This is a genomic window from Aeromicrobium sp. NPDC092404 (assembly GCF_040684095.1).
Taxonomy (GTDB): Bacteria; Actinomycetota; Actinomycetes; order Propionibacteriales; family Nocardioidaceae; genus Aeromicrobium.
In genome coordinates this window covers 1631629-1684810 of the sequence record NZ_JBFBFI010000001.1, presented here as the reverse complement: position 1 = coordinate 1684810, position 53182 = coordinate 1631629, and the positions used below count along the sequence as shown (strand labels likewise).

The following is a 53182-nucleotide window of genomic DNA, read 5'->3' as shown; positions in this document are numbered from 1 at the left end:
ACCTCGGCCACTGGCCTGCCGAGCTCGGGGATCGTCGCACGGGCGACGGCAGCCAGGCGCTCGACGTCCCGGGCCCCGTCGAGCAGGCGCAGCAGCTCGACCAGCCCCGGGCGGTCGGCGAAGACGATGCCGGGGGAGGTGCCGACCTGCAGGTGCGTCGCGTCCCTGCGCAGGAGTGGGGCTCCGGGCCGGAGCGCGGGACGGAAGGCCATGGCCTCAGCGTCGCTGCTCGAGGCTGATCGAGCGAGCACGCCGTCCACACACACGAGTGCGGAGGACCCGACATGGTGTCGGATCCTCCGCAAAGCTCGGGGAAGTGCGGGGCCCGGATCCCCGCGGGTGGCTCAGGCCTTACCGAGGATCCGGTTCAGCTTGGTGCCACAGACCGGGCAGACGCCCTTGGCCATACGAGTGCCCTTGTCACTGACGTGGACCTCTCCGGACGCCTCGCGCTTTTCCTTGCACTTGACGCAGTAGAACTCGCCACTCCATGTTTCCGACATTGCGGCCTCCTTGCCGATGTGGTGCTAGTCACGTTCAGCGTACGCGCGAGGGGGGCGTTTCACGCTCAGCCGAGCGTAAAGGGCTTCGGCGCGTCGTCGCGGCGGAAATCCCGCGTCGCGGTGGCACCGGGCGGCCGGCACACGAGCGAGGCTCCCGACGGAGCTTGCCTTCCCCTTGCGAGCTCCGTCGAGAGCCTCGAGTGGCGCTCACGCTAGGGCTCTTCGGCGGTGAGGGCAACCGGTTTCCAGCACCTGTTGTCCACGCCTGTGGATAACTGTGGGGACAACTTGTGGGGAACGCCGAGAGGGCATGTGGACGAGACGGTGCACAACCTGTGTGCCCGTCCCACACCCATCGCTGATCTGCCTGTGTGACCAGCCGCTTTGCACAGACCGCGTTGTGGACGGACGAAAGGTCGGCGGACCGAGATAGGTTTTCGGCATGGGAGAGGTCGAGATCCGTCGCAGCGCACGGCGCAAGCGCACGGTGCGCGCCTACCGCGAGGGCGACAAGACCATCGTGCTGATGCCGGCCCACCTGTCTGCGGCCGAGGAGGAGCGCCACGTGCGCAGCCTGGTCGAGCGACTCGACCGCCGCGAGCAGCGCGTCCGCCCGAGCGACGACGACCTCCGGGCGCGGGCGACCCAGCTGTCCGAGACCTTCCTCAACGGACGCGCAGTGCCGTTGTCCGTGCGCTGGGTCGGCAACCAGAACAGCCGATGGGGATCGTGCACCAGCGCCGACCGCAGCATCCGGCTGTCGGACCGGCTCAAGGGCATGCCGGAGTGGGTCGTCGACTACGTCCTGCTGCACGAGCTGGCCCACCTGATCGAGCCCAACCACAGCAAGCGGTTCTGGGCGCTCGTCGAGGCCTACCCGGAGACCGCGAAGGCTAAGGGCTTCCTCGAAGGCGTGTCCTGGCAGCAGCGATCAGCGCCCTGACCGAGTCGTCCGTCTCCGCAGGCAGCGCCTCGACGTCGAACCACGCGAGATCGTCCGACTCGTCACTGATGACGTGACGCGCGCCCGCCGGGGCGACGGCGACGTACTGCACGTCGAGGTGGTGCGCCGGGCGCACCGGGCCGCACGGCACCTCGTGGCGCGACAGCAGCACGGGCACGGGATCGATCGCGAGATCGTGGATGCCGCTCTCCTCGCGGCCCTCCCGCAGCGCCGCCTCGGTGAGGGTCGCATCACCAGGCTCGCAATGCCCCCCGGTCTGCAACCACCGCTTGATGACACGGTGCAGCGTCAGGAGCACGCGCTCGTGATCGGCGGAGAAGATGATCGCGCTCGCGGTCAGGTGGTCCGGGTGGCACTCCCGGCTCATCGCATCGGCGTACGTCTCGGTGTGCGCGACGTACAGCCGGCGCAGCCGCTCCTGCTCGTCGTCGGGCGCGGCCCACGCATGCAGGACGCCGTGCGCGTCGTCACGCAGCGTCACTCGCGGGGGCCGTCGGCGCCGGGCTCGGACTCGCCGGCCTCACCGGGGTCGTTGTCGAGCAGCTCGCCGAGCGCGGCGTCGAAGTCGTCGTCGCTCTGCGTACGGTGCTCGCCCTGGGCGAAGCCCAGCGGATCGTCGAGGTCCGCCGTCGACGGCATCAGGTCCGGGTGGCTCCAGACGGCGTCGCGGGCGTCGGCACCCTGCCGGTCGCGCAACGCGGCCCAGAGCGTCGTGGCCTCGCGGAGCTTGCGGGGCCGGAGCTCCAGCCCGACCAGCGAGGCGAACGTCTGCTCGGCCGGGCCACCGGCGGCGCGCCGACGGCGCATCGCCTCGGCGAGCGGTGCCGCGGCCGGCATCCGGTCCTTGGTCGCCTGCGTGACGATCTCGTCGACCCAGCCCTCGATGAAGGCGAGCAGCGTCTCGAGGCGGTCGAGGGCGCGCTGCTGCTCGGGCGTGCGCTCGGGCTCGAACAGGCCACCTGCAAGAGCTTCCTGGAGCTCCTCGGGGCGCGAGGGATCGAGGCCGTGCAGCTGCGACTCGATCGCCCCCACGTCGATGCGGGTGCCGCGGCCGAACTCCTCGACCGCCCCGACGAGGGCGGGCCGGAGCCACGGGGCGTGGTGGAACAGGCGGTGGTGGGCGCACTCGCGCAGGACGACGTAGAGGAGCACGTCGGACGCCTTGTGCTCGAGGCCCTCGCCGAATGCCTCGACCCCGGACGGCAGGACGGCGGCGATGCGCTCCGGGCCGAGGGGGATGCCGATGTCGGTCGACGACACGACCTCGCCTGCGAGCCCGCCGAGGGCCTGGCCGACCTGCTGGCCGAACATGGCTCCGCCGGCCTGGGACAGCATGCCGATGAGCGGGCCGGCCATGGCCTTGGCCTCGTCGGGCAGTGCCTCGCCCATCGCCTTGACGACGTGTGCGGCGATCGGCTCGACGAGCTGCTGCCAGGTGCCGGAGGTCGCCTCGATCCACTCGGCCCTGCTCCACGCGGTCGCGGTGGTGGCGCCGACGGGCATCGACGTGACGGTGTCGAGCCAGGACTCGGCGAGCTGTGCGGCGTCGTCGACGGCACCCTGCTGCGCGGAGCTGGGCGACGGGTCGGGGCCCGCGGCGGCGACGGTGTGCCGCGCGACGTCCTTGGCGAGGTCGAAGTTGACGCTGCCCTCGTGCGGGGCGAACATCTTCTGCATCTGGCCCATGATCTGGTTCATGTCCATCTGGCCGCCGGAGAACGCCCCGAACAGCTGCTCCATGGGCGTGCCCTTGAAGGGGTTCTCGGGCTCTTCGTTCTCGTTCTCGGCCATACGGCAACAGTAGCGACCGGATCCGCAGGTCCCACGGGATCTGTGTTCGCCCTACGATGAATCGACCATGACTGCCGTACGCTTGCTCGACATCCGTGACGCACCGCTGAGCCTCGACGAGGTGTACGACGCGGTGACCGACCCCGTCGCGGGCGGCATCTGCATGTTCATCGGGACGGTGCGCGACCACGACGAGGGTCAGGAGGTCGCCGCCCTCGGCTACTCCTCGCACCCGACCGCTTTGGCGCGTCTGCAGGACGTCGCGCAGCGCATCGCCGACGAGTGCGACGTGGTCGGCTTGGCCGGCGTGCACCGCGTCGGGGACCTGGCGGTGGGTGACCTGGCGGTCGTCGTGGCCGCGTCGGCAGCACACCGCGCGCAGGCGTTCGAGGCCTGCCGGCGCCTCATCGACGAGCTCAAGACCGACGTGCCGGTGTGGAAGCACCAGACCTACACCTCGGGCGACGCCGCATGGGTGGGTTCGCCCGACGCCCCGGCCGGAGGCCCCGAGGTTGCCGGCACTGACTAGGCTCAGGGTGTGTCCGACCCGTCGAAGCTGAGTGCTCGCTACACGACGATGGTCGTCGCAACACTCTCTTTGATCGTGCTGAGCTGCCTGGCCTGGATGGTGCCGGTGCCCTACGTACGCCTGCAGCCGGGGCCGGCCTACGACACGTTGGGCGAGTTCAACGGCAAGCCGATGTTCACGTTCGGCGACGGCGTCAAGACCTACCCGACGAGCGGCTCGCTCGACTTCACCACCGTACGTGTGGGAGGGCCCGAGCAGAACCTCTCGCTGGTCGAAGCCGTCGCGGCCTACTTCGACGGCGACAAGGCCGTCGTGCCCAAGGACCTGATCTACCCCGACAACGAGACGCAGGAGGAGTCGACCGCCGAGTCCGCCGCCCAGCTGTCCGGCTCCAAGGACTCCTCGCGGGTGGCTGCCTTGCGTGCCGCCGGCTACACCGTCACCGGCCGTCCGTCGGTCGCCGGCGTGGTCAAGGACGGCGCATCGGCCAAGGTCCTCAAGCCCGGCGACGTCTTCACCGCCGTCGACGGCAGCAAGGTCACCACGCCGGACCAGGTCGTCAAGGCCGTCGGCACGCACGAGCCGGGCGAGGTCGTACGCATGACGGTCGAGCGCAAGGGCCGGTCGCTGCAGGTCCCGGTCACGACCCGGGCCGATCCCGAGGACAAGAGCATCCCGCGGGTCGGCATCACGATCGGGGTGACCTACACCTACCCCATCAAGATCGACAACAACGTCGGTCGTACCGTCGGCGGGCCCAGCGCCGGCACGATGTTCGCGCTCGCGATCTACGACAAGCTGACGCCCGGCTCACTGACCGGTGGCAACAAGATCGCCGGCACCGGTGAGATGACCCCCGAGGGCACGGTCGGGCCGATCGGCGGCATCCGCCAGAAGATCGCCGGGGCCGCCGACGGCGGCGCCACGATCTTCCTGGTCCCGGCCGCCAACTGCGCCGAGGCCACCGACGGCGACGACCACGGACTGCAGCTGGTCAAGATCTCCGAGCTCGACGACGCGATCTCGTCGCTCGAGGCGCTGGCCAAGGACGCGCACGCCAAGGTCCCGACATGCAGCTGATGCCGGACTCGCCGCTGCGCCAGGCCGCGCTCGAGGTCGAGTCGCACGTGGGCGCCGAGGGGTGGGACCAGCCGCCACGACTGTTCGCCCTCGTGCCCACCGCCGAGCTGATCGCCCGGGAGCCGGGACTCGCGGAGCAGCTCGCCGGAGACGCAGCCAGCATGACGCCCGTCGAGCAGGAGCTGCCGTCCGGGCGGGAGCTCGAGGACCTGCTGACCGAGATCACCTGGCCCGATGCCGTCACAGGCTGTGCCGCCGTCGTCGAGCGCATCATGCTGCCGCCCGAGGCCGAGGCGTCGTTGCCGGACGACCCCGACGAGCTGCTCGCCGTCGTCGCGGCTCACCCGGACCGCCGCGAGGTGCGCCTCGTCGCCGCCGTGGTGCGCGACGGGCAGGCACACAGTGCCGTACGCGCCCGAGAACCCCATGATGCCGAGCTGCTGGAGGGGCCCGATCTCGTACCGGGCCTGATCGAACACCTCCGCCGCACTCTGGCATAGAGTCTTGTCACCCCGTCACCAGGAGCCACGTGAGCGACATCTTCGGAACCCCCCGCCCTCGCAGGGAGCCCCGGCAAGGACCTGACCGGCGTCAGCGCGTGCTGGTGCCCACCCTCATCACGTTGGCACTGCTGCTGTTCCTCGGCTCGATCTTCACGAGCGTCTGGACCGATCGCCTCTGGTTCAAGTCGGTCGGCTACAGCGACGTGTTCCGCAGCGTGCTGCTGACGCGGGTCTCGCTGTTCTTGATCATGGGGCTGATCTTCGGGCTGTTCGTCGTCGGCAACCTCGTCGTCGCCTACCGCACACGTCCCGACGCGGCGCCAATGCGCCGGGACGACCCGGCCTACCGCTACCGACTGGCGCTCACGCCGTTGCTTCGCCCGCTCGCGATCGGCTTCGGCCTCGTCCTGACCGGCTTCTCCGGCTCGGTCGCCGCGGCGCACTGGGACACGTTCCAGAAGTGGCGGCACGGCACGTCGTTCGGCACCAAGGACGCCCAGTTCGGCAAGGACGTGGGGTTCTACGTCTTCGACTACCCGTGGTGGCGGTTCCTGACGTCGTTCTCGTTCGCGATGATCGTCATCACGGTGCTCACGGTGCTGTTCCTCAACTACGTCTACGGCGGCATCCGGATCGCCGGGCGCGGCCCGAAGCTCACGCGTGCCGCGCAGGTGCACCTGTCGGTGCTGGTCGGCATCGGCGTGCTGCTGCGCGCGGTCTCGTACTACCTCGACCGTTTCGGTCTGGCGATCGGCTCGGGCGGTCTGGTCGACGGCATCACCTACACCGACGCCAACGCGCGCATCCCCAGCAAGAACATCCTGATCGGCGTCGCGATCGTGTGCGCCCTGCTGTTCTTCGCCGCGATCTTCATCCGGTCCTGGGCCCTGCCGGCGATCGGCCTGGGCCTGTTGGCTCTCACCTCGATCCTCATTGGCGCCATCTGGCCTGCCGTGATGCAGGGCTTCCAGGTCAACCCGTCGGAGCCGGACAAGGAGGGGCCCTACATCGCCAGGAACATCGAGGCGACGCGGCAGGCGTTCGACGTCGCCGACACCGACGTGCAGACCTACTCGGCCAAGACCGACCTGACGCCCGCAGCCCTCGCCGCGTCGGCGGAGTCACGGGTCAGCACCCGCCTGCTCGACCCGACGCTGATCTCCGACGCGTTCCAGCAGCTCCAGCAGGTGCGCGGCTACTACACCGTGCCCCGGACCCTCGACGTCGACCGCTACCAGCTCGAGGGCGAGGACCGGCCGCAGGACACCATCATCGCGGCTCGCGAGCTCAACCTCGACGGCCTGCAGGACACCCAGCGCAACTGGACCAACGACCACACGGTCTACACCCACGGCTACGGCGTGATCGCAGCCCGGGGCAACCAGCGCGGCGCCAACGGTGAGCCCGTGTTCACCGCCCGTGACATCCCCATGGTCGGCGAGATCAAGACCACCACGCCGCCGCGGATCTACTTCGGCGAGCAGTCCCCGTCGTACTCGATCGTCGGGCGGCCCAAGGGTGCCGAGCCGATCGAGGTCGACATCCCGCGCAGCGGCGCTGCTGCCGACGACGACGGCAAGGCGAGCGTCACCCAGAACACGTACGACGGCAAGGGCGGTGTGCCCGTCGGCAACCTGTTCAACAAGGCGCTGTACGCCTTCAAGTTCGCCGAGCCCAACATCGTGCTGTCGGGCCGGGTCAACTCCGAGTCCAAGATCCTCTACGACCGGGAGCCCCGCGACCGGGTCAAGAAGGTCGCGCCGTGGCTCACGGTCGACGGTGACTCCTACCCGGCGGTGGTCAACGGCCGAGTCGTCTGGATCGTCGACGGCTACACGACCAGCAACTCCTACCCCTACTCCGAGCACCGCTCGCTGCGCGAGGCCACGGCCGACACGTTGACCGCCGACGGCAACTCGCAGGCCGCGCTGCCAACCGACCAGGTCAACTACATGCGCAACTCGGTCAAGGCCGTCGTCGACGCGTACGACGGCACGGTCAAGCTCTACCAGTGGGACACCAAGGACCCGGTGCTCAAGACCTGGATGAAGGTGTTCCCCGGCGTCGTGGAGTCCAAGAGCAAGATCAGCAACGGGCTGCTCGAGCACCTGCGCTACCCGGTCGACCTGTTCAAGGTGCAGCGCGACGTGCTGCAGCGCTACCACGTGACCGATCCCCAGGCGTTCTACAACGACGACCAGCGGTGGAAGGTGCCGGAGGACCCGACGGCTCCGGGCAGCTCGACGGCGCTGCAGCCGCCGTACTACCTGTCGACCTCCACGCCCGGCGAGGACGTCCCCACGTTCAGCCTGACGAGCGTCTACCTGCCCAACAAGCGGCAGAACCTCGCGGCGTTCGTGTCGGTCAACTCCGAGGCGACCGACACCGAGGACTTCGGCAAGATGCAGATCCTGCAGCTGGCGAGCGGCAGCCAGGTCGACGGTCCGAGCCAGATCGCCAACAAGCTGCAGACCGACAACGGGGTGACCCAGGCGTTGCTGCCGTTCAAGCAGGCCGGCACCGACATCCAGTACGGCAACCTGTTGACGCTGCCGGTCGGCGGAGGACTCCTGTACGTCCAACCGGTCTACATCAAGCGGCAGGCCTCCGAGGGGTCCTATCCGCAGCTGCAGTACGTCCTCGCCTCGTTCGGCGACGATGTCGGGTTCGGCGAGTCGCTCGACGAGGCGCTGCGGGTGGCGCTCGGCCTTGAGGAGGGCAACACGTCCGGCGAGTCCGACCCTGATCCGGCGCCCGACGACGACCCGCCATCCGACGCCGACCAGACCGCGTCGGAGCTCCTCGACGACGCTTCGCGCTACTACGACCAGGCGCAAGCGGCACTCAAGGACGGCGACCTCGCGACGTACCAGCGGAGGGTCGGCCAGATGGCGCAGGCCATCGAGGACGCCCAGAAGGCCGTCTCGGCCGAGAAGAAGTAGGACGGCGGGGGACCCCGGATTTGATCCGCGGGTCCCCGACCCGTAAAGTGGAGCAGGCGACGCGGGGTGGAGCAGCTCGGTAGCTCGCTGGGCTCATAACCCAGAGGTCACAGGTTCAAATCCTGTCCCCGCTACCAATGAAGGCCCCTGACCAGCAGAAATGCCGGTCAGGGGCCTTTGTCATGCCCGGATCGAGGCACGCCAGGATGCAGCTGGCACGCGAGCTCGGACGGCGGCACACTGGAGGGATGGATCCTGAGGACCTCGTTGCTGCGTACCTCGAGGAGGTGTCGAACGAGCCAGAAGGCGAGCGACGCCGGGCGGCGATTCAACGGTTGTTCGCTGAAGGCGTTCGTTACGTCGATCAAGACGGCCCGGTGGACGGTCGAGAGGCTTTCATCGAACGCATCCACACTCTGGCCACGATGATGAGGCCGACTTCCGAGTTCTCCTTGACGAAGCCGGTCAAGCACGTCGACGACGCCGTGATCTTCCATTGGCAGCTCGGTGTCCCGGGAGAGGATCCCAGTCTGGCGGGGATGAACTTCGCGATCGTCGAGGACGGCCGCATCGTCCGCCTCTACGCGGTCCTCGACTGACAGCGCGCGTGGAGGATCGCGTCGAGCGCGGGGTCACAGACGATCGGCTGCGCGGCGGCCTCGGACCGGCGCTCGCCGGTCCACCAGGGCCCGTGGGACGCTCCAGGTGCCGGCCGGCACGCGCTCGTCCTCCAGGCCTCCGCCGGCGAGGCGGCGCTGGATGCGAGCGCGAACGGAGGGCCTCAACCACAGCTCGAACGCGTCGCGCACCGCGTGGTCACGGAACTGGTACCCCTGATCGCTGAGGCGCAGGAAGCCCCGGTCCGCGAGATGGTCCATGCGGTCCTCGATCTCGGAGCGTCGCAACGCGGTACGCCGATCGTGCCCCACCACGTCCATGACGGTGCTCGGCGTGGCGTCCTGGTCGATGACCGCGAGCACCTGGCAGATCTCCAGGTCCTTCGGGTCGAGGTGCTCGGTCAGGAGCCGGAAGGTCGCACCCGCGGCCATGACACTGCCGAAGCCGGACTCGCTCACCACGTCGAGACCGCGGGGGGTGGAGATGATCTGCCCGGCCGCCATCCACGCACGGAGCTGGGCCACGGCGCGACCAGCGAGGTCGTCGGTGACAGACCTCAAGGTCGCGATCAGGTGGGGCGTGGGCGGACCGGTCAGGATGACGCGCGAGAGCAGACGTAGGTCGGACTCGTCGAGAGGGCCTGATTGCACGGTCGTCACGCGGTAGCGGGCATCAGGATCGGCAGCGAGAAGCCGCGCGGTCACGCCAGACGTCAGCGCGACCAGCACCCGCCCGGCCTGGGGGTCGATGCTCGCCAGCATCTCCCTCAGCTCGGCGTGCGCCCTCTCGGGCCGGGTGTCGACGGGACCCTTGACCGCGACGTCGGTGCGCCCGTCGTGCGTGACCCGTGCCGGGGTCGGACCGCGCCGTGATGCGGTGGCGGGCCGTACGGGCCGCAACGAGGCATGCGCCAGGCGGTCCACCGCTGCGCGCAGAAGGGCCTCCCGGCCCGAGCCCGGAGGACCGACGAGACAGACGACGTCGGATCCGTCGCCGTCGGCCGCTGCTTCCAGTGCCGCGACCAAGGCTCGCACCTCTCGCTCCCGGCCCACCAGCTTCTTGTCCGGGGCCGGACTCTCGACGGGAGCGAGGATCTGTTGGTGCAGGGCGCGGGTCTGCGCCGACGGCGCGGCCCCGAGGCTCGCCTTGAGGTTTCGGCTGAAGCGTTGATAGGTGCGGACAGCCGAGTCGGTCTCGCCGATGGCGGCGTAGGCCTGCATGAGCGTCCTGTGCGCCCGCTCGAAGCACGGGTCAAGGGCAACCGCGACCGTGGCCAGCTCGATGGCGTCGCGTATCCAACCCAGTCGGGTGGCGCTCTCGGCAGCGGTGGCGAGGACGGTCTTGCGGCGGTCGATCAGGTGGTCACGGATCGTGCGTGCCCAGCCGCTCGAGTCGTCGTGGGCGCGGAAGTCGTCGACATAGAGCGCCTCGGACTCCTTGGCCATGGCGACCGATCGGGCGAGGTCTCCCGCGCGCGCAGCGCCCTCCACCTCCAGGGCGAGCAGCCGGTAGGCGCCGACGTCGACCCACGCCCCACAGAGCTGCAGGTCGCCCAGGTGCCGTTCGATGCTGTTCTTCCCCAGCGCGGCACGGATGTGAGCGGTCGCGGTGCGCAGGCTCGCCATCCCCTTCTCCTTCGTGACGTCCGGCCAGAGCGCAGCCACGAGGGTCTCCGAGCTGACGGGCTGGTCAGCCTGGACGGCCAGCAGCCTCAGGAGGTCCGTCGTCTTGCCGGCGGCCCAGTGCGACGACGGCACCAGAGCGCCGTTCGCCCGCCTGACCCACAGCCGCCCGAGCATACGTATCTCGATCTGGTCGACCATCGGCGCTCCCTCGCTCGAACGGGCATGGCGCCCGGTGCTCCCACAGCCGACAGTACGGTGCCGAAGGAGCACCGGCCCTGCAATGACAGGAAGGACTAGGAAAGATGCTTCGTGCTGGTCATGGTGAAAATTTTCGGCAAACACCACCATGGAGGGACGACGCCCAGCTCCCAGACGTCGTAGGGCCGATGTCGACGACGCCTCACGGCGGTGGAATGGGACTGCATGGATCACGCGGAGGGGACCGTCGCACCGGCCGAGCTGTTCGCCGGTCGCTACCTGCTGGGCGCCTGCCTGAAGTCCGGCCATGGGGCCACGACATTTCGCGCGATCGACACCAGGACCAGGTCGGACGTGGTCCTGAAGACGATCACGCCCGGCGCCATCCACGACCTCGCGCGACTGCGGTTCGAGCACGAGACGCGGGTCCTGCGTGGTCTGACCGGCGACGGGCTGGTCGGGCTCAGCGACGCGGGAGTCGCTGACCAGCACTGGTACCTGGCGCAGCCGTTCGTGCCCGGCGTGCCCCTCGACCAGGTGATCAGTCGCGGGCCGTCCTCTCTGGGCGCGGCACTGAGGATCGTGCTCGACGTCGTCAGCGCGCTGACCGCCGCGCACGACTCCGGCATCCTGCATCGCGACGTCAAACCCGCCAACATCATCGTGAACCAGTCCGATCCGGTCCGTGCGACGCTCGTCGACCTCGGATTCGCCCGCGGCCCCCTCCTCGACGACGCGGTCGGCGTCCATCTCGTCGGGACCTGTCGCTACCTGGCGCCGGAGGCTGCCGGGATGCTCTCGGTCAGCCCCGACGAGCGCGCCGACCTGTACGCGGTCGGGGTCGTGCTCTTCGAGATCCTCGCCGGTCATCCACCCTTTCCCGGCACCACCGTGGGAGAGGTGCTGCGGCACCACCTGTCGACCCCCGCGCCGCTGCTCGCGGCGACACGTCCGGACATGCCACGGGCCGTCGACGCCATCTTGCAGCGTCTGCTGGCCAAGGAGGTGGGGGACCGGTATCAATCCGCACCCGCGCTCGCGTACGACCTCAGGAAGCTGCTCGACGCCTGGGAAGGCGGCGACACGGACCCGCGCCTGGTCGTGGGGCGGAACGACCACCGCCGTACGCTGACCGATCCTGACTTCGTGGGACGCGACGCCGAGCTCGCCCAGCTGGGTGCGTTCGTCGACGAGGTGGGGCGCGGTGGTTCGGGCCTCGTGCTCCTCGAGGCGGACTCCGGTGGCGGCAAGAGCAGGCTGCTCGCCGAGGTGTCGACGCGCGCTGCGGCAGGGGGACTTGCCGTCCTCCGTGGCCGGGGCGTCGCCGAGAGTGGTGCTCGGCCGTTCGAGGTCCTGCACGGCCTGGCGGAGGGGCTCGCTGCGCGACACGAGGAGCAGCCCGAGATCGGCGCGGCACTGCGCGCCGGCCTCGGCGAGAGCGCGGGACCGGTCGCGCAGGCGCTGCCCCTGTTGGCGGAGATGCTGGGAGTCGCGGCCGACGAGGCCGACGTCGGTCCGGAGCGATTCGGTGAGCAACGGAGCCTGACCGCCCTGCGCCGGCTGCTGCACCTGCTCGGTGATGCCGAGCAGCCCTGCCTCGTGGTGTTCGACGACCTCCAATGGGCCGATCGGCTGACCATCCAGCTGCTCGACGACGTGTTCGCCGAGGGAGCGGAGCTGCCCGACCACGTCGGAGTCGTCGTGGCGTTCCGGTCCGAGGAGGTCCCACCGGACCATCCGCTGCGGAGCATACGCAGGGCGACGTCTGTGCAGCTCGGTCCGCTCCTGCCCGCGGCGATGCGACAGCTGTCGGAGTCGATGGCCGGGCCGCTGCCGAGCTCGGCGATCAGCGCCGTCGTCCGGCTCGCCGACGGGAGCCCGCTCATGGGGGCCGCCGTGCTGCGCGGACTCGTCGAGTCCGGCGCACTGCTCAGCACGCCACGCGGCTGGAGCTTCGAGCCGGGGGCGCTCCGTCACGTGCAGACCGCCCGTCGGACGGCCAGCTTCCTCGTGCGCCGCCTCGAGCTCTTGTCGCCGTCCTCGCTGAGCGTCCTGTCCGCCGGTGCTGCTCTCGGCAAGGAGTTCGACTTCGTGCTGGCCACACAGCTCGCCGACGAGACCGACGCCGCGGCGGAGATCCTCCACGATGCGGTTCGGCGTCGTCTGGTGTGGGTCGACGACGTGACCGGTCGCTGCGCCTTCTCGCACGACAAGATCCGCGAGGCGCTCCTCGCACGGCTCGACGACACCGAGCGGCAGCAGCTCCACGGTCGCGCGGCCGACGCGATGCTCGCGTTGCCCGAGGACGAGGTCTCCGTGTTCGACCTCGCCTACCACCTCGACGCCGCGGGACGACACGACGAGTCGCTTCCGTACGCCCTGCGATCGGCCGCGACCGCTCGAGCGCAGCACGCCTTCGACGTGGCGTTGTCGCACTACCGCATGGCCGAACGGGCCGTGGCACCCGACGACCACCCCACGAGGCTCGTCGTCGCAGAAGGACTGGGCGACGTGCTGACCCTCGAGGGCTCCTACGCCGCGGCTCAGCGACAGCTGGACATCGCCCGCACACTGGTGACGGACCGCGGCCGCCAGGCCGAGCTGGACGGCAAGCTCGGCGCTCTCGCGTTCAAGCAGGGTGACATCGCCACGGCGAGGCACCACCTCGAAGGCGCCATGGCACGACTCGGTCGACCGGTGCCGCGCACGTTCGCGGGCTTTGCGCTGCGCCTGGTGTGGGAGGTGGTGGTGCAGGTGACCCACACGCTGTTCCCGCGGCTGACGACAGGGCGTCGCGACCCCTCGGGCCGCGACGAGGACTTCCTGGCCATGCGCCTGCACAGCCGACTGGCCTACCTCTACTGGTTCCACAGCGGCAAGGTGACCTGCGCCTGGAGCCATCTGCGCGGACTCAACCTCGCCGAGCGCTACCCACCCAGTCCGGAGCTCGGGCAGGCGTGCTCGGAGCACGCCCCGGTGGCGACGATGGGACCCCTGTTCGCACGTGCGCTGCGCTATGCAGCGCGCTCCCTCGAGATCCGCCGGGCCGACAAGGACGTCTGGGGCCAGGGCCAGAGCCAGAGCTTTGCCGGGGTCGCGCTGTACGCCGCGTCGCGGTTCGTCGAAGGCGAGGAGGCGAGCCGCGAGGCCATCCGGCTGCTGGAGACGACGGGGGACCAGTGGGAGGTCAACACGGCCGGCTGGAACCTGGCCATGTGCCTGCACCGGCAGGGCCGGTTGGCCGATGCCGCAGAAGTCGCGGAGGGCGTCTACCGCTCGGCCGTCGCGATCGGCGACCGTACGGCTGCTGGTGTCGGCCTCTCCGTGTGGACCCGAGCCATGGAAGGCGACGTCGACGTCCGGCTCATCGAGGCCGAGCTCGAGCTGGGTGGCCTGGACGCCAGCACGGCGACCGAGGTGCGGCTGGCCGCCGGCATCGCCGCACGGCACCGCGGTGACCTGGCCGCCGCAGCGGAGCATCTGGAGGAGGCAGCGGCGACGATCCGCCGTGCGGGACTGCGCCAGGAGTACGTCGCACCGGTCGCTGCCTGGCGCGCGACGGTGGCACGGGAGCAGGCCGAACGGGTCCCGGTCCATGACCCCCGCAGCCGGGCAGCAGCCGTCCGCGCGGCGCGGCGTGCGGTTCGCCGGGCTCGCTGGTGGGCGTTCAGCTATCGCAACAACGCTCCTCACGCCCTGCGAGAAGCCGGCCTGGTGGCATCGCTCAGTGACCGGCGTCGCAGGATGAGCCGGCTGCTGCGCCGCAGCCTGGCCGTCGCAGAGCAGCAAGGCGCCCGGTTCGAGGCGGCCCTGACGCGGCTGGCGACGGCGGACGTCGCGCGGGCGCGTGGGGGACCTGAGGAGGCGGTGGCCGACGCGTTGGCAGTCGTCGAGTCGTGCCGACCCCAGCGGACCGCCGTCGACTCCGTCGCCGGGTTCACGTTGTCGCGCTTCGACCGCTTCGAGACCTTGCTCGACGTCGGGCGAACGATCACCGCCGCTGCGACGCCCCAAGCCGTCCACACGGCCGTACGCGAGGCGGCCCTGACCCTGCTGCGTGGCGATTCGTGCCACATCATCAGCGGGGAGGCCCTCGTCGACGACAGCTCGACGACCCAGTCCGGCGAGATCGTGGATCGCGTCAGTCGCGCACTGCTCCGCCGCGCGGTGAGGAGCATGGCACCGGTCGTGGTCGACGAGGACGAGCTCAGCGAGGACGACAGCGCGATCCTCTCCGAGGTCCGGTCGGTGCTGGCTGCGCCGATCGTGGTGCACGGCGAGGTGCGGTTCTGCTTCTACGTGACCCACCAGCGCGTCAGCGGGCTGTTCGGGGACGAGGAACGGCAGCTGGCGGCCTTCGTCGCCACGCTCGCCGGCGCAGCGTTCGAGCACCTCGAGGGCACCGAGACCCGCTACCACTCGCTGGCTCGCAACTCCAGTGACGTCCTGACCCTGGTGGACGACGCCGGCGAGGTGACCTACCAGAGCTCGGCGGCTGCGCGGGTGTTCGACGTGCCGGTCAACCAGCTGGTGGGGAGGCCGGTCCGCGACTGGGTGCACCCCGACGACGTCGAGGTGTTCAGCAGTGCGCTGGAGCGGGCTCGCAGCGAGGGCAGCGCGCGCATCGAGTGCCGGTTCCTGCACGCCGATGGGACGTTCATGTACGCCGAGACGGCGGTGACCGACCTGCTCGACGACCCGACGGTGCAGGCGCTGGTCCTCAACAGCCGAGACATCACCGAACGCCGTCAGCTCGAGGACGAGCTGCGTCGGCGAGCCACGCACGACAGCCTGACCGGGTTGCCCAACCGGGCGCTCTTCCTCGAGCGTGCCCAGCAGGCGACACAGCGCCGGCAACCCCACCCGTTGGTGATCTGCTTCCTCGACCTCGACGACTTCAAGACCGTCAACGACACGTATGGGCACAGCACGGGCGACCTGTTGCTCTGCGAGCTGAGCGAGCGGCTCGTCACCTGCCTTCGTCCGGAGGACACGGTCGCCCGCTTCGGCGGAGACGAGTTCGCCATCCTGCTCGAGGACACCTCGCTCGACGAGTCGTTGCGGGTGATGGACCGGGTCATCGCGGCCACGTCGGTTCCGATCGTCCTGGCGGGCACGGAGCACATCGCCCACTTCAGCATCGGTGTAGCCCCGGGCAGGCCGGCGGCATCCGTCGACGACCTGGTGGCGGAGGCCGACGTGGCGATGTACGAGGCCAAGGCCGGTGGGCGCAACCGTTACAGCGTCTTCCGGCCCGAGATGAGCATCGAGGCCAGACGACGCCCGGTCCACCAGGACGACGTCGAGCGCGCGTTGGCCGGCGGAGAGCTCCGGCTCGCCTACCAGTCGGTGGTCGACGTGCGGTCGCTGGAGACCGTCGGGGTCGAAGCGCTGGTGCGGTGGCAGCATCCCGAGCGAGGGCTGCTCAGTGCTGGGGAGTTCATCGGGCTGGCCGAGGACCGTGGGCAGCTCGGGCTGCTCGGCGAATGGGTCCTGAACCAGGCGTGCCTGGCGGCGCGCGACCTGGCGGGCGACCGGTGGGTCAGCGTCAACGTCGCTGCTCAACAGCTGGCCGACGGGGCGTTGGTCGATCAGGTACGAGACGCCCTGCGACACAGTGGCCTCGCGCCCGGACGGCTGGTGCTCGAGATCACCGAGACCGAGGCGGTGCCCGCGTTGGAGCCCGCTGCCGAGGTGCTGCGCGACCTGGTGGACCTCGGTGTGTCGGTCGCCCTCGACGACTTCGGCACCGGTCACTCCAACTTCGAGCACCTGAAGCTGTTCCCGGTCACGGTCCTGAAGATCGACCAGACGTTCGTGCGAGACATCGAGAACGACCCGGCCAACCGGGCGATGGTCCGCAACATCGCCGATCTCGCCCGGTCCTTGGGCCTTCGGACGATCGCCGAGGGGGTCGAGACCGAGGAGCAGCTGCGGCTGGTCCGAGAGCTCGGGTGCGACTGGGGGCAGGGATACCTGTGGGCTCGCCCGACGGCAGCGCGGGAGCTCCCGATGCTGTTCCCGGTCCCGGCTTGAGGCTCTACCGTCCAGGCGCCTGGAGGTGCTCGGCGATCAAGCGGTCTGCTCGCCGAGCCGGGGGAAGGGCTCCAGCGAGAAGATCACCTCGACCGGGACCTCGAAGAACCCAGCGATGCTCAGCGCCAGGTGGAGGCTGGGGCTGAACTCGCCGCGCTCGAGGTAGCCGATCGTCTGGTAGTGCACGCCGACACCGTCGGCGAGCTCGCGCCGGGAGATGCCGCGTTCGGCGCGCAACATCGCGATCCGCTGGTGGACGAGCTCCGCGTTGGGCGCCACGTCAGCCCCAGCCCTGCATCGCCTTGGCCTTGCGGCTCTCGACGGCGGAGCCGGACTCCTTGCGCGCCATGGCCCGCAGCACACGAGGTGCGACGAGCAGGCCGAGGACGGCGTAGGCACCGAGCACTCCGAACGTCGTCAGGGTGTGGAACTCCCCGCCCAGCTCGGCCGCCGCTGCGGCGTCGGGGAGCAGGGCCTCACGCATGCCAGCCCCGAGCCAGTAGACCGGGAAGGCCTGGGCGACGGGGTGGAGCCAGTCGGGCATGCCGGTGATCGGGTAGAAGATGCCCGAGATCGCGATCAGCACGACCATCGGCAGGAACGTCAGCCCGAACCCGGCGCCGGCGGACTTGACCGAGGCCCCGACGACGGCGCCCCAGGGCATCGTGGCGAGCATGCCCAGCAGGAACACGCTGAGCAGCATGAGCCAGCCGGTGACCGGTACGTCGGTGAGCCCGGGCAGCAGGAACAGGCCGGCGACGAGGAAGATCACCAGGCCGAGCGCGGTGTTGAGCACGGCCAGGGTGACCCGGGCGACGAGGTAGGCGAGCATCCCGTTCGGCGTGGACTTGGCGCGCAGCAGCGTGCCGTCCTCGCGCTCCACGGCGAGCATCTGCGCGGTGCCCATCCAGCCGCCCATGACGACGTTCATGCCGATGAGTCCGGGCAGCGTCGCGACCGCGAGCGAGAAGCTCGTGCCGCCGAGGTCGGAGTTGCGTTGCAGCAGGAGGACGCCGACGAAGATGCCGTTCATGACGACGATCCAGATCTGGTCGGCCCGGTTCGTCAAGCTGTGCAGCATCTCGATGCCGCCGCGCCGCATGCCGAGGCGGACAGCGTGCAGGACCGTGCTCGACGGTCGGAGGCTGGTGACGCCGCTCATCGGACGACCTCCATCGGTCGGGGTTCGGCCGTCGGATCCGTCTCGTAGCGGTGGACCAGGGTCATGTAGCTGTCCTCCAGGGTGCTGCGGCGGACCTCGAGGTCGCCGATGGCGTCGCCGTGCTGCTCGAAGAGCTCGCGCACGAAGCGGGTGGCGTCGTCAGCGGCGTGGACGAAGTGCTCGCCGTTGCGGCTCCACCGCACCTCCGTACGCCCCTCGACCTCGCGGGACAGCTCGGCAGCGCTGCCGTTGGCGACGATCCGTCCGCCGGCCAGGATCAGGATGCGGTCGGCGAGCTTCTCCGCCTCGTCGAGGTCGTGGGTCGTCAGCAGGATCGTGGTGCCCTCCAGGTCGGCGAGCCGGTGCACGACGTCGTGGAAGTCCCGCCGTGCCTGGGGGTCGAAGCCGGTCGTGGGCTCGTCGAGGAACAGCAGGTCAGGCCGGCCCACGATGCCGATCGCGACATCGAGGCGACGACGCTGACCGCCGGACAACGACCCCGCCTTCTGATGGGCGTGCTCGCTGAGCCCGACGGTCGCCAGCAGCTCGTCGACGTCCATGGGACGAGGACGGGAAGGCGTCGAGAAGGGTGCGTAGTACGCGCCGAGGTGCGCGAGCAGCTGGCGCACGCCCCATCGGCCGTGGTCGCGCCAGGACTGCTGGACGATGCCGAGCCGCGCTCGCCACGTCTCGTCAGCCTCGGCCGGGTCGAGCCCGAGGACCTCGACGTCGCCGTCGGATCGATGGCGGAAGCCCTCGAGGATCTCGATCGTCGTGCTCTTGCCGGCGCCGTTGGGGCCGAGCAGGGCAAGCACCTCCCCGGGGCGGGCCTCGAACGTGACGCCGTCGAGCACGACGTGGTCGCCGTAGCTCATGCGCAGGTCGTCCACCCGGATCACGGGTCTCGAGGCAACTTGGTCAAGGTTCATGGAACGGAAGGTAGCATAAATACTATCTATGGCACAGGGTGTGTGTTGTCGGGTCGCGGCCCTGGTCTCGCCGCGATTGCGTACGGGCGACACGGGGCACTGACATGGCATGACTGAGCCACACACCATCACCGTCGAGCACCTGCGCCAGCTGCTGGCGGCGGACGCCCCGGACGCGATCCTCGGACTGGTCGGGGGAGCCGTCGAGGTCCTCGAGCCCGGACAGCGCGACGACGAGCAGCACCGAGGCGCCCTCGAGGTGGTCTCCCGGTCGGCGTTGACCGAACGACTGGGGGACGATCCCGGCGACGAGCAGCTCGCTGCCGAGGCCGAGGCCCTGGCCACCTCGGTCCAGCAGCTCGGCGGCTGACGAGGCCCTTCCGCCTGCTGGAGGGGGCGCCTAGGTGCCGCCATGGCTGAGGACTGGCGCGCTGCGACCGTCGAGCAGGTTCGGCGACTGATCTTCGAGGCCGCGCCGGACGCGGTCGAGGAGGCCAAGTGGCGCAAGGCCTCGAATCCTGACGGCGTGCCGACGTTCTCGTGCTCGGGCCTCGTCTGCACCGTCGAGACCTACAAGGACAAGATCAAGGTGACGTTCGCCAAGGGCGCGTCGGTCGACGACCCGCACGGTCTGTTCAACGCGAGCCTGGACGGCGGGACCCGCAGGGCGATCGACCTCCAGCAGGGCCACGAGCTGGACGAGCGGGCCTTCGTCGAGCTCGTGCGAAGCGCCGTCGCGCTCAACGAGCGCTGAACCCGCGATTCACGCGAGGTCGACGACGAGCGCGCGGTGGTCCGAGATCGGCAGTCGGTGGGCTGCGCCCGTGATGCTCTGCCAGTCCCCGTCCCCGAGCACGTGGTCGAGCTGCTCGAGGGGCTTGTCGACGGGGAAGGTCGGCGCCGAGACCAAGCTCCTCATGCCGGTGATGCCGGCGGCACGACCGGGACTCATGTTGAGATCGCCCATCAGCACCAGCGGGCGGGCGAGACCGCCCAACGACGTCGTGAGCGACCGCAGCTGACGGCTGCCCCACCACGGCACGAACGACAGGTGGGTGCTGGCCGCGGTCAGGACTCCGTCGGGGGTCTCGATGGTCGCCGCCACCGCGACCCGCGGCTCGTCTCGCACCATCATCGGCAGTCGGCTGTCGCGGAACCACATCGGCACGCGGGTGTGGAGGGTCGGCAGCCGGATGACCTCCCAGGCCGCCACGGGGTGCCGGCTGAGCAGGGCGATGCCGTACGCCGCAGCGTCCGGCTGCTCGCGTCCGGTCGCGGCCATCCACGTCGCGCCGGGACTGCCGCTCAGCGCTGCGACGAAGCGGTGATCGACGGCGCCCATCGCCTCGGCAGCCAGGGCCGTCAAGTCGGCACCACCCGACCGTGGCTGGCTGCGATCGACCTCCTGGAGGGCCAGCACGTCGGCATCAAGTGACGCGATGGCTTCCTGGAAGACGCCGAGGTCCACCTGGTGGTCCGACGGCGTGCGCCCGTTGAGGATGTTGAAGGTGGCGACTCGCATCCGCGAAGACATACCCGAAGCGGCGGACATGACACGTCGCAGGGCGGGTAGTGCTCAGGCGTGACTCAGAACAACGATGCAGGCGGAGATCTCCGAGAAGCACTGAAGACGGTTGCCGTGGCTCTCAAGGAGAGCGACATCCCGTTCGCCCTCACCGGTGGCTACGCCATCTGGGCCCGCGGCGGTCCGGAGCCCAGCCATGACGTCGACTTCGTCGTAGCCTCCGACGATGCGGCGCGCGCGTTCGAGATCCTGGAGGGGCGCGGCCTCAAGGCCGTCCATCCGCCGGAGGACTGGCTGTTCAAGGTCTACGTCGACGAGGCGATGGTCGACGTCCTGTTCGAGGCCAATGGTGAGCCGATGACGCATGACGTGCTGGCCGACGTCGAGCAGATCGAGGTCGAGTCGGTCATGATGCCCGTGCTCTCGGCGACGGTGCTGATGGCGCACCGGCTCAACGCGATGGAGGAGCACGCCTGCGACTTCGGCCGTCAGCTGCCGGTGGCCCGCGCGGTCCGGGAGCAGGTCGACTGGGACGAGGTGCGAGACGCGACGGCCCACAACCCGTACGCCACAGCCTTGCTCTTCCTGCTCGAGCGCCTGGAAGTCATCGCGCCTCGCGCCGCAGGTTGACCAGCGTGAGCGGCCCGCTGAGTCCCGGGAGCACCGCGCCCACGCGCGTACGGGCTGACAGGCCGCGGCCGAGCAGTGCTGTGCAGGCGACGGCGAGGTAGAACGCGCCGTGGACCGGACCGAGCACGCTCGACACCGTCTCGTCGTGGGCGGTCAGCAGGTTCGCGATCAGCGCCACGAGGCTGGCCAGCTCGAGGGCGGACAGCACGCCGAGTGCCCGGAGGAGGGGGCTCACGGGGAGCTCGATCCGGGCCGCACGATCATCAGCACGACGACAGCGGCCCACAGCAGGTTGAACATCCCGGTCAGCATGCCGAGCTGGCGGAGCTGACTGCCGTCGTCGGGTGATGTCAGCGCCTCGTCCTGGCGCGGCGCGATCTGCAGCACGAGCAGGGCTCCGGCGACGGCCGTCAGCACCATGGCGACCACGACCCAGACCTCGGACGTCCGCCCCTGCACGACGGCAAGGGCCAGGCCGACCACCGGGACGAGGACGGCGAGCTGACCGTAGCGCCGGGTGATGCGGTGCAGCAGCCGCGCGGTCTCGAGGCTGCGTACGACGGATGCATCGCCCGACGGGACGGAACCGAGCGGGGCGTACCGAGGGAACAGGCTGGCGGTCACGGCGACCGGCCCGACGAACAGGATCGCGGCCACGACGTGGACGGAGAGCAGGAACTCCTTCATACCTTCAGTCTATCTGAAGGTCGCCCTCCAGCATCCGTCGGACCTCGACACGCAGGACGTCGGCGAGCTGAGGATGCCGCGAGGTGAACGTGTCATCGAGTCGGCGCACGAGCTCTCCTGCCCGCGACAGGAGCGCCTCGCCATCGGCGGTGACCTCCAGCCTCGAGGCCGATCCGGCCTGGCCGATCACGTCCTCGACCAGTCCGGCCTCGACGAACCCGGCGACGGCGGTGTGCACGCTCTGCACCGTGATGCGCGACCGTCGGGCCAGCTCGCTGAAGGAGATCCCGGGTGACCCGCGGACGTGGCCCAGGAGGCCGTACTTCCGGGTCGTGAGGCCGAGCGACCTCAGCTCATCGGCCAGCTCCGCGTCCCAGCTCCGGCCGATCGTCAGGAGCGCGAGGGTCGGGCTGAACGGCGGTTGCTCGGACATGGGGCCACGCTAGTCGCGCGGCTCGAGGATGACGACGGGGATCTCCCGGTCGGCCCAGGTGTCGTACTTGGCGAAGTCGGCATAGAGATCGACGAGGCGGGGCCAGAGCACAGCCTTCTCCTCCGGCGAGGCGACCCTGGCCAGCACCGGCCGACCGCGCTCCTTGCGCAGATGGACCTGCGTCTCGGGGTGCGCGACGAGATTGGCGTACCACTGCGGGTTCTTCGGCAGGCCGCCCTGGGAGGCGACGATGACGAGGTTGCGGCCGTCCTCGAGGTAGAGCAGGGGAGCGGTGAAGACCGCGCCGGACTTGCGGCCGACGTGCTCCAGCAGCAGCGTTGGCACGGGCTTGCGGAACCCGGCGCCGATCCGCCACTTCGACCCGATCCGGCCGTTGGTCAGCCGGAACGCGCGCACCTGCGCCTTGGAGCCGTACTTGATCAGCTTGGCGGTCAACGGCGAGTCGAGTCCTGGCGGACGCTCGTCGGGCAGCGAGAACCGGCCCATGTCAGGTCCCCTCGCCCGGTGCGGTGGTGCCGCCCAGAGGTATGGGGTCGAGCCCGAGCTTGCGGTGGTCCCACGACCGGGCGCGCTCGACGTCGAAGCGCACGGCGACCCGCTTGTGCAGCATCAGCTCGACGAGGGGCTTCATCTCCTCGGAGTAGGGGCCGTTGTAGCGCTCCCAGACATCCACACCGACCGCCCACAGGGCGTCCGGGTCCTCGACGATCGTGCACCGGCCTTCGAGTGACACTCCACGAAGGGTGTCGTACGTCAGGCCGTCCTCGAGCAGGACGGTGGCGCGGGGGTCCCGCTTGATGTTCACCGCCTTCTGGGCCTTGGCCTTGGTCTCGAACCAGATGACCCCGTCGATGACGGCGAACCACATCGCGACGGCATGGGGATGACCGGTGCGCCCGACGGTGACGAGGCTCGCGGTGCGCCGTGACGGGATGAATGCCGCGATCTCCTCGTCGGTCATCGTCACCTGTGAGCGCTGGTTGATGCCCATGCGACCTCGTCCTGTGCGTCTGCAGCGCGTTGCGTCGGGGGTAGCAAGCGCTTGGTGGTCAGAACGATAGACGAGGCCGATATCCTCGCGGGCATGAGCCGCGTCTTCACCGTCAGCGTCGCGTCGGTCTATCCGCACTACGTGACCAAGGTCGAGAAGAAGGGCCGGACGAAGGACGAGCTCGACGAGGTCATCGCATGGCTGACCGGTTTCGACGAGAGCGCCCTGGCCCGCCACCTCGCTGACGGGACGACGTTCGAGGACTTCTTCGCCGCTGCTCGGCTCAACCCTGCCGCGGCGTCGATCACGGGCACGGTCTGCGGGGTTCGCGTCGAGGAGGTCGAGGATCCGCTGATGCAGAAGATCCGCTACCTCGACAAGCTGGTCGACGAGCTGGCCCAGGGCAGGCCCATGGACAAGGTGCTGCGTCAGGTCGTGTGATCCGGTGCTGCTTCACTGGTCCCGAACGAACTTCCGGCGGCCTCGAGGAGCGGTGATCACATGGATCCGGTCAGGATCGGACTGGTTGGCTACGGTTTCGGCGGGCGGTACTTCCATGCCCCGCTGATCGCGGCAGCGCCGGAGTGCGAGTTCGTCGGCGTCGTCACGGCCTCTCCGGACCGCCGGGCCCAGGTGGCCGAGGAGCACCCAGGACTCGCGGCGTTCGACTCGCTCGAGGACCTCGCCGCAGCCGGTGCCGAGGCCGTCAGCATCTCGACGCCGGCCGACACCCACTCGAGCCTGACGGACGAGGCGATCGGACTCGGCCTCTCGGTGGTCTGCGACAAGCCCTTCGCGCTCGACCCCGCTGCTGCGCGCCGGTCGGCCGAGCTCGCGGCGGGCCGCGGCGTCGTGCTCAGTCCTTACCAGAACCGTCGGTGGGACTCGGACTTCCTCACCGTGCGTGGCCTCGTCGACGACGGGACCCTGGGGGAGGTGCGCAGGTTCGAGTCGCGGTTCGAGCGGCACGCCCCCGACAACGGCCCCGGCGCCTCGGGCGGCGGGACGCTGCTCGACTTCGGCGCCCACCTCGTCGACCAGGCCCTCGTGCTGCTCGGACCGGCCGAGTCGGTGCATGCGGAGTCGCGCACCCGCGAGAGCGGTCTCGACGACGACGTCTTCGTGGCGCTCCGCCACGTCGGCGGGGCCGTGTCGCACCTGTGGGGCAGCTGGAGCCAGCACGCTCCGGGACCGCGGTTCCGGGTCACCGGCTCGGCGGCCTCGCTCGTCATCACCACGGCGGACACCCAGGAGGACGCGCTGATCGCCGGCGGCAGCCCTGGGTCCGGTAGGTGGGGCGCGGAGGCCCCCTCCGACCTCGACCGGCTCTTCACGGCGGGCAGCGCCGCCCCCGTCGACCTCGCGCACGGCGCCTGGGACACCTACTACCCGGCGTTCGCGCGAGCCGTACGAGGAGAAGGACCGCCGCCGGTCGACGCGACCGACGCCGTGGCCACGGCTGACGTGCTCGAGGCGGCCAAGGTCAGCGTCGCGACGCGGTCGACCGTACGCCCGGGAGCCACGTCGTGACCGGGGGCGAGCTCCTCGACGAGCTGGAGGCGCAGGAGCGCCGCCTGGTCTTCGATCGCTTCGACGAGCAGACGGCCTGGGACCTCGGCGTCGCACTCCGCGACGCCGGCCTCGCGGCGCAGCTGCCGATCGCCATCTCGATCCGGCGCAACGGGCAGGAGCTGTTCCACGCCGCACTGCCCGGAGCCTCCGCCGACAACGACGGCTGGCTGGCGCGCAAGAGCGCCGTCGTCGATCGTTACGGTCGTTCGTCGCTGCGGGTCGGTGAGGAGTTCCGGGTCAACGGCGGGTCGTTCGACGAGGACTCGAGGCTCGACGTGGGGACGTACGCCGCTCACGGTGGCGCGTTCCCGATCCTGCTGCGCGGGACCGGGTGCATCGGCACCGTCGCGGTGTCCGGGCTGCCGCAGCTCGAGGACCACCGGCTCGTGGTCGAGACCCTCTCCGCGATGCTCGGAGGCTGACGTCAGGCCGGTGCGAACCGACTGGTGATCGTCGCGACGTAGCTGCGCAGCATCGTCTTGGCCTCGGCCATCAGTGCGGCGTCGCCCGCGTCGCTCGCGCGGAAGGCCTCCTGCGTGATGGCGTCGGAGGCGAGCATCGCGGCGTGGCAGATCGTGGCGAGCTCGGGGGCGTCGGCAGCGATGTCCTGGGAGACGAGGATGTGGCGCAGCCCGTCGGCCATGACGCGCTTGTGCGCACGATCGGCGTCGCGGAGGTTCTCCGAGAGCAGCCCACCGAACCAGATCGCCCGCAGGCCGGCGTCGGTGCGGTATAGGTCGGCGTACACGTCGAACAGCGTGCCGACCGGATCGGTCCACTTCTCGTTGCGTGACCGCTCGACCAGGTCGTCCATGAGCGACTCGAAGCGGCTCAGGCAGCGCGCCGCCAACGCGTCGAACAGCGCTTCCTTGTCGGGGAAGTAGCGATAGAGGGTGCCGACCGCGATGCCTGCCTCGGCGGCCACTCGCGTCGTGGTCACGCCGGCGGCACCGTTGCGGACGAGCAGACGATCAGCCGCCTCCACGGCCTGGGCGATCGTGGCCTGGCTGCGGGGCTGCTGCGGAGCCCTGCGCAGCCGGGACTGCCACTCGGGCTCGACGACCGCTGCTCCCATGATGCTCCGACCAAAACTAGCGAAAGTGAATTCTGTTTCGGTTATGGTACACGGATGCAGAGCACCCCAGCGGTGGACGAGCGGCGCGCCGAGATCGCCGCTGCCTGCCGCCGGCTCGCTGCGGAGGGACTCGTCATCGGCACCGCCGGCAACGTCAGCGCACGTGCCGGGGACCTGGTCGCGATCACCGCGACCGGCGCGGCGTTCGAGCAGATGACGCCGGAGCAGGTCTCGATCGTCGACCTGTCCGGGGTGGTCGTCCAAGGCCTGCTGGCGCCCACGTCCGAGCTCGAGCTGCACCTCGGCATCTACCGTGATCTCGATGCCGGGGCGGTCGTCCACACGCACGCGCCGATGGCCACCGCGGTGGGTTGCGTCGTCGACGTCCTGCCGTGTGTGCACTACCAGATGCTCCTGCTCGGCGGCGAGGTCAGAGTGGCTCCCTATGCGACGTTCGGCTCTCCCGAGCTCGCTGCCGGTGTGCACGCGGCGCTCGAGGGTCGCTCCGCTGCCCTCATGGCGAACCACGGCGCAGTGACCCATGCCGGCGACCTGGCCGCTGCGGTCGAGCTGGCCCTCCTGCTCGAGTGGGCGTGCACCGTCTACTGGCGCGCGGCGTCGATCGGCACCCCCCGCACCCTCGACGCCGAGGCGCAGGCCGCCGTCGTCGAGGCCGCGGTCCGACGCGGATACGGCAGCAGCCGACCAGCCCACGAAGAGAAGGACAGTGCATGACCAACAGGCCGATGACCGTGATCGCGATGGGCGTGCACGTGCTGGACGTCCTGGTCCGCCCGGTCGAGGAGATCCCCGAGGGTCAGGGCGGGCAGCTGGTCGAGCAGATCAAGATGACCGCCGCCGGCTCAGCGGGAGGCACGGCCTTGACCCTGGCCAAGCTCGGTGCCACGGTCCGCAGCGCGGGAGCCATCGGTGCCGATCCGATCGGCGATCTCCTGGTGACCCTGCTGGAGCGCGGCGGGGTGGACGCCTCGCTGCTCGTGCGGCGCGAGGGCGAACAGACGTCGTCCAGCGTCCTGCCGATCCGGCCCGACGGCTCCCGTCCGGCGTTCCACGTGATCGGCGCCAACGGCACGTACGGGCCGGACGACGTGCCGTGGGACGCCATCGCGTCCGCCAGCCATCTCCACCTTGGGGGCCCGGAGTTCATGGGCGGTGAGGCTGCGGCGCGGATCCTGTCGTTCGCCCGGGAGCACGGGGTCGTCACGTCGGCCGACTTCCTGGCCCCCGGGGAACCCGGGCTGCTCGAGTGGATCGCGCCTGCGTTGCCGCACCTCGACCACGTCCTGCCCAACGACGAGCAGGTCCTCGGCTTCACCGGCACCACGACCCTGGCCGAGGGGTGCCGCGCGCTGATCGGTCTCGGAGCAGGGTGCGTCGCCGCGACCGCGGGCGCCGACGGCGCACTCGTCGTCGACGGCACCTCGGAGACCGTGGTCCCGGCCTTCGCGGTGGAGGTCGTCGACACGACCGGCTGCGGCGACGCGTTCTCCGCCGGCTTCCTGCGCGGCCTGTCCCTCGGGCGTACGCCGGCCGAAGCAGCTGAGCTGGGCTGCGCCGCGGCCGCCCTCGTCGCGGGCGGGCTCGGGAGCGATCACGGCGACTTCGACCTCGACGCGGCCCTCGACCTCACCCGGAACGAGGTCGTGGAAGCAACGAGCTGACCCAGGCACTCCCACCACTCCCACCACTCCCAGGCAGGTTCTCGCATGACTGACGACGACATCACCACCACCGGCGCCATGGCGCCCAGCCGACGTACGTTGATCCGCGGTCTGACGGTGGGCGGCGTGCTCGCCGCCTCGGGCCTCAAGCTGACCGCATCGGCCGAGGCCGCGACGACGGAGGGCTCGCTGCCCGCCTCGGTGGACGTCGTCGTGGTCGGCGGCGGGCTCTCCGGCCTCGTCGCTGCCCGCAAGCTACGCGCCGCCGGCAGGTCCGTCCTGGTCCTCGAGGCCCGTGACCGCGTCGGCGGCCGCGTCCTCAACCACACGCTGTCCGGAGGCTCGGTCGTCGAGGCCGGCGGGGCGTTCGTGGGCCCGACGCAGGACCGCATCCTCGGGCTCGCCAAGGAGGTGGGCGCCGAGACCTTCAAGGAGTACGTCGCCGGCAACAACGTGTACTCGAGCAACGGCGGTGCGCCCCAGACGTTCACCGGCACGGTGCCGCCCGACCTTCTGGCCCTGGCCGACGCCGCGATCCTGCAGACGCGGATCAACAAGATGGCCGCCGAGACCCCGATCGACGCGCCGTGGACCCGCAAGGACGCTCACAACCTGGACAGCGTCTCGGTCGACACCTGGCTGCGACAGAACTCGGTCCTGCCGCAGGTTCGCAAGCTGTTCCTCAGCTATCTCCAGCCGACGTTCGGGTCCGACGGTCTCGACGTGTCGATGCTGTTCTTCCTCTGGTACATCGCCGGCGCGGGCAACGAGACCCATGTGGGGACGTTCGAGCGGTCGTCCGACACCGCGAACGGGGCGCAGGACTCCCGTTTCGTCCTGGGCAGCCAGATCGTTCCGCTCCGGCTCGCGGCCGAGCTCGGCGACGCTGTCGCTCTCAACGCCCCGGTGCGCAAGATCAGCCAGGACTCCGACGCGGTGACGGTCGTCAGCGACCGGGGGACCGTGCGGGCGCGGCGCGTCATCGTCGCGTGCCCGCCGCCCATGGTCCTGGGCATCGACTGGGCTCCTCAGCTGCCGCCGCGTCGCCAGCAGCTGCTGCAGCGGATGCCCATGGGCGCCCTGATGAAGTGCGACGCGGTCTATGCCAAGCCGTTCTGGCGGACCAAGGGGCTGTCGGGCTACGGCATCGCCGACACCGGTGCGGTGCGGGTCTGCTTCGACAACAGCCCGGCCGACGCGTCGGTCGGTGTGCTCCTGGCCTTTGTCGGCGGGTCGAACTGGAACACGTACGGCAACCAGTCGCTGGCCGAGCGACGCAAGGCGGTCCTCGAGGGTTTCGCCAAGCTCTTCGGCCCCGAGGCGCTCAACCCGATCGAGTACACCGAGCACGACTGGACGCGCGAGCCGTGGACGACGGGCGGCCCGGTGGCGGTGCAGGTGCCCGGCGCCATCACGGCGTTCGGCAACACGATCCGAACGCCGTTCCAGCGGGTCCACTGGGCCGGCACCGAGACGTCGACCTACTGGGCCGGGTTCATGGACGGCGCCGTGCGTGCGGGGGAGCGGGCGTCTCGCGAAGTGCTGGAGCTGCTGTGATCCGGAGCCTTCGTCGCCGCGTCTCGACCGCCCTGGCCGCAGCGCTGATCGGGCTGGCGACCGCGACGCCGCAGGTCGCGGCCGAGACGCCACGACCCCGTTGGGACACGCGCGTGCTCGCCAAGGTCGGCAGTCCCGGCTTCCCGGCCAACGTCTACGCGCATCCCAACGGCCGGGTCTACGGCGGGACCTACACCAACCTGCTGGGCGACAGCCTGCCGTCCAAGGTGTTCGAGTGGTCGGCCGACGGCACGCTGCTGCGCACCTGGACGGTCCCGGGACAGCACCTCGACAAGCCCCGCGGCGTGCAGGTGTCCATCAGCGACGCCGACGGCAACCTGGTGCTGCTGGAGAAGTCGACCTCGCGCATCATGCGCCTCCACCTCGGCACCGGCGAGTTCTCGACGTACGCCACGATCCCGGACCTGCCGACCTGCCTGGCGGCTTCGAAGGGGGCGGCCTGCAGCCCCAACCTGGTCGACCGTGCCGGCGTGCCGAACTTCTCCGTGTGGGGCCCCGGGGGCGAGCTCTACGTCACCGACTTCGCGCAAGCGGTCGTCTGGCGGGTCCCGGCCGGCGGAGGGACGCCTGAGCCGTGGTTCACCGATCGTCGCCTGGACGGCCTGGAATTCGGCACCACCGGCATCGCCCTCTCGCCGGAGCACGACGCGCTCCTCGTGATGCAGCAGACCTCGCTGGGTCTCGGGGAGCTCGGCATCGCCAGCGGCAAGCTCTACCGGCTGCCGATCAGACCTGATGGTCGGCCCGGGACCCTCTTGAAGCTGTGGGAGAGCCGTCCCGCCGAGCTCCCGGACGGGTTCGGCATCGCCCGGTCCGGCCGGATCTACATCGGCAACGCGGGTGTGATGCAGCAGGTCGTCGTGGTCGATCCCCGGGGCTCGGAGATCGAGCGGTTCCCCACGATCCCGCTGCTGGGGTCCAACGGCTCCGCGGTGCCGTTCGACGGGCCGTCCAGCGCGAGCTTCGTGGGCACGCGCATCCTGGTGGCCAACCAGGCGCCCCTCGGCAACCGGTCGAACCACGCGATCCTCGACGTCGAGGTCGGTGAGCCCGGGGCCGAGATCCTGATCCCGGCCGGCGCCGGACGCTGACCACACGACAGCGCCCCTGACCGGCACGAAGCCGGTCAGGGGCACTGGCGCGGGGGCTACTTGACCTCGGACCGCATGAGCGACCAGAGACCGAGGGCCATCGGCGCGACGAGCCAGACGAGACCGGTGACCCCGAGGTGGGCCCACTGCTCGCCGTCCAGGGAGCCGTTGAACAGGGCGGTCTGGGCGTAGTTGAAGTCGACCCAGGGCTGCAGGTCGGCGAACCACTCCTGGCTCGCCGCCAAGACCTCGGTGATCGCCGTCAGGACGAACGAGTAGACGAAGTAGGCGACGATGGCCGGAGCCGAGCTGCGGATCACGACGCCGAGCATGAACCCGACGGACATCCCGAGGATCTGGGCCAGCATGATGTTCGCCAGGTCGACGAATCCGGCGTCCCAGACCGGGTCGATGCCGACGATCGCCGAGCCGAGCACGGTGCCGACCGCGCCGATCGCCATCGCGAGGAGCACCGACACGACGCTGATGCCGACCGTCACGCCGGCCTTGGCTGCGATCGCGCGGCCTCGGTGCGGCACGAGCGTGAACGTGGTCAGTCCGCTTCGTTGGCTCCACTCACTGGTCACGGACAGCACGGCGACCATCGGCAGGATGATGGCCATGGGGAAGCCGATCGCGGTGGCGAACGTCGAGTACGTCAGCTCCGAGTCCGGCGCCCAGAGGAGCACGGCGATGGTGGCCAGCAGGGCGGCGATGCCGATGCTGGTCATCAGCCAGAAGCCGGCCCGGGTGTCGAAGCACTTGCGCAGCTCGACGGACAGGAGCCGGGTGAACGGGATCGGCCGGGGCTCGCGGCGTTCGACCCGAGCCGTGGTGGTGGTCTCGGCGGTGATGGTGCTCATGCTGCGACTCCTTCGGTGACGGTCTCGCGCTGGGTGTCGGCGGTGAGCTCGAGGAACATCTCCTCGAGTCCCGCCCCTTCGGCCGGTCGCAGCTCGAGGAGCAGGATGCGGGCGTCGAGGGCGACCCGGCCGACCACCTCCGTGTCGGCCTCGACCCGCAGCACGTCGTCGCCGCCGGTCGCCGCACTCGCCGTGTGGCTGACCCCGGCGGCGGACAGGGCCTGGGAGAGGGCGTTCACGTCGGCCGTGCGTACGAGGGTGCCGGCGGTCGCGAGCAGCTCGGACTTGGCGCCTTGGGCGACGATCCGGCCGTTGCCGATGACCACCAGGTCGTCCGCGATGACCTCGATCTCGTGCAGGAGGTGAGAGGAGAGCAGCACCGTGGCCCCCTGGTTGGCGTAGCCGCGCAGGAGGTCGCGCATCCACCGGATGCCGGCGGGGTCGAGGCCGTTGGCCGGCTCGTCGAGGATCAGGACCTCGGGCTCGCCGAGCAGGGCCGTGGCGATGCCGAGCCGCTGTCGCATGCCGAGGGAGTAGTTGCGGACGCGGCGGTCCGCCTCGTCCGGCGTCAGGCTGACGAGCTCGATCATCTCGTCGACCCTCGAGGAGGGCAACCCCATCGTGCGCTGGGCGACGGTGAGGATCTCGCGTCCGGTGCGACCGGCGTGCTGCGCCGACGCGTCGAGCAGGACACCGACCTCGAGGCCGGGGTTGGGCAGCTCGCGGTACTGGCGGCCGCACACGGTGGCGCTGCCGGAGGTGGCGGGCGTCAGGCCCACCATGACGCGCATGGAGGTGGACTTCCCGGCGCCGTTGGGACCGAGGAAGCCGGTGACCCGGCCGGGCCGGGCCGTGAACGTGACGTCATCGACGGCGGTGAAGGCGCCGTACGTCTTGGTGAGTGAATCGACTGTGATCATGGCTCAACTGTCGCGGCGCCGGGTCTCGTGGCACATCGGGGAAACAGCGTCGGCGCCCCCTCAGCCGTCCCTGAGTCGACCCTGAGACCGGGCCCTGAGTGGGGTCCTGGACGGTCAGGAATCGAGAAGCAGCGCCCGGGCCGACGCCCTTAGCGTCATGACATGACCTGCATCCACGCCGTCGCCACGCCACCTGAGGCGGTGAGGGGCTGATGTGCCTGGCGGCATGGGCGCGCGTGCTGACCGAGGGGCAGGACGAAGCCTCAGAAGGGCGGCCAGGGGATGGCGGGCATGTCGCCACCGGGCGCGGGGAATCGGGCCTCTCGCAGCAGCAGGTCGCACCGTGTGGCCAGCTCGCCGACCTCGTCACCGGTGAGGAGCGCGGCGAGCCGGTCGCCGAGGTCGCCGGCCACGGCTGAGCGGAGCCGCTCGATCCCCTCGACCTCCTCGGGCCGCAACGCCTGCCCCAGCCAGCCCCACAGCACGGTGCGCAGCTTGTGCTCGACGTGGAACGTCAGGCCGTGGTCGACGCCGTGGCGATGACCGCCGGTCATCTCGAGGACGTGCCCGCCCTTGCGGTCCGCGTTGTTCACGACGATGTCGAACACCGCCATCCGGCGCAGGGCCGCAGAGTTCTCGTGGATGAGTGACACCGGCCGGTCGTGCTCGTCGAGGCCGTCGAAGACGTGGCACCAGCCCTCGGCCGGCAGGTCGTCCGCCGCGACGAGCGTGACGGCCTGCTGGTCCGGGTCCGTGTCCTGCCACAGCTGCACCATCCCCGGACCCAGGGGCCCGTCCCGAAGCCAGGTCGCCGGAGCGATGTCCCACCCCAGCGCCTCGGAGACCTCGTAGGCGGCGACCTCTCGATGGGCGAGGTTGCCGTCGGGGAAGTCCCACAGTGGACGCTCGCCCGCGATCGGCTTGTAGACGACCTTGACGGTCCCGATGGTGCCGAGGAACGTCGCGTTCGAGGCCGGCATGATCCGGCTCTCCAGCTCGAGGTCACCGTCGACGAGCTCCGCTGGCTGGGTCACCGGAACCCGTCGGGCAGCTCGCAGATGTGGTCGTCGGAGTCCATCGGCAGCCGGCAGAGCGGACAGATCGGCCGGCCGGCGCCGACGACCTCACGGGTGCGCTTGGCGAACGCGCGGGCCGTGCCCACGGGAATGCGGATGACGAGCACCTCCTCGGGCTCGACCTCGATCACCTCGACGTCCTCGAGCTCCTCCATGTCGACCTCGATCACGGGGAAGGCCTCGATCACGATCTGGGCCGTGGTCGGGTCCCACCCGAGGCTCATCACGCCGGCCCGGAACTCCTCGTCGATCGGCTGCTCCAGCGGATCGTTGTCGACGAGCCCCTCGGGTGTGATCGCCGGGACGCTGAACGGGTTGCCGTCGGTCGCCATCAGCTCGTCGAGGACCTCCTCGACGCGCTCGGCGAGGGCTGCGGACTGCTCCTTCTCGAGGGAGACGCTGACGAGGCGGGCGCCCTCTCGGGCCTGCATGAAGAACGTTCGCGACCCGGGCTGCCCGACGGTCCCGATCACGAACCGATCGGGCCAGTCGAATCCGTGGACGATGGATGGCATGTAGCCATGTTAGGAGCGGGGCCGAACCGCGGCCTCGGGGCCCGCGCCTCCGCCGACGGTGCCCTCGGCGGCCGGCGGGTGTGCGGCGAGCCAGGACAGGTCCCCGGCATCGGTGTTGACGGCCACTACGTCGGGGCGTCCAGGGGCGTAGCGGACGATCGAGATCGACGCCGGACTGACGTTGAGGCGCTGGAACAGGTCGAGGTGCATCCCGAGCGCGTCCGCGAGAATCGACTTGATGATGTCGCCGTGGCTGACGGCGGCCCAGACAGCGCCCGAGCCGTGCTCGGCCTCGAGCGCGGAGTCGTGCCGGCGGATCGCCGCAACGGCCCGAGCCTGCATGGCGGCGAGCGACTCACCACCCGGGAAGGCCGCGGCGGAGGGCTGACGCTGCACCACTGACCACAAGTCCTCCTGGGCCAGCTCAGCCAGGGCCCGGCCCTGCCAGTCGCCGTAGTCGCACTCGGTGATGCCCTTCTCGACAGGTGTGGCCGGAGAGCCCGGCTGGTGGTCGAGGATCGCGCGCGCGGTCTGCCGGCAGCGCTCCAACGGGCTCGAGACCACGCCCGCCAGGGGCACCGCGGCCAGCCGCTCTCCGACCCGCCGGGCCTGGTCCCGGCCGACCGAGTCGAGCTTGACGCCGGCGGTGCGACCCGCCAGCACACCGCTGGCGTTCGCGGTCGTCCGCCCGTGGCGGACCAGGATGACAGTGGCCATGCCTGTGAGCCTAGGCGGTCGTCGCGGGGTGGATAGGCTGGCGCGGTCTGGTGGCGAAGGAGCAGGCACGTGAAATGGCTGGGGCAGGTCGTCATCGTCGCCGGGTCGTGGCTGTTCTACCTGCTGTGCCGCCATGTGTTCGAGGGCTCGGGGCGCATCGCCCACGAGCACGCCGAGGACGTCTGGTCGTTCGAACGGACGCTTCGCCTCCCGAGCGAGGCACGGCTGCAGGACTGGGTCCTGGGGTCGGACACCGCCGTGCGCGGGATCAACGCGATCTACCAGCACGTCCACTTCCCGGTGATGCTGGTGACGCTGGTCGCCCTGTACGTCCGGCGGCGTGAGGTCTACCGCTGGTTCCGTGACGTGCTGCTGCTGACGACCGGGCTGGCGCTCGTCGGTCACATCGCCTATCCGCTCGCGCCGCCGCGGCTGGAGCCGGGGCTCGGGATGGTCGACACGGGTCTCGAGTTCGGCCAGAGCACGTACGCCGGAGAGCCCGGGACCGGATTCACCAACCAGCTGGCCGCGATGCCGTCGATGCACGTCGCATGGGCCGCACTCGTGGCGGTCGCGGTCATCGTGTGCCTGCGCACCCGCTGGCGCTGGCTCGCGCCGTCGTACGCGGCCCTGATCCTGTTCGTGGTCGTGGTGACCGGCAACCACTACTGGCTCGACGGCATCGTCGGGCTCGTCCTGCTGGCGTTCTCCCTGGTGGTGCTCCGCGGGCGGCTCGAGCCGGCTCAGCGACCGGCAGACGCCTCGCGCTTGCGGGCGCGGTAGGCCGCGGCCTTCATCTTGTTGCCGCAGGTCTCCATCGCGCACCACTCACGGCGTCCGCCGCGCGACGTGTCCAGATAGGTCTGCGTGCAGCCGGGACGCGCGCACTCCTTGAGCAGTGCGGCCTCAGGGCCGCCGAGGATCCTCACGGCGTCGCGGGCGACGGTCGACAGGGCCTGCTGGGCAGAGCCCTCGGTGCGGCTGCCGTCGCGGTCGAGCTGCGGGATGACCGGGGGCCTGCTCGCGGCGGCGTTCAGCACGTCGAGGGCGGGCGCCTCGTACGTCCTTCCTGCCATGCGGGCGGAGACGAGGTCGTGGATCGCCTCGCGAAGGCGGATCGCCGCCTCGAGGTCTCGCGGTCGCGAGCCGGTCGTGCCGTCGACCGTCCTGGACTCGGCGAACCACGAGTCGAGCCGGGCCGGTGTCGTCAGCATCTCGGTCGGCGCCTCGGCACGGCGCGCGCGCAAGGTGCCGATGAAGTCGAGCGAGAGATCTCCGCAAGGAAAGGCGTGTTCCATGTAACCAGTCTGACAGGTGACGTAGAGAACACCAAACCGCCTTGACCGGTGACGCGTTGCGTGTCAGAGTCGTAACCAGTTAGACCGGTGACGGACGGTATCCGCCAGAGCGGCCCCCAAGGGGTCGAAGGAGTACGCATCATGGATATGAAGCTCGAAGTGGTCGTGGTCCCCGTCTCGGACGTGGACCGGGCCAAGGAGTTCTACTCAGTGCTGGGCTGGCGCGAGGACGCCGACTTCTCCGCGGACGACGGCCTGCGCGTCGTGCAGTTCACCCCGCCGGGGTCGGAGGCGTCGGTGATCTTCGGCGACCGCGTCACGTCGGCCGAGCCCGGTTCGGCCCAGGGCCTGCACCTGATCGTCTCGGACATCGAGGCGGCCCGGGCCGAGCTCGCCGGTCGGGGCATCGACGTGTCGGACGCCTTCCACGATGCCGGCGGCGTCTTCCACCATGCCGGCAACGAGGCTCGCGTGGCGGGCCCGCACCCCGACGGTGCCGACTACGGGTCGTTCGCGTCGTTCAGCGACCCGGACGGCAACGAGTGGGTCGTCCAGGAGGTCACGACCCGGGCGCCGGGGCGGTGACTGACGTGCTGACGACAGAGATCGTGCAGGACGCCCTGGAGCGGGCCGCCGCGGCCCACGGCGTGCACGAGGCCGAGGAGCTCGGCGGCGTGTACGACGAGGAGTGGCCGGCCTGGTACGCCGCTCACATGGCTCAGACGTTGGCCGGAGCAGGGCGGACCGTGGCCCCGGACGTCCTGCAGAAGGCGTTGCAGGACGCCGCGGCGGCACATGCAGCCCACGAGCGGGAGCTCGGCATCAAGGACCCGGACTGGCGAGCGTGGTACGCCGCCCACATGTCGCCGGGACTGATTGGCTGAGCGGTCCTACTGGCCGAGCAGGATCTCGAGCAGGTTCTTGGGCGGCGTGGGGGACGGGGACGGCGCAGGCGTGGGTGGCGGCTTCGAGGTCGGCTTGGCCGGCTCGTCCGGGGTCCTCGACGGCTTCGGCGCGGGAGCAGGGGCCGGGTCGACCTTCGGCGCCGGCGTCGTCGTGCTGGGCTCGGGCTTCGGAGCGGGCTCGGAGGTGGCCGGGGCGCGCCGCTCGACGACGGGGGCGTCGTTGGAAGCCTGCGGAAGCGAGGCGATCCGGTCCGCGGGCGCGGTGTCGGCGCGGGTGAACGTCAGGACGGTCGCGGTGGCGATCGTGGTCATGACGGCGGTGACGGCGACCTTGTGGGTCCTGCTCATCCGCATGGGAGTGCTCCTTGCGGTCATACGTGCCTGGAAGAGGGAGTGTGGGCGTCAACGGCATCGGCGACGCACCGCGACAGCCTATCGGTCGGTGGGCTGTCGGCCGAATCGCGCGGCGCTCGCCGCGGGCGTCGTGCGGTCGGGTAGTTTCGCGCCATGACGGAGTCCGCCGCTGACATCCCGGTGATCCTCGTGGTCGCTTCCCCCGAGCACCACGCGTCGCTGGCCGACGAGTTCGCCAGCCGGTACGGCCGCGACTACGACCTGCAGGTCGTCGAGGGCGGCACCGCGGCGTACGAGCTCAAGGGCTACCTCATGGCCGAGGGACGCCAGGTGGCTCTCGTCGCCGTCGACCACTCCCTGGACGGTGGCGCGTTGCCGATGCTCGACAAGCTCCGCGTCGCCTCGCCGACGAGCCGGCGGGTCGCGCTGGTGCCGGCTTCGAGGTTCGTGGCGGCGCTCGACGAGCTGCGGCCCGCCCTCGCGCAGGGCCGGCTCGACACGTACCTGATCATCCCGCAGGGTGCGCGCGACGAGGAGTTCCACACCGCGATCTCGGAGTACCTGTCGGACTGGGGCTGGTCGGCGACGAGCCCGGTCGTCGCCGGGGTGCAGATCGTCGACGACGGCACCCAGAGCTCGATCCCGGCGATCCGGGACTTCCTCGACCGGATGGGGATCGCGTACGAGCGGTTCGCACCCGACAGCCAGCCCGGCCGCGAGCTCATCGCCTCGGTCGAGGGCGACGCCCCGCTGCCGATCGTGCGTGCGTTCGGCCGCGAGCCCGTGACGGCCGCGACGGAGCGCACCGTCGCGGCGGCGTTCTACGGGACGCCGGCTGATCTCGGCGACGACTTCGTGGCCGACCTGCTGGTCGTCGGCGGCGGGCCCGCCGGGCTGGCCGCGGCGGTCTACGGCGCGTCCGAGGGGCTCGAGACCGTCGTGCTGGAGTCCGAGGCGATCGGTGGGCAGGCCGGGACGAGCTCGATGATCCGCAACTACCTCGGCTTCCCGCGTGGGGTCTCCGGGATGCGCCTGGCGCTGCGAGCCCGTGTGCAGGCGACGCGTTTCGGCGCCCGCCTTTACACCGGGAGGGCCGTCACGGCGTTGCGGGTCGGCGACGTCCACGAGGTCGACTTCGACGGCGGCACGCTGCGCGCTCGTACGGTGCTGGTCGCGTGCGGCGTCACCTATCGTCGCCTCGGCGTGCCGGCGCTCGAGGAGCTCGAGGGCCGCGGCGTGCACTACGGCGCGGCGACGAGCGTCGCCCGCGACATGCAGGGCCGCGACGTCTTCGTCGTCGGCGGCGGCAACTCCGCCGGCCAGGCGGCGATCCACCTGGCCCGGTTCGCCAGCAGCGTCACGATCGTCGTACGTCGGCAGGGTCTCGAGGACACCATGTCGGCCTACTTGATCAACGAGATCGCGACCCACAAGCGCATCCACCTGCGAACCGGCTCACGCGTGGTGCACGGAGGCGGCGACGGACGGCTCGAGTGGATCGACCTCGAGGCCACGGACGGCACGGTCGAGCGGATGCCCGCGGGCGGGCTGTTCCTGCTCCTCGGTGCCGACCCCGGCTGCGGCTGGCTGCCGCCCGAGGTGGAGCAGGACGAGCGCGGGTTCGTCCTGACCGGTCGGGAGATCCCGATGGATCGCTGGGTCGACGGCCGGCCACCGGCGCCGCTCGAGACCACCGTCGCCGGCATCTTCGCAGCGGGTGACGTCAGGTCGGGCTCGATGAAGCGGGTGGCTTCCGCCAGTGGTGAGGGGGCCGCGTCGGTGTCGCAGGTCCACGCGCACCTGGCGCCGACGGCCCTGAGCTGATCAGTCGGAGGACCGCGACGGCCGCCAGCTCGTCACGAGCATCCCGGCGGCGCCGAGCACGCCGGCAGCCGCGGCTCCGAGACCGATGGCCACGCCGTCCAGGTCGAGGTCGAGCGCGTGGTCGAGCGAAGCCTGTCCGCCACCGAGCACGGCCAGCGCGGTCAGTGCGAAGGCCATCGTCATGACGTACTCGTAGCCCTCGCCCTCGCGGAAGATGAAGAAGCCGTTCTTGCGGTGCACCGTCACGAAGGCGACGGTCATGATGCCGATGCCGGCCGCGGCCGCGAGCGGCACGAGGAACCCGACGAGCAGGGCGGCGCCGGCCGCGAGCTCGAGGTAGGAGCTGACGGCCGCGTGCACCTTGGCGGGACGCAGGCCGATGCTCTCGAACCAGCCGGCGGTGCCCTTGAGCCCGCCGGGACCGAAACCGTGGTTCCAGCCGTGCGCGATCAGCGTGACCCCGAGGACGAGGCGAAGGATGAGGGCGGCGGTGTCGAGCTCGTTCACGGTGGACTCCTTGGGTGCGGGACGGGGACCAGCCTAGGGGTGGCGGGAGCGGACCCACCTGGTCAGGAGCCCGCCGTCGGCCTCGATGGCATGGGCCAAGGTCATCGTGTGGTGCACCGGGTCGTCGCCGTGGGCGATGCGCGGCGCGTCGCCGGCCGTGAGGACGGGCGCGATCGTGAGGCACAGCTCGTCGACGAGGTCGAGCCCGACCAGCTCGCCGTGCAGGCTGGGTCCGCCCTCGCACAGCACGCGGTTCCAGCCTCGCTCGGCGAACCAGGCGAGCACCGCGGTCCAGTCGATCTCGCCGCGGCCCTCGGCGATGACCTCGAGCGTACGGCCGAGGGCGGCGACGGCCTCGGGGTCGGCGTCCGCGGTCGTCACCACGACGGTGCCGCGAGCGATCAGCGCTGGCGGGATGTCGAGGCGCCTGCTGACCAGCACCATCGTGGGTGCAGGCGCCAGGCCGAGGCGCGCGCGCAGCTCGGTGTCCACCTCGAAGTCGGCGTAGCCCTCGTCGCGGGCGGTGCCCGCGCCGACCACGATGACGTCGGACAGTGAGCGCAGGAGGGCGAACACCCGGGTGTCGGCCTCGCCGCCCAGTGTGCCGGACTTGCCGTCCGTGCCGGTGGCAGCGCCGTCGAGGGTCGAGACGAAGTTGGTGCGCACCCAGGGTCGGTCGGCGGCTGGATAGGCGTACAGGCGTTCCAGCTCGCCGGCGTCGAGGGTCATGCCTGCAGCCTACGAAACCCGTCGCCGGCTGGCGACGTGAGTGCCGGGTCGTCATAGGCTGCAGTCATGGAAGCCATCGACGTCACGAAACCCCCGTCAGGCGACGGCTGTGTCGAGTGCTTGGCGGCCGGCGGTTGGTGGGTGCACCTTCGCCGCTGCGCTGCGTGCGGACACGTCGGGTGCTGTGACAGCTCGCCAGGGCGCCACGGGTCGCAGCACTTCCGGGAGACCGGCCACCCGGTCATCCAGTCGTTCGAGCCGGGGGAGGACTGGTTCTGGGACTTCCGGACCGACGAGGCACTCGAGGGCCCGGAGCTCGCCGAACCACACGCGCACCCCGCCGACCAGCCGGTGCCCGGGCCCGCTGGTGCGGTCCCGGCCGACTGGCGGACGCGGATCGGCTAGCCGGCCGGGTCGGGCTGCGTCGCGGGCTCTGGCTCAGGTGCGCCACCGGGGCCGGGATCGCCACCCGGCAGGACCTCGGGAAACGCCGGATCGGGCAGGTCAGGAGCCTTGGGCTCGCTGGGCTCGTCCTCGCCCGGTGCGGTCGGCTCCTGATCGGGCTCGGGTGGGGCAACAGTCATGCTTCCTCCTGGGTCGCGTGTCGGGGGCGTACCCGCGACAGGCGCCCTCAATCGGTTGGTTGAATGGGACGCATGCTGCGACACCTCCCGACCGGCCTGGACACCCGCCCGCTCACGATGGCCGACGTGCCGGCGGGCGCACGGCTCGTGGGCGCGTGCGAACAGCACTTCGTCGGAGAGATCTTCATTGACGAGGGCGATGTCACGGCGATGTGGACCGCGCCGGGCGTGGATCTCTCCACGGACTCGGTCGGTGTGTTCGAGGGCGACGCGCTGGTCGCCGGAGCCATCATGGACGATCGCCGGTTCGTCGTCGCGGAGGTGCTGCCGTCCCACTTCGGGCGCGGCATCGGCACGGCCTTGATCGAGTGGATCGATGCCCACGCGCGAGACAAGGGCCTGCCGATCGCTGAGCAGGAGATCGCGTCGACCGACACGGTCGGCGCAGCGCTGCTGGAGGTGAGCGGCTACACCCGGACCCACGACGACTGCGTCCTGCGTCTCGACGAAGGTGCCGAGATCCGCCGGCACCAGCTGCCGGCGGATGTGACGATCGGCGGGTTCGAGGAGGCCGACGCCCCAGAGGTCCACCGGGTCATCTCGGAGGCGTTCGCGGAGTGGCAGGTCGTCCCGCCACGTGGCTACGACGACTGGCGTGCCGTGGTGATCGACCGAGCCGGTGCCAACCCGAGCCACTCCCGTGTGGCCCGGGCCGGCGGCGAGGTCGTCGGGGCGGCGATCGTGCTCGACAGCGCCGGCGCGACCTGGGTCCCGCAGCTGGCGGTCCGGGCGGACCGGCGCAGGCAGGGCATCGCGCAGGAGCTGCTGGCTGAGGCCTTCGAGGCCGGTCGGCAGCGGGGCAACGCGACCGGTGAGCTCGCGACCTCGGCGCTCACCGGCGCGCTCGCGCTCTACCAGGGACTCGGCATGCGGATCGTCGCCGAGTTCCACACCTGGGAGAAGGCCTATCAGCCCTGACGGGCCTTGAGGCGAGGGTTCTGCCGGTTGATCACGAACGTCCGTCCGTGGCGTCGCACGACCTGCGAGCCGGGCTGTCCCTTGAGCGACCTGAGCGAGTTGCGGACCTTCATGGCTGTCCTTCCCTGCGTGAGCATCACGCGCAGATGACAACGATTGTCAGGTGCTCGCTATTCCCACGTGCCGGAACGACCCTGCTTGATCGAGCTGCGCCGCTTCTTGGCGTCGATCCGCCGCTCCTTCGACGCCCGGCTCGGCCGGGTGGGTCGCCGGGGCTTCGGCGGCACGACGGCCTGTGACACCAGCTGCTCGAGGCGTACGCGAGCCGCCTCGCGGTTGCGGTGCTGCGAACGGTACTGCGACGACACCACCGTGATCGTCCCAGCGACCAGGCGGTTGCTCAGCCGCTGGGCGGCGAGCTCCTTCTGTGCGGGGGAGAGTGCGGTGGTGTCGTCGAGCGACCAGATCAGCTCGACGCGGGTGTCGGTCGTGTTGACGTGCTGGCCGCCCGCGCCCGAGGAGCGCGAGAACCGCCAGCTCAGCTCGCTCTCGGGCAGGGACAGGCGTCCGTCATGACTCATCGTCCGCAAGTATGCGGTACATCGCCTTCCGGGCGTCGTCGACCACGACCTGCGCCTTCTGTCGCTGTTCCGGTGTGCCGGCCTGTGCGACCTGCTTCCACGCCGTCATGAATGCCTTGAGCCCGTGCGCGAAGTCGCGCATCTCGTGGGACGGCTCACCCTTGGCATCGTCCCATGGGGTGCCGAGCAGCTCGCGGTTGTCCTCGACGTACGCACTGCCCTCGTCGGTCAGCGTCGCGGTCTTGCGACCCTCGACGCGCTCGAACGTGATGAGGCCTTCGTCCTCGAGCTGCTGGAGCACGGGGTAGATCGACCCGGGGCTGGGGTTCCAGCTGCCGTTCGAGCGCTCGCCGATCTCCTGGATGAGCTGGTAGCCGTGCTGCGGCTGCTCGCTGAGGAGCAGGAGCGCCGCGGCGCGGACGTCCCCGCCCCGGCCGCCCCGCCGACGGCCTCGGGTGCGGCCGGGGCCGCCGAGGCCCGGGCCGAAGCCGAGCTCGCGACCGAAGTCGCGGCCGAACTCACGACCGAAGTCACGTTCGGGGTGCTGCCTGCCGCGCCGGCGGTCGGCCGGGCGGCGCTGTTCTGAGAAGTCATTGCTTCGCATGGGGATGACCCACTTTCTCTCTTCGATCGACCACCGATCGGTTGCCGATAGCTAAACGATATATCGTTAACGGATCGAATGCAAATGGGAGGCGAGGGGAACGCCACGATGCCCGGCCCCCACGAGGGAGACCGGGCATCGAGGAGCGGGTTCGTCAGCCGCCCGCGACGTAGTTGTTGAGCTGGTCGCGCTCGAACTCGAGCTGCTCCATGCGGTACTTGACCGCGTCGCCGATGCTCACGACGCCGACGATGAGCCCGTCGTCGATCACAGGGATGTGCCGGACCCGATGCTGGGTCATGGTCGACATGAGGTCGCCGAAGGAGTCCTCGGGACCGCACAGCTGGACGTCGGTCGTCATGATGTCCGCGACCGCCATGGTGCGCGGGTTCTCGACGCTGCGGAGCTTGCGGACGATGTCCCGCTCGGACACGATGCCGAGCATCGCCTTGCCGTCGTGGCTCACGATCAGCGCGCCGACGTTGAGCTCGGCGAGCATGTCGAGGAGCTCCTGGACCGTTGAGTCGGGGGTGATGGTGTAGACAGCATCGCTTCCCTTGGAAGCCAGGACATCGCTCACGCGCATACAGGACACACTCCTCGGGTCGGGTTCCTCGCAGCGTAGCCCTTCCGCGCGCGATCCGCGTGGGTCATCGAGCAGCGCTAGGGCAGGTCCTCGACGTGCTCGCGGGTGAAGTCGAAGCTGCGGACGTTGTCGGGCTCCGGCTCGTCCGTCCACGACTCGTCGGGCGGGCCCTGGTCGGGGAAGTGCCCCACGTAGGCCATCGCCGCGTCGTGCAGGCGGCCGTTGGTCGCCACCGCGTTGTCGCCCCAGGGGCCAGGCTGGCCGGCGAGGCTCGTGAACGTGCCGCCCGCCTCTCGGACGATGACGTCGAGCGCGGCCATGTCCCAGACCTTGAGCTCGGGCTCGGCGGCGATGTCGACGGCGCCCTCGGCCAGCAGCATGTAGGACCAGAAGTCGCCGTAGGCGCGGGTGCGCCAGCAGCGGCGCATCAGCGCGGCGAAGGCATCGCCCTTGCCGATCGCGTCCCAACCGCTCAGCGAGGCGTAGGAGAGCGAGGCGCTGTCGAGGTCGGAGACCTGGGAGACCCGGATCTCGCGGGACGACATGAGCGACTTGCCGGTGTAGGCGCCCGTGCCCTTGCTCGCCCACCAGCGCCGGCCGAGGGCCGGGGCCGAGACGCAGCCGGCGATGATCTCGCCGTCCTCCTCGAGCGCGATCAGCGTCGCCCACACCGGGACGCCGCGCACGAAGTTGGAGGTGCCGTCGATCGGGTCGATGATCCAGCGGCGGCCGCCGGCTCCTGCGGTGCCCTCGACCTCACCGTGCTCCTCGCCCAGCACGATGTCACGGGTGCGAGCGGACTTGAGGGTGCGCCGGATGGCGGCTTCGACGGCTTCGTCCGACTCGGTCACGTAGGTCATGTCCGGCTTGGTGTCGACCTGCAGGTCGATCGCGCCGAAGCGGTCCATCGACAAGTTGTCGGCGTTGTCGGCGAGCACGTGAGCGAGGCGCAGATCGTCGTTGTACGAGTGAGCCATGGCCCTCAGAGTACGGCTTTCGCACCCCAAAACCCGCTGCGGCACTCCTTCAGTGGTCGTCCTTCTGGTTCATGCTCGCGAGGATGCGGCGGAACGACTCGACTCGCTCGGGCGCGATGGACCCGTCGGCCACCGCGATGTCGAGGGCGCACTCGGGCTCGGTGGCCGAGTGCAGGCAGCCACGCGGACATGCGCGGGTGGCCTCCTGCAGGTCCGGGAAGGCCTTGATGAGGTCGTCGATCTCGACGTGGGCGAGGCCGAACGACCGGATGCCGGGGGTGTCGATGATCCAGCCGCCGAAGGGCAGCTCCAGGCTGATCGCCGAGGTCGAGGTGTGCCGGCCGCGGCCCGTCACGGCGTTGACGTAGCTGACCGAACGGTTGGCGTCCGGGACCAGCGCGTTGACGAGCGTCGACTTGCCGACGCCGCTGTGCCCCACCAGCACGCTGACGCGGCCCCGGAGCGCGTCGCGCACGCCGTCGAGCTCGCCGCCGCGTCTCGTCACCACGACGCGTACGCCGAGGGGCTCGAACATGGCGACGATCTCGTCGGGGGACCCCAGGTCGGACTTCGTGAGGCACACGAGGGGCTCCATGCCCGCGTCGAACGCCGCGACGAGGCAGCGATCGATCAATCCGGCGCGCGGCGGTGGGTCGGCCAGGGCGGCGACGATGACGAGCTGGTCGGCGTTGGCGACGATGATGCGCTCGATCGGGTCGTCGTCGTCAGCGGTGCGTCGCAGCACCGTGCGCCGCGGGGTGACCTCGACGATGCGGGCGAGGGACCCCTCGACGCCGCTGACGTCACCGACGACGCGGACCTGGTCGCCCACCACGACACCCTTGCGGCCGAGGTTGCGCGACTTCATGGCGGTGACCGTGCGGCCGTCGTCGTCGAGCGTCACGGTGTAGCGACCGCGGTCGATCGTCACGACCCGGGCGGTGTCGGCATCGTCGTAGTTGGGCCGGATCTTGGTGCGCGGCTTGGTGTGCCGCCGCGGCCGCTCGAACCTCGCGTGCTCGTCGCGCTCCTTCATGACATCAGGCGTTCCCAGACCGGGGCGAAGTTGGGATAGGTCTTGACCGTCGTCACGACGTTCTCGACGAAGAGGTCGGGGACCCGCAGGCCGATCAGCACCCCGGCATGTGCCATCCGGTGGTCGTCGTACGTCCGGAAGGTCTCGCCGTGGAGGGGGCGGGGCCGGATGCGCAGGCCGTCGTCGAGCTCCTCGGCGTCGCCGCCCAGGCGGTTGATCTCGGTCACGAGGGCCTTGAGCCGGTCGGTCTCGTGGCCGCGGAGGTGCGCGACGCCCACGAGGGTCGACGGGCCCTCGGCCAGCGCCGCGATGGCCGCGACGACCGGTGTGAGCTCTCCGACGTCGTGCAGGTCGAGCTCGACCCCGTTGAGCGTGGCCCCGGCCGAGAAGACCAGGTCGGCGCCGTCGGTCTCGACCGTGCCGCCGAACGCCGGGACGATCGTTCGCCACGCGTCGCCGGCCTGGTCGGTGGCGGCCGGCCAGTTGCGGATGCGGACCCGCCCGCCGGTGACGAGCGCGGCGCCGATGAAGACACCGGCGTTGGACAGGTCGGGCTCGATCTCCACGTCGAGCGCGCTGACGGGACCGGGATGCACGTGCCATCGGTGCGGCTCGTCGGTGTCGACACGCACCCCACGGCGGCGCAGCTCGGCGACCGTCATGTCGATGTGCGGCATGGAGGGGAGGGTCGCGCCGGTGTGCCGGAGGTCGAGGCCCTGGTCGAAGCGGGCCCCCGCCAGCAGCAGCGCCGAGACGAACTGGCTGGACGAGGAGGCGTCGATCTCGAGCTCCCCGCCGGTCACCCGACCGGCACCGTGGACCGTGAACGGCAGGGCGCCGCGATCGTCGTCGTCGACGCGGACGCCCAGAGCGCGCAGGGCTGCGATCGTGGTGCCCATCGGGCGTACGCGGGCGTGCTCGTCGCCGTCGAACGTCACGGGCGCGGCGCCGAGGGCGGCGAGCAGCGGGACGAAGCGCATCACGGTCCCGGCGAGGCCGCAATCGACGGCAGCGGGCTCGGTGCGGTCCCACGCCGACGGCGTGATGGTCCAGGTCATGCCGTCGCGCTCGATCGCGGCGCCCAGGGTCGTCAGGGCGCCGAGCATCAGCGTCGTGTCACGCGAGCCGAGCGGGCGGGTCAGGACCGAGGGGCCGTCGGCGAGGGCGGCGAGGATCAGGACGCGGTTGGTCAGGGACTTGGACCCCGGGACCAGGACCTCGCCGTCGAACGGCGTGTCGCGGTAGGGCGCGAGCCAGGGCAGCGGGGCAGTCATCGGCCCCAGCCTATCGGCGTCAGCCGCGCAGGTGATCGATCTGGTCGTGCACGGACGCGGCGGCCCCGGCGACCTTGTCCTTGGCACGCCGGCCGATGAACTTCTTGTGCGGGTCGGGGTCGAGGGTCGCCATCAGCAGGCCGCCGGTCATCGACACGTTCTTGAGGAAGTGGATGCGCTGGTTCGCGCGCGCCCCGGGATCGGTCTCGTTCCAGTAGGGATGCCCGGCGAGCGTGGTCGCGGGCAGCGTGGCGGCGAGCCCCAGGGCGGCGAGCCGCGGGAAGCGGCCGGTCGCGAGGGCGAGGCCGGCAGCCAGCTGGGCCGCTCCGTTGAACCGGGTGAGGTTGGAGCCGTTGACCGGGAGCTGGGGCGCGAGCTGCTTGATGCGGTCGGCCGTCGGCTGCGCCTTGGCGGCGCGTGGCCCGGGGTCCTTGAGCGCCGTCGCGCCGCCGTAGATGAACATCGAGGCGAGCATCGGACGGGCCACCGTACGCAGGAGGGTCATGACTCATTCATACCGGACGGTGCGCGAGAGGCAAGGCGGGTGTCAGATCAGGGGCCAGAGCCCGGCTCCGAACGATGCCGCGTCGTTGCCGGGGACGGGGTCCCCGGGTGCCGAGACGGCGACGGTGCCGGCGGAGTGGATGAGGTTGCTCGACCGGGCGATGAACGTCGTGCCCTGACCGGCGGGCAGCGAGCTCGAGCACGTCAGCGTGCGGAGGTTCTGGTGGGGGAGGGCATCGCAGCTCCAGCCGGGACTCACGACCCCGCCGAAGTGCACGGGCCGCCGGAACGCCAGCGTGAGCGTCACGGTCTGCGCGGCCGGGCGTCCGTTGCTCGTCGCAGTGATGTCGACGGTGATCTGACGCTGCAGGAGCGGCAGGAGCTGGTTGGACACCCGCACCGAGCCGATCCCGAAGTCGGTGGGAGCGGCCGGCTCCACGGTTGGTGCGGGGGTCGGCTCCGGGTCGGCGGCGGGGGCGGCCACTGCGGGCTCCGGCTCCGGCTCAGGCGTTGCGACGGGCGTCGGCTCCGGAGTCGGCGTGGGAGTCGGGCTCGGCGTGCTGGTGGTGGGTTCCGGCTCGGGGACCGTCGGCACCGCCGGCGTCGGGGCTGCCGGGCCGACCGCCCGCGGCGAGGCGGCGGCGGGAGGGTTGTCCGTGTCGTTGCGCAGGTCGGTGGTGAGGGCCACGGCGCCGACGGCAGCCACCGAGACGACGACTGCGGCCGCGACGACTCCTTGGGTGCCGGCGCCCGCGACCGTGCTGCCGGCCGTCTTCACCGGCGCGAACGCCGCCTCGGCGAGCGCGCCGAGGCCGGTCAGGGTCGCGCCACTGCCGACGTACCCGGCGGCGGCGGTGCCGAGCACGGCCGGGCCGAGGATGCCGGAGAGGCGGGCGTTGATCTCGGCCAGCTCGAGCCACAGGCCCGTGCAGCGGCTGCACTCGTCGAGGTGCGCCTCGACGCGCGAGGTGTCCCGCGCGGCCAGGCCCTTGCGGACGTACGCGCCGAGCATGCCGGTCGTGGTCCGACAGCTGGCGTGCAGGCTGGGGCGGAGATGGCTCTGAAGATAGGCCTGTCGCAGCCCTTCGCGAGCGCGGTAGGCGAGGGCGGAGACGCTGTTGGGGCTCATGCCGAGCAGCGGGGCGATGTCAGCCGGCTTCTGGCCCTCGACGTCGAGGTGCCACAGCACGAGCTGCCAGCGCTCCGGCAGGGACGCGAACGCGGTGGCCGCGGCCTGCTGCTCGAAGCGCATCTCCGCAGGGTCGACGAACGCGACGGCGCGATCGAGCTCGGCATCGTCTGCCGTCGTCTTGACCCGCTTCTGCCGCCTCGTGCGGTCGACGTGCAGCCGGCGGATCGCTGTCAGCAGGTACGCCCGGAAGAACTCGTCGGGACCCTTCCCGGCCTCCAAAAGCGCGAGCACGCGGGTGAACGACTCGGCGACCAGGTCGTCGGCATCCGGACCCGGCACGAGCTGTGCCGACAGCCGAGCCGCCGCCTCGCGATGGCGGTCGAACAGCACGCCGTACGCCGTGGTGTCTCCCTCGCGGACGGCCGCGATGAGCTGTGCGTCGCTCGCCTCGACGCGGCTGGTGCTGATGTCTGACACGGTGTCCCTTCCCGAGAGCACAACGACCCAGCAGCGGAGCGGTCACGAATCCGTCCTCGACCGCGTCATGGGAGCCCCTCCCGTGCGTCTCATGGGTGTCCGAAGGGGAGAGGAGCACCACATGACCGGCTCGGGCCTGAACGCGGCGCTCCTCGCCGACGCGGTGCGCGACGACCGCCCGGACGTCGCCGATGTTGCACTCGAGGTGGGAGCGAGTGCAGCGCGGCTCGGCGTCCCGCTCCACGAGGTCCTGGACCACGTGGAGCGGGCCTATGCCGGTCGGGAGCCGTCGTTCGAGGCGACCCGCGCCGCCGTCCTGTCGTGGGCCGAGTGGGCCTTGATCCTCCACGTCGACATCTCGTGCGAGGACCCACTGACGACGCTGGCCACCCCGGCGTACGTCCGGTCGCGCCTCGCCGAGATCTATCGGGGTGCCGAACGGGACGGCAGGCAGGTCCCCGACACGAGTGCGCTCGTGGTCGTCGAGCTGCCGCGCGAGCCCGAGGGACACGAGCTCGAGCGCTCGCTCCGGTCGCTCGACGTGGCCGAGGCGATGCGGGCGGTGTTCGCCGGCGACGAGACGGTCGCGCAGGTCTCGCCGCGCCGGTTCGCAGCGCTGGTCGGTCGCGACCGCGCGGACGCGGTGGCGATGCGGTTGCTGCGGATCCTGCTCGACCGCGCGCTCGGCGACCGGCCCCAGGCGCGCCTCTGGGTCGAGGAGCTGCCGCCGACGTCGGGCGGCGTCGCTCACGTGCTGGCCGGCCTCGCGGAGTAGCCGCGCTGTCGGTGTCACCGCCTAGGCTGGAGTCATGTGCGGGCGCTACGCAACGACCCAGACCTCGGCTTCGCTCAACCAGGCGTTCGAGGTCGACCTGGCCAACTCCTTCGTCGAGCTCGAGGCCGACTACAACATGGCGCCGACCAAGCTGGCCCCGCTGATCATCGGCCGGCGGCCCGAGGAGCTCGCGGCCGACGCGCCGCCGCAGCGCGAGCTCATGACAGCCAAGTGGGGGCTGATCCCGAGCTGGGCCAAGGACCCGTCGATCGGCAACCGCATGATCAACGCCCGCAGCGAGACCGCGGCCGAGAAGCCCGCGTTCAAGAAGGCCTTCGCACGGCGCCGCGGCCTCGTGCCGGCCGACGGCTACTACGAGTGGTACGCCGGCGAGGCCCGCGAGGGTGAGCGCAAGCCCAAGAAACAGCCGTTCTACATCACCCCCAAGGACCGATCGGTGCTGGCGATGGCCGGCCTCTACGAGTTCTGGAAGGACCCCGCGACCGGTGAGTGGGTCACGAGCTACACGATCTTGACCACGAGCGCCGAGGACGACATGGGGCACATCCACGACCGGATGCCGCTGTTCCTCGAGCCGGACGCGTTCGATGCGTGGCTCGACCCCGCGCCCCAGCCGCTGGAGCAGCTGCACGAGCTGCTGATCCCCGCCGCCCCGGGCCGACTCGACGCGTTCCCGGTCTCGACCGAGGTCAACAACGTCGCCAACAACGGTCCTGACCTGATCAAGCCGCTGCCCCCGGAATAGCGGGTGCGCCTGCACGGTTGAACCCGGCAGGAGGTTCGATGCTGACATACGCAGACCACGGGCTCGAGAGGTCCATCACGCCCCTCAGCCGACCCACCGTCCCCGGAGTAGGCTGGGAGGCGATGACCGTCACCGGCGAGACACCCGACAGCGCCGACCAGCGCGACACCGAGACCTCGGAGCAGCAGCAGGCGCGCTTCGAGGCCGACGCCCTGCCCTTCCTCGACCAGCTCTACTCGGCAGCGCTGCGCATGACGCGCAGCCCGCACGACGCCGAGGACCTCGTGCAGGAGACCTACGCCAAGGCATTCAGTGCGTTCCACCAGTTCAAGCCGGGCACCAACCTCAAGGCCTGGCTCTACCGCATCCTGACCAACACCTACATCAACTCGTACCGCAAGAAGCAGCGCCAGCCGCAGCAGGTCACCGACGAGATCGAGGACTGGCAGATCGCGCGGGCCGAGTCGCACGGGTCCAGCGGGTTGAAGTCCGCCGAGATGGAGGCGCTCGAGCACCTGCCCGACAGCGACGTCAAGGATGCGCTGCAGGCACTGCCTGACGACTTCCGCTACGCGGTCTACCTGGCCGACGTCGAAGGTTTCCCCTACAAGGAGATCGCCGAGATCATGGACACGCCGATCGGCACCGTGATGTCACGGCTGCACCGCGGTCGTCGCATGCTGCGCGAGATGTTGGCCGACTACGCCCGCGACCGGGGCATGGCCGTCACGGGAGCGGGTGACAAGGCATGATCGAGCCGACCCCGTGCGAGGGACCCGACTGCGAGAAGGCGTTGGAGAACCTCTACCTGTTCATCGACCAGGAGATCGACACCGCGAGCTGCGCCGAGATCCAGTCGCACATCGACGAGTGCACCTCGTGCCTGAGCGAGTACGACCTCGAGCGGGTCGTGAAGACCTTGGTGTCGCGCTCGTGCTCCGAGGTGGCGCCCGAGCCGCTGCGCGAGAAGGTGCTCTTCTCGATCCGCACGGTGCAGGTCGAGATCACCGAGCGCCGAGCGCCCTAGCCCCACCAACGAAGAAATCCCCGTCCAGCGGACGGGGATTTCTTGTCTTGGGTGTTGCACTCACGCGTTGGGGCGCTTGCCGTGGTTGGCGCCCTTCTTGCGGCGTGCGCGACGCTTGCGGCCGGTCTTGCCCATGGTGATCCTCCTCCGAAGTCGAGGCCTCAGTCTTTCACAGGGGGGATCCGGGCCAGGAATCGCTCCCGGTCGACGACGACGCGACGGACCTCGCCGGTCGCCAGGAGGGTGCCGTCCGCGTCGTGGGCCGCGACCTGGAAGCGTACGAGCCGGCCGTCGGTGTGGACGACGTTCGCGGTCGCCGTGACCGTTGCCCCGACGGGACTGGCAGCGAGGTGCTCGAGCTCGACCCGGGTCCCGACGCTCGTGCGGTCCGCGGCCAGCTCGAGCGCGGCGCACGTCGCCTCCTCGCACCAGGCGAGGACGCGGGGGGTGGCCAGGACCGCGAGGTCCCCACTGCCGAGAGCCTGCGCCGTGTCGGCCTCGGTGACGACGTGGGTGATGCTGGCGGTGTCCATGCGCAGAAGACTACGACGACCAGGCCGACCACAGGTCGGCGTACCGGCCGCCGGCGGCGACGAGCTCGTCGTGCGTGCCCTCCTCGATGATCCGCCCGTCGTGCATCACCACGACCCGGTCGGCCGACTGCGCCTGGGTCAGTCGGTGGGCGACCACGAGTGCCGTACGCCCCCGGGTCACGGCGATCGCCGCGGCCTCGAGCTCGCGCGCCCCGGACGACCCGGCCTCCGCCGTGGCCTCGTCGAACACCGCCACCCATGGGTCGTGCAGCAGCACGCGAGCCAGCGCGAGCTGCTGGGCCTGGGACGGCGTGAGGGCATGGCCGTGGTCGCCGACGACGGTGTCGAGGCCGTCGGGCAGCGCATCGACCCAGGAGAGCGCCCGCACGGTGTCGAGCGCGGAGCGGATCTCGCCGTCGTCGGCCTGCGGCCTGGCCAGGTCGACGTTCTCGCGCACCGTGCCGGAGAAGACGTGCACGTCCTGGGTGACCAGGGCGATCCCGGACCGGATGTGGGCGGGGTCGAGCGCGTCCAGCGTGAATCCGCCCAGCCGGACCGTGCCGGACGTGGGGTCCAGCAGCCCGGCGGCGATCGCCCCGAGCGTGCTCTTGCCGGCGCCGGTCGCGCCCACCAGCGCGACCCTCTCGCCCGCGGCGAGCCGCAAGGTGACGTCGGCGAGGACCGGGCGGCCCTCGACGTAGGCATGACCGACGCCGACCAGCTCGAACGTCCCGGACCGCACCGGGGACGGGCCGCCGGTTCGCGGCGAGGGCTCGAGCATCGCGACCCCGGCGAGCCGAGCCAGCGAAGCCCCGGCCGACTGGACGTCGTCGAAGATCATCAGCAGGGCGCCGATGGGGTTGAACAGCCGGTGGAAGTACAGCGCCGCGGCGGTCACGGCTCCGACCGTGGTGAGGTCCCCGCGCACCAGCACGAAGCCGGTGCCGAGCACGAGTCCCAGCCCGATCAGCTCGGATCGGTTGGTGCGGGCGCCGAACCGGGTCAGGAGCGAGAACACGTCGAGGGTGATCGTCATGGCGCGGCGCGAGTGGTGGGTGATGCGGTCGAGCTGGGCCTGCTCGCGGGACAGCGCGCGGAGCGTCGCGGCGCCCTGCACGCCACTGACGAGAACCTCAGCCCGCTCGCCTTGCGCGATGCGCTCGCGCTTGTAGTAGGGACCGGAGCGCGGCAGGTACCAGCGCAGCCCGAGGACGTAGAACGGCGCCGCCCCGAGCCCGGCCAGGCCGAGCCGCCAGTCCAGCGCGAAGAGCCCGCCAGCGGTGAACACGACGGCGACGAGGGACTGGATCAGCAGCGGGACGATCTGGGTCAGCGACCGGGCCACGACTCGCACGTCGTCGCCCATCCGCGACAGCAGGTCGCCCGCACCGGCCTCCTCGAGCCGGATGCTGTCGAGGTGCAGGGCGCGGTCCAGGGCCTGCTCCCGCAGGTCTGCGAGGGCCGGTTCTCCGGAC

General features: G+C 70.7%; 63 protein-coding genes and 1 tRNA gene (2 of these 64 running past the window's edge). 28 read left to right on the top strand and 36 right to left on the bottom strand.

Translation table 11 applies throughout. From position 1 onward, the window contains the following. Positions 1 to 212 carry the beginning of a hypothetical protein gene (locus AB0N22_RS08535; RefSeq protein WP_364638129.1) on the bottom strand. The gene continues 676 nt to the left of window position 1, outside the view, so 212 of the gene's 888 nt are visible here — the first part of the coding sequence; it begins with the start codon at positions 210 to 212; its stop codon lies beyond the left edge, outside the window. A gap of 132 nt (positions 213 to 344) precedes the next feature. Further along, positions 345 to 503, bottom strand: a complete 159-nt coding sequence (locus AB0N22_RS08530) for a DUF5679 domain-containing protein (RefSeq protein ID WP_200935378.1) — start codon at positions 501 to 503, stop codon at positions 345 to 347. Between the two features lie 442 nt (positions 504 to 945). On the opposite strand from AB0N22_RS08530, the gene AB0N22_RS08525 reads away from it, so the two are divergent. Then, positions 946 to 1446: a M48 family metallopeptidase gene (locus tag AB0N22_RS08525; RefSeq protein ID WP_364638126.1), complete on the top strand. Its 501-nt coding sequence runs from the start codon at positions 946 to 948 to the stop codon at positions 1444 to 1446. Here the strand turns inward: AB0N22_RS08525 and AB0N22_RS08520 are convergent. Next, the gene (locus AB0N22_RS08520) at positions 1397 to 1948 is read right to left on the bottom strand and encodes an NUDIX domain-containing protein (RefSeq protein WP_364638123.1); all 552 of its coding nucleotides are present in this window, start codon (positions 1946 to 1948) and stop codon (positions 1397 to 1399) included. The genes AB0N22_RS08525 and AB0N22_RS08520 overlap by 50 nt on opposite strands. Beyond that, a complete protein-coding gene (locus AB0N22_RS08515; protein WP_364638120.1) occupies positions 1945 to 3258 on the bottom strand; it encodes a zinc-dependent metalloprotease in 1314 nt (437 codons plus the stop codon). The genes AB0N22_RS08520 and AB0N22_RS08515 overlap by 4 nt, the downstream gene beginning before the upstream one ends. Positions 3259 to 3325: 67 nt before the next feature. Here AB0N22_RS08515 and AB0N22_RS08510 point away from each other — a divergent pair, with 67 nt between their 5' ends. The 6 genes from AB0N22_RS08510 to AB0N22_RS08485 all read left to right on the top strand — a co-directional run bounded on the left by AB0N22_RS08510 (position 3326) and on the right by AB0N22_RS08485 (position 8911). Next, positions 3326 to 3787 carry a molybdenum cofactor biosynthesis protein MoaE gene (locus tag AB0N22_RS08510; RefSeq protein WP_364638118.1) on the top strand — a complete coding sequence of 154 codons (462 nt, stop codon included), beginning with the start codon at positions 3326 to 3328 and terminating at the stop codon, positions 3785 to 3787. Between the two features lie 9 nt (positions 3788 to 3796). Beyond that, a complete protein-coding gene (locus AB0N22_RS08505; RefSeq protein ID WP_364638115.1) occupies positions 3797 to 4867 on the top strand; it encodes a PDZ domain-containing protein in 1071 nt (356 codons plus the stop codon). After that, on the top strand, positions 4858 to 5367 hold the full coding sequence (locus AB0N22_RS08500; protein ID WP_364638112.1) for a PPA1309 family protein: 510 nt from the start codon (positions 4858 to 4860) through the stop codon (positions 5365 to 5367). The genes AB0N22_RS08505 and AB0N22_RS08500 overlap by 10 nt, the downstream gene beginning before the upstream one ends. 29 nt (positions 5368 to 5396) lie before the next feature. Continuing rightward, on the top strand, positions 5397 to 8312 hold the full coding sequence (locus AB0N22_RS08495) for a UPF0182 family protein (protein ID WP_364638109.1): 2916 nt from the start codon (positions 5397 to 5399) through the stop codon (positions 8310 to 8312). Between the two features lie 60 nt (positions 8313 to 8372). Next, positions 8373 to 8449: transfer RNA gene (locus AB0N22_RS08490), tRNA-Met, on the top strand. Between the two features lie 111 nt (positions 8450 to 8560). Beyond that, positions 8561 to 8911: a nuclear transport factor 2 family protein gene (locus AB0N22_RS08485; RefSeq protein ID WP_364638106.1), complete on the top strand. Its 351-nt coding sequence runs from the start codon at positions 8561 to 8563 to the stop codon at positions 8909 to 8911. A 33-nt stretch (positions 8912 to 8944) separates the two neighbouring features. Here AB0N22_RS08485 and AB0N22_RS08480 read toward each other — a convergent pair whose 3' ends face one another. Further along, positions 8945 to 10753: a bacterial transcriptional activator domain-containing protein gene (locus AB0N22_RS08480; RefSeq protein WP_364638102.1), complete on the bottom strand. Its 1809-nt coding sequence runs from the start codon at positions 10751 to 10753 to the stop codon at positions 8945 to 8947. A gap of 225 nt (positions 10754 to 10978) precedes the next feature. Between AB0N22_RS08480 and AB0N22_RS08475 the strand changes: the two genes are divergently transcribed. Then, complete coding sequence (locus AB0N22_RS08475) at positions 10979 to 16789, top strand: EAL domain-containing protein (RefSeq protein ID WP_364638099.1); 5811 nt, start codon at positions 10979 to 10981, stop codon at positions 16787 to 16789. A 36-nt stretch (positions 16790 to 16825) separates the two neighbouring features. Here AB0N22_RS08475 and AB0N22_RS08470 read toward each other — a convergent pair whose 3' ends face one another. Genes AB0N22_RS08470 through AB0N22_RS08460 form a run of 3 tightly spaced genes read right to left on the bottom strand, consistent with a single transcriptional unit; the run spans position 16826 to position 18880 of the window. Further along, a complete protein-coding gene (locus AB0N22_RS08470; protein WP_364638096.1) occupies positions 16826 to 17068 on the bottom strand; it encodes a helix-turn-helix transcriptional regulator in 243 nt (80 codons plus the stop codon). Between the two features lies 1 nt (position 17069). Continuing rightward, positions 17070 to 17951 carry an ABC transporter permease gene (locus AB0N22_RS08465; protein WP_364638093.1) on the bottom strand — a complete coding sequence of 294 codons (882 nt, stop codon included), beginning with the start codon at positions 17949 to 17951 and terminating at the stop codon, positions 17070 to 17072. After that, the gene (locus AB0N22_RS08460; protein WP_364638090.1) at positions 17948 to 18880 is read right to left on the bottom strand and encodes an ABC transporter ATP-binding protein; all 933 of its coding nucleotides are present in this window, start codon (positions 18878 to 18880) and stop codon (positions 17948 to 17950) included. Before AB0N22_RS08460 ends, AB0N22_RS08465 begins: the two co-directional genes overlap by 4 nt. A 109-nt stretch (positions 18881 to 18989) precedes the next feature. On the opposite strand from AB0N22_RS08460, the gene AB0N22_RS08455 reads away from it, so the two are divergent. Beyond that, entirely contained in the window at positions 18990 to 19250 is a 261-nt protein-coding gene (locus AB0N22_RS08455; protein ID WP_364638086.1) for a hypothetical protein, read from the top strand. Between the two features lie 42 nt (positions 19251 to 19292). After that, positions 19293 to 19634 carry a DUF1801 domain-containing protein gene (locus tag AB0N22_RS08450; RefSeq protein WP_364638084.1) on the top strand — a complete coding sequence of 114 codons (342 nt, stop codon included), beginning with the start codon at positions 19293 to 19295 and terminating at the stop codon, positions 19632 to 19634. 9 nt (positions 19635 to 19643) lie between these two features. Here AB0N22_RS08450 and AB0N22_RS08445 read toward each other — a convergent pair whose 3' ends face one another. Beyond that, the gene (locus tag AB0N22_RS08445) at positions 19644 to 20402 is read right to left on the bottom strand and encodes an endonuclease/exonuclease/phosphatase family protein (RefSeq protein ID WP_364638082.1); all 759 of its coding nucleotides are present in this window, start codon (positions 20400 to 20402) and stop codon (positions 19644 to 19646) included. A 117-nt stretch (positions 20403 to 20519) separates the two neighbouring features. Here AB0N22_RS08445 and AB0N22_RS08440 point away from each other — a divergent pair, with 117 nt between their 5' ends. Beyond that, positions 20520 to 21035, top strand: coding sequence for a hypothetical protein (locus tag AB0N22_RS08440; RefSeq protein ID WP_364638080.1), 516 nt, complete (start codon positions 20520 to 20522; stop codon positions 21033 to 21035). On the opposite strand, the gene AB0N22_RS08435 is transcribed toward AB0N22_RS08440, so the two are convergent. From AB0N22_RS08435 to AB0N22_RS08415, 5 genes are read right to left on the bottom strand one after another with little or no spacing between them, the layout of a single operon-like run. Further along, positions 21010 to 21270 carry a hypothetical protein gene (locus AB0N22_RS08435; protein ID WP_364638078.1) on the bottom strand — a complete coding sequence of 87 codons (261 nt, stop codon included), beginning with the start codon at positions 21268 to 21270 and terminating at the stop codon, positions 21010 to 21012. The two genes, AB0N22_RS08440 and AB0N22_RS08435, sit on opposite strands and share 26 nt — an antisense overlap. After that, positions 21267 to 21722: a hypothetical protein gene (locus tag AB0N22_RS08430; protein WP_364638076.1), complete on the bottom strand. Its 456-nt coding sequence runs from the start codon at positions 21720 to 21722 to the stop codon at positions 21267 to 21269. The genes AB0N22_RS08435 and AB0N22_RS08430 overlap by 4 nt, the downstream gene beginning before the upstream one ends. Positions 21723 to 21726: 4 nt before the next feature. After that, positions 21727 to 22155, bottom strand: a complete 429-nt coding sequence (locus AB0N22_RS08425) for a MarR family transcriptional regulator (RefSeq protein WP_364638074.1) — start codon at positions 22153 to 22155, stop codon at positions 21727 to 21729. A 9-nt stretch (positions 22156 to 22164) separates the two neighbouring features. Further along, positions 22165 to 22662 carry a nitroreductase/quinone reductase family protein gene (locus AB0N22_RS08420; protein ID WP_364638072.1) on the bottom strand — a complete coding sequence of 166 codons (498 nt, stop codon included), beginning with the start codon at positions 22660 to 22662 and terminating at the stop codon, positions 22165 to 22167. A 1-nt stretch (position 22663) separates the two neighbouring features. Further along, complete coding sequence (locus AB0N22_RS08415; protein ID WP_364638071.1) at positions 22664 to 23167, bottom strand: PPOX class F420-dependent oxidoreductase; 504 nt, start codon at positions 23165 to 23167, stop codon at positions 22664 to 22666. Positions 23168 to 23260: 93 nt separating this feature from the next. Here AB0N22_RS08415 and AB0N22_RS08410 point away from each other — a divergent pair, with 93 nt between their 5' ends. Genes AB0N22_RS08410 through AB0N22_RS08400 form a run of 3 tightly spaced genes read left to right on the top strand, consistent with a single transcriptional unit; the run spans position 23261 to position 25161 of the window. Further along, positions 23261 to 23608, top strand: a complete 348-nt coding sequence (locus AB0N22_RS08410; RefSeq protein ID WP_364638070.1) for a DUF2200 domain-containing protein — start codon at positions 23261 to 23263, stop codon at positions 23606 to 23608. A gap of 60 nt (positions 23609 to 23668) precedes the next feature. Continuing rightward, on the top strand, positions 23669 to 24697 hold the full coding sequence (locus AB0N22_RS08405) for a Gfo/Idh/MocA family oxidoreductase (protein ID WP_364638068.1): 1029 nt from the start codon (positions 23669 to 23671) through the stop codon (positions 24695 to 24697). After that, positions 24694 to 25161, top strand: coding sequence for a heme-degrading domain-containing protein (locus tag AB0N22_RS08400; protein WP_364638067.1), 468 nt, complete (start codon positions 24694 to 24696; stop codon positions 25159 to 25161). Before AB0N22_RS08405 ends, AB0N22_RS08400 begins: the two co-directional genes overlap by 4 nt. Positions 25162 to 25163: 2 nt before the next feature. Here AB0N22_RS08400 and AB0N22_RS08395 read toward each other — a convergent pair whose 3' ends face one another. Beyond that, a complete protein-coding gene (locus tag AB0N22_RS08395; RefSeq protein ID WP_364638066.1) occupies positions 25164 to 25814 on the bottom strand; it encodes a TetR/AcrR family transcriptional regulator in 651 nt (216 codons plus the stop codon). A 54-nt stretch (positions 25815 to 25868) separates the two neighbouring features. Between AB0N22_RS08395 and AB0N22_RS08390 the strand changes: the two genes are divergently transcribed. Genes AB0N22_RS08390 through AB0N22_RS08375 form a run of 4 tightly spaced genes read left to right on the top strand, consistent with a single transcriptional unit; the run spans position 25869 to position 30165 of the window. Continuing rightward, on the top strand, positions 25869 to 26549 hold the full coding sequence (locus AB0N22_RS08390; RefSeq protein WP_364638065.1) for a class II aldolase/adducin family protein: 681 nt from the start codon (positions 25869 to 25871) through the stop codon (positions 26547 to 26549). Further along, positions 26546 to 27496, top strand: a complete 951-nt coding sequence (locus tag AB0N22_RS08385) for a sugar kinase (protein ID WP_364638063.1) — start codon at positions 26546 to 26548, stop codon at positions 27494 to 27496. The genes AB0N22_RS08390 and AB0N22_RS08385 overlap by 4 nt, the downstream gene beginning before the upstream one ends. 45 nt (positions 27497 to 27541) lie before the next feature. Continuing rightward, on the top strand, positions 27542 to 29053 hold the full coding sequence (locus AB0N22_RS08380; RefSeq protein ID WP_364638061.1) for an NAD(P)/FAD-dependent oxidoreductase: 1512 nt from the start codon (positions 27542 to 27544) through the stop codon (positions 29051 to 29053). Next, entirely contained in the window at positions 29050 to 30165 is a 1116-nt protein-coding gene (locus AB0N22_RS08375; protein ID WP_364638060.1) for a hypothetical protein, read from the top strand. The genes AB0N22_RS08380 and AB0N22_RS08375 overlap by 4 nt, the downstream gene beginning before the upstream one ends. 56 nt (positions 30166 to 30221) lie before the next feature. On the opposite strand, the gene AB0N22_RS08370 is transcribed toward AB0N22_RS08375, so the two are convergent. The 5 genes from AB0N22_RS08370 to AB0N22_RS08350 form a co-directional block, all read right to left on the bottom strand. Next, entirely contained in the window at positions 30222 to 31028 is an 807-nt protein-coding gene (locus AB0N22_RS08370) for an ABC transporter permease (RefSeq protein ID WP_364638058.1), read from the bottom strand. Then, positions 31025 to 31948 carry an ATP-binding cassette domain-containing protein gene (locus AB0N22_RS08365; protein ID WP_364638056.1) on the bottom strand — a complete coding sequence of 308 codons (924 nt, stop codon included), beginning with the start codon at positions 31946 to 31948 and terminating at the stop codon, positions 31025 to 31027. Before AB0N22_RS08365 ends, AB0N22_RS08370 begins: the two co-directional genes overlap by 4 nt. 263 nt (positions 31949 to 32211) lie before the next feature. Next, the gene (locus AB0N22_RS08360; protein WP_364638055.1) at positions 32212 to 32982 is read right to left on the bottom strand and encodes an SCO1664 family protein; all 771 of its coding nucleotides are present in this window, start codon (positions 32980 to 32982) and stop codon (positions 32212 to 32214) included. Continuing rightward, positions 32979 to 33539, bottom strand: a complete 561-nt coding sequence (locus tag AB0N22_RS08355; protein WP_364638053.1) for a DUF3090 domain-containing protein — start codon at positions 33537 to 33539, stop codon at positions 32979 to 32981. Before AB0N22_RS08355 ends, AB0N22_RS08360 begins: the two co-directional genes overlap by 4 nt. A 9-nt stretch (positions 33540 to 33548) precedes the next feature. Continuing rightward, positions 33549 to 34256, bottom strand: coding sequence for an MSMEG_4193 family putative phosphomutase (locus AB0N22_RS08350; RefSeq protein WP_364638051.1), 708 nt, complete (start codon positions 34254 to 34256; stop codon positions 33549 to 33551). A gap of 69 nt (positions 34257 to 34325) precedes the next feature. Here AB0N22_RS08350 and AB0N22_RS08345 point away from each other — a divergent pair, with 69 nt between their 5' ends. Further along, positions 34326 to 35039 (top strand): phosphatase PAP2 family protein, encoded by a 714-nt coding sequence (locus tag AB0N22_RS08345; protein ID WP_364638048.1) that lies wholly within the window; start codon positions 34326 to 34328, stop codon positions 35037 to 35039. On the opposite strand, the gene AB0N22_RS08340 is transcribed toward AB0N22_RS08345, so the two are convergent. Continuing rightward, the gene (locus tag AB0N22_RS08340) at positions 35000 to 35554 is read right to left on the bottom strand and encodes a CGNR zinc finger domain-containing protein (RefSeq protein ID WP_364638045.1); all 555 of its coding nucleotides are present in this window, start codon (positions 35552 to 35554) and stop codon (positions 35000 to 35002) included. The genes AB0N22_RS08345 and AB0N22_RS08340 overlap by 40 nt on opposite strands. A 141-nt stretch (positions 35555 to 35695) precedes the next feature. On the opposite strand from AB0N22_RS08340, the gene AB0N22_RS08335 reads away from it, so the two are divergent. Continuing rightward, the gene (locus tag AB0N22_RS08335; protein WP_364638043.1) at positions 35696 to 36139 is read left to right on the top strand and encodes a VOC family protein; all 444 of its coding nucleotides are present in this window, start codon (positions 35696 to 35698) and stop codon (positions 36137 to 36139) included. A 5-nt stretch (positions 36140 to 36144) separates the two neighbouring features. Next, positions 36145 to 36438: a hypothetical protein gene (locus tag AB0N22_RS08330; RefSeq protein ID WP_364638041.1), complete on the top strand. Its 294-nt coding sequence runs from the start codon at positions 36145 to 36147 to the stop codon at positions 36436 to 36438. Between the two features lie 6 nt (positions 36439 to 36444). Here AB0N22_RS08330 and AB0N22_RS08325 read toward each other — a convergent pair whose 3' ends face one another. Next, the gene (locus tag AB0N22_RS08325) at positions 36445 to 36813 is read right to left on the bottom strand and encodes a hypothetical protein (protein WP_364638038.1); all 369 of its coding nucleotides are present in this window, start codon (positions 36811 to 36813) and stop codon (positions 36445 to 36447) included. Positions 36814 to 36966: 153 nt separating this feature from the next. Between AB0N22_RS08325 and AB0N22_RS08320 the strand changes: the two genes are divergently transcribed. After that, the gene (locus AB0N22_RS08320) at positions 36967 to 38637 is read left to right on the top strand and encodes an FAD-dependent oxidoreductase (RefSeq protein ID WP_364638035.1); all 1671 of its coding nucleotides are present in this window, start codon (positions 36967 to 36969) and stop codon (positions 38635 to 38637) included. Here AB0N22_RS08320 and AB0N22_RS08315 read toward each other — a convergent pair whose 3' ends face one another. Together AB0N22_RS08315 and AB0N22_RS08310 are read right to left on the bottom strand one after the other, a co-directional pair. Next, positions 38638 to 39144, bottom strand: coding sequence for a DoxX family protein (locus tag AB0N22_RS08315; protein WP_364638032.1), 507 nt, complete (start codon positions 39142 to 39144; stop codon positions 38638 to 38640). A gap of 33 nt (positions 39145 to 39177) precedes the next feature. Beyond that, the gene (locus AB0N22_RS08310; protein WP_364638029.1) at positions 39178 to 39873 is read right to left on the bottom strand and encodes a pyrimidine reductase family protein; all 696 of its coding nucleotides are present in this window, start codon (positions 39871 to 39873) and stop codon (positions 39178 to 39180) included. Positions 39874 to 39939: 66 nt separating this feature from the next. On the opposite strand from AB0N22_RS08310, the gene AB0N22_RS08305 reads away from it, so the two are divergent. Continuing rightward, entirely contained in the window at positions 39940 to 40278 is a 339-nt protein-coding gene (locus AB0N22_RS08305; protein WP_364638026.1) for a UBP-type zinc finger domain-containing protein, read from the top strand. Here the strand turns inward: AB0N22_RS08305 and AB0N22_RS08300 are convergent. Continuing rightward, positions 40275 to 40457, bottom strand: coding sequence for a hypothetical protein (locus AB0N22_RS08300; RefSeq protein ID WP_364638024.1), 183 nt, complete (start codon positions 40455 to 40457; stop codon positions 40275 to 40277). The two genes, AB0N22_RS08305 and AB0N22_RS08300, sit on opposite strands and share 4 nt — an antisense overlap. Positions 40458 to 40529: 72 nt before the next feature. On the opposite strand from AB0N22_RS08300, the gene AB0N22_RS08295 reads away from it, so the two are divergent. After that, complete coding sequence (locus AB0N22_RS08295; RefSeq protein ID WP_364638022.1) at positions 40530 to 41435, top strand: GNAT family N-acetyltransferase; 906 nt, start codon at positions 40530 to 40532, stop codon at positions 41433 to 41435. Here AB0N22_RS08295 and ykgO read toward each other — a convergent pair. The 9 genes from ykgO to AB0N22_RS08250 all read right to left on the bottom strand — a co-directional run bounded on the left by ykgO (position 41426) and on the right by AB0N22_RS08250 (position 48606). After that, a complete protein-coding gene (gene ykgO, locus AB0N22_RS08290; RefSeq protein ID WP_364638020.1) occupies positions 41426 to 41548 on the bottom strand; it encodes a type B 50S ribosomal protein L36 in 123 nt (40 codons plus the stop codon). The genes AB0N22_RS08295 and ykgO overlap by 10 nt on opposite strands. Positions 41549 to 41605: 57 nt before the next feature. Next, entirely contained in the window at positions 41606 to 42016 is a 411-nt protein-coding gene (gene arfB, locus AB0N22_RS08285; protein ID WP_364638019.1) for an alternative ribosome rescue aminoacyl-tRNA hydrolase ArfB, read from the bottom strand. Further along, a complete protein-coding gene (locus AB0N22_RS08280) occupies positions 42006 to 42620 on the bottom strand; it encodes a PadR family transcriptional regulator (protein ID WP_364638017.1) in 615 nt (204 codons plus the stop codon). The genes arfB and AB0N22_RS08280 overlap by 11 nt, the downstream gene beginning before the upstream one ends. A gap of 154 nt (positions 42621 to 42774) precedes the next feature. Next, positions 42775 to 43206 carry a CBS domain-containing protein gene (locus AB0N22_RS08275; protein WP_364638015.1) on the bottom strand — a complete coding sequence of 144 codons (432 nt, stop codon included), beginning with the start codon at positions 43204 to 43206 and terminating at the stop codon, positions 42775 to 42777. A 77-nt stretch (positions 43207 to 43283) separates the two neighbouring features. After that, positions 43284 to 44183, bottom strand: coding sequence for an inositol monophosphatase family protein (locus tag AB0N22_RS08270; RefSeq protein ID WP_364638013.1), 900 nt, complete (start codon positions 44181 to 44183; stop codon positions 43284 to 43286). 49 nt (positions 44184 to 44232) lie between these two features. After that, positions 44233 to 45219: a ribosome small subunit-dependent GTPase A gene (gene rsgA, locus AB0N22_RS08265; RefSeq protein WP_364638011.1), complete on the bottom strand. Its 987-nt coding sequence runs from the start codon at positions 45217 to 45219 to the stop codon at positions 44233 to 44235. After that, positions 45216 to 46493 (bottom strand): 3-phosphoshikimate 1-carboxyvinyltransferase, encoded by a 1278-nt coding sequence (gene aroA / locus AB0N22_RS08260; RefSeq protein ID WP_364638009.1) that lies wholly within the window; start codon positions 46491 to 46493, stop codon positions 45216 to 45218. Before aroA ends, rsgA begins: the two co-directional genes overlap by 4 nt. 19 nt (positions 46494 to 46512) lie before the next feature. Beyond that, positions 46513 to 46998 (bottom strand): DoxX family membrane protein, encoded by a 486-nt coding sequence (locus AB0N22_RS08255; protein ID WP_364638007.1) that lies wholly within the window; start codon positions 46996 to 46998, stop codon positions 46513 to 46515. A 42-nt stretch (positions 46999 to 47040) separates the two neighbouring features. Further along, entirely contained in the window at positions 47041 to 48606 is a 1566-nt protein-coding gene (locus AB0N22_RS08250) for a sigma-70 family RNA polymerase sigma factor (RefSeq protein ID WP_364638005.1), read from the bottom strand. Between the two features lie 121 nt (positions 48607 to 48727). Between AB0N22_RS08250 and AB0N22_RS08245 the strand changes: the two genes are divergently transcribed. The 4 genes from AB0N22_RS08245 to rsrA all read left to right on the top strand — a co-directional run bounded on the left by AB0N22_RS08245 (position 48728) and on the right by rsrA (position 51174). Then, positions 48728 to 49381 carry a hypothetical protein gene (locus tag AB0N22_RS08245; protein WP_364638003.1) on the top strand — a complete coding sequence of 218 codons (654 nt, stop codon included), beginning with the start codon at positions 48728 to 48730 and terminating at the stop codon, positions 49379 to 49381. 34 nt (positions 49382 to 49415) lie between these two features. Then, positions 49416 to 50147, top strand: a complete 732-nt coding sequence (locus AB0N22_RS08240; protein WP_364638001.1) for an SOS response-associated peptidase — start codon at positions 49416 to 49418, stop codon at positions 50145 to 50147. Positions 50148 to 50269: 122 nt separating this feature from the next. Continuing rightward, the gene (locus tag AB0N22_RS08235) at positions 50270 to 50899 is read left to right on the top strand and encodes a sigma-70 family RNA polymerase sigma factor (protein WP_364639267.1); all 630 of its coding nucleotides are present in this window, start codon (positions 50270 to 50272) and stop codon (positions 50897 to 50899) included. Further along, the gene (rsrA, locus tag AB0N22_RS08230) at positions 50896 to 51174 is read left to right on the top strand and encodes a mycothiol system anti-sigma-R factor (protein ID WP_364637999.1); all 279 of its coding nucleotides are present in this window, start codon (positions 50896 to 50898) and stop codon (positions 51172 to 51174) included. Before AB0N22_RS08235 ends, rsrA begins: the two co-directional genes overlap by 4 nt. Before the next feature lie 161 nt (positions 51175 to 51335). Here rsrA and AB0N22_RS08225 read toward each other — a convergent pair whose 3' ends face one another. Then, the gene (locus AB0N22_RS08225; protein ID WP_364637997.1) at positions 51336 to 51707 is read right to left on the bottom strand and encodes a hotdog domain-containing protein; all 372 of its coding nucleotides are present in this window, start codon (positions 51705 to 51707) and stop codon (positions 51336 to 51338) included. A gap of 10 nt (positions 51708 to 51717) precedes the next feature. Further along, positions 51718 to 53182, bottom strand: the 3' portion of a protein-coding gene (locus AB0N22_RS08220; RefSeq protein WP_364637995.1) for an ABC transporter ATP-binding protein. 278 nt of this gene lie beyond the right edge of the window; 1465 of the gene's 1743 nt are visible here — the last part of the coding sequence; its start codon lies off the right edge, out of view; the stop codon is at positions 51718 to 51720.

Bases quoted from the DNA above. Each gene is read 5' to 3' on its own strand.
- AB0N22_RS08255 (WP_364638007.1), bottom strand. From the start codon at position 46,998: ATGACCCTCCTGCGTACGGTGGCCCGTCCGATGCTCGCCTCGATGTTC.
- AB0N22_RS08515 (WP_364638120.1), bottom strand. From the start codon at position 3,258: ATGGCCGAGAACGAGAACGAAGAGCCCGAGAACCCCTTCAAGGGCACG.
- arfB (WP_364638019.1), bottom strand. From the start codon at position 42,016: ATGAGTCATGACGGACGCCTGTCCCTGCCCGAGAGCGAGCTGAGCTGG.
- AB0N22_RS08465 (WP_364638093.1), bottom strand. From the start codon at position 17,951: ATGAGCGGCGTCACCAGCCTCCGACCGTCGAGCACGGTCCTGCACGCT.
- AB0N22_RS08485 (WP_364638106.1), top strand. From the start codon at position 8,561: ATGGATCCTGAGGACCTCGTTGCTGCGTACCTCGAGGAGGTGTCGAAC.
- AB0N22_RS08380 (WP_364638061.1), top strand. From the start codon at position 27,542: ATGACTGACGACGACATCACCACCACCGGCGCCATGGCGCCCAGCCGA.
- rsrA (WP_364637999.1), top strand. From the start codon at position 50,896: ATGATCGAGCCGACCCCGTGCGAGGGACCCGACTGCGAGAAGGCGTTG.
- AB0N22_RS08280 (WP_364638017.1), bottom strand. From the start codon at position 42,620: ATGCGAAGCAATGACTTCTCAGAACAGCGCCGCCCGGCCGACCGCCGG.
- AB0N22_RS08275 (WP_364638015.1), bottom strand. From the start codon at position 43,206: ATGCGCGTGAGCGATGTCCTGGCTTCCAAGGGAAGCGATGCTGTCTAC.
- AB0N22_RS08395 (WP_364638066.1), bottom strand. From the start codon at position 25,814: ATGGGAGCAGCGGTCGTCGAGCCCGAGTGGCAGTCCCGGCTGCGCAGG.
- AB0N22_RS08365 (WP_364638056.1), bottom strand. From the start codon at position 31,948: ATGATCACAGTCGATTCACTCACCAAGACGTACGGCGCCTTCACCGCC.
- AB0N22_RS08305 (WP_364638026.1), top strand. From the start codon at position 39,940: ATGGAAGCCATCGACGTCACGAAACCCCCGTCAGGCGACGGCTGTGTC.
- AB0N22_RS08325 (WP_364638038.1), bottom strand. From the start codon at position 36,813: ATGCGGATGAGCAGGACCCACAAGGTCGCCGTCACCGCCGTCATGACC.
- AB0N22_RS08235 (WP_364639267.1), top strand. From the start codon at position 50,270: ATGACCGTCACCGGCGAGACACCCGACAGCGCCGACCAGCGCGACACC.
- AB0N22_RS08420 (WP_364638072.1), bottom strand. From the start codon at position 22,662: ATGGGCCGGTTCTCGCTGCCCGACGAGCGTCCGCCAGGACTCGACTCG.
- AB0N22_RS08270 (WP_364638013.1), bottom strand. From the start codon at position 44,183: ATGGCTCACTCGTACAACGACGATCTGCGCCTCGCTCACGTGCTCGCC.
- AB0N22_RS08475 (WP_364638099.1), top strand. From the start codon at position 10,979: ATGGATCACGCGGAGGGGACCGTCGCACCGGCCGAGCTGTTCGCCGGT.
- AB0N22_RS08500 (WP_364638112.1), top strand. From the start codon at position 4,858: ATGCAGCTGATGCCGGACTCGCCGCTGCGCCAGGCCGCGCTCGAGGTC.
- aroA (WP_364638009.1), bottom strand. From the start codon at position 46,493: ATGACTGCCCCGCTGCCCTGGCTCGCGCCCTACCGCGACACGCCGTTC.
- AB0N22_RS08410 (WP_364638070.1), top strand. From the start codon at position 23,261: ATGAGCCGCGTCTTCACCGTCAGCGTCGCGTCGGTCTATCCGCACTAC.
- AB0N22_RS08245 (WP_364638003.1), top strand. From the start codon at position 48,728: ATGACCGGCTCGGGCCTGAACGCGGCGCTCCTCGCCGACGCGGTGCGC.
- AB0N22_RS08300 (WP_364638024.1), bottom strand. From the start codon at position 40,457: ATGACTGTTGCCCCACCCGAGCCCGATCAGGAGCCGACCGCACCGGGC.
- ykgO (WP_364638020.1), bottom strand. From the start codon at position 41,548: ATGAAGGTCCGCAACTCGCTCAGGTCGCTCAAGGGACAGCCCGGCTCG.
- AB0N22_RS08340 (WP_364638045.1), bottom strand. From the start codon at position 35,554: ATGGAACACGCCTTTCCTTGCGGAGATCTCTCGCTCGACTTCATCGGC.
- AB0N22_RS08405 (WP_364638068.1), top strand. From the start codon at position 23,669: ATGGATCCGGTCAGGATCGGACTGGTTGGCTACGGTTTCGGCGGGCGG.
- AB0N22_RS08295 (WP_364638022.1), top strand. From the start codon at position 40,530: ATGCTGCGACACCTCCCGACCGGCCTGGACACCCGCCCGCTCACGATG.
- AB0N22_RS08335 (WP_364638043.1), top strand. From the start codon at position 35,696: ATGGATATGAAGCTCGAAGTGGTCGTGGTCCCCGTCTCGGACGTGGAC.
- AB0N22_RS08425 (WP_364638074.1), bottom strand. From the start codon at position 22,155: ATGTCCGAGCAACCGCCGTTCAGCCCGACCCTCGCGCTCCTGACGATC.
- AB0N22_RS08240 (WP_364638001.1), top strand. From the start codon at position 49,416: ATGTGCGGGCGCTACGCAACGACCCAGACCTCGGCTTCGCTCAACCAG.
- AB0N22_RS08350 (WP_364638051.1), bottom strand. From the start codon at position 34,256: ATGGCCACTGTCATCCTGGTCCGCCACGGGCGGACGACCGCGAACGCC.
- AB0N22_RS08530 (WP_200935378.1), bottom strand. From the start codon at position 503: ATGTCGGAAACATGGAGTGGCGAGTTCTACTGCGTCAAGTGCAAGGAA.
- AB0N22_RS08390 (WP_364638065.1), top strand. From the start codon at position 25,869: ATGCAGAGCACCCCAGCGGTGGACGAGCGGCGCGCCGAGATCGCCGCT.
- AB0N22_RS08415 (WP_364638071.1), bottom strand. From the start codon at position 23,167: ATGGGCATCAACCAGCGCTCACAGGTGACGATGACCGACGAGGAGATC.
- AB0N22_RS08310 (WP_364638029.1), bottom strand. From the start codon at position 39,873: ATGACCCTCGACGCCGGCGAGCTGGAACGCCTGTACGCCTATCCAGCC.
- AB0N22_RS08355 (WP_364638053.1), bottom strand. From the start codon at position 33,539: ATGCCATCCATCGTCCACGGATTCGACTGGCCCGATCGGTTCGTGATC.
- AB0N22_RS08430 (WP_364638076.1), bottom strand. From the start codon at position 21,722: ATGAAGGAGTTCCTGCTCTCCGTCCACGTCGTGGCCGCGATCCTGTTC.
- AB0N22_RS08445 (WP_364638082.1), bottom strand. From the start codon at position 20,402: ATGCGAGTCGCCACCTTCAACATCCTCAACGGGCGCACGCCGTCGGAC.
- AB0N22_RS08370 (WP_364638058.1), bottom strand. From the start codon at position 31,028: ATGAGCACCATCACCGCCGAGACCACCACCACGGCTCGGGTCGAACGC.
- AB0N22_RS08525 (WP_364638126.1), top strand. From the start codon at position 946: ATGGGAGAGGTCGAGATCCGTCGCAGCGCACGGCGCAAGCGCACGGTG.
- rsgA (WP_364638011.1), bottom strand. From the start codon at position 45,219: ATGAAGGAGCGCGACGAGCACGCGAGGTTCGAGCGGCCGCGGCGGCAC.
- AB0N22_RS08225 (WP_364637997.1), bottom strand. From the start codon at position 51,707: ATGGACACCGCCAGCATCACCCACGTCGTCACCGAGGCCGACACGGCG.
- AB0N22_RS08455 (WP_364638086.1), top strand. From the start codon at position 18,990: ATGACTGAGCCACACACCATCACCGTCGAGCACCTGCGCCAGCTGCTG.
- AB0N22_RS08480 (WP_364638102.1), bottom strand. From the start codon at position 10,753: ATGGTCGACCAGATCGAGATACGTATGCTCGGGCGGCTGTGGGTCAGG.
- AB0N22_RS08460 (WP_364638090.1), bottom strand. From the start codon at position 18,880: ATGAACCTTGACCAAGTTGCCTCGAGACCCGTGATCCGGGTGGACGAC.
- AB0N22_RS08510 (WP_364638118.1), top strand. From the start codon at position 3,326: ATGACTGCCGTACGCTTGCTCGACATCCGTGACGCACCGCTGAGCCTC.
- AB0N22_RS08385 (WP_364638063.1), top strand. From the start codon at position 26,546: ATGACCAACAGGCCGATGACCGTGATCGCGATGGGCGTGCACGTGCTG.
- AB0N22_RS08320 (WP_364638035.1), top strand. From the start codon at position 36,967: ATGACGGAGTCCGCCGCTGACATCCCGGTGATCCTCGTGGTCGCTTCC.
- AB0N22_RS08450 (WP_364638084.1), top strand. From the start codon at position 19,293: ATGGCTGAGGACTGGCGCGCTGCGACCGTCGAGCAGGTTCGGCGACTG.